Annotated in this window: 43 protein-coding genes and 4 tRNA genes (1 of these 47 running past the window's edge); 35 read left to right on the plus strand and 12 right to left on the minus strand. The window is 40.4% G+C overall.

Translation table 11 applies throughout. From position 1 onward, the window contains the following. The 16 genes from AB4140_RS00005 to AB4140_RS00080 all read left to right on the plus strand — a co-directional run. A partial coding sequence (locus tag AB4140_RS00005) for a hypothetical protein (RefSeq protein ID WP_371999264.1) occupies positions 1 to 445 on the plus strand: 445 nt, incomplete at its 5' end. 846 nt (positions 446 to 1291) lie between these two features. Beyond that, positions 1292 to 2263 (plus strand): phosphoribosyltransferase family protein, encoded by a 972-nt coding sequence (locus AB4140_RS00010; protein WP_371999266.1) that lies wholly within the window; start codon positions 1292 to 1294, stop codon positions 2261 to 2263. 518 nt (positions 2264 to 2781) lie between these two features. Then, entirely contained in the window at positions 2782 to 3963 is a 1182-nt protein-coding gene (locus tag AB4140_RS00015) for an HlyD family secretion protein (protein WP_371999268.1), read from the plus strand. Further along, the gene (locus AB4140_RS00020) at positions 3953 to 5005 is read left to right on the plus strand and encodes a DUF2955 domain-containing protein (protein WP_102440284.1); all 1053 of its coding nucleotides are present in this window, start codon (positions 3953 to 3955) and stop codon (positions 5003 to 5005) included. The genes AB4140_RS00015 and AB4140_RS00020 overlap by 11 nt, the downstream gene beginning before the upstream one ends. A gap of 223 nt (positions 5006 to 5228) precedes the next feature. Continuing rightward, positions 5229 to 6347 carry an AI-2E family transporter gene (locus AB4140_RS00025; protein WP_102440283.1) on the plus strand — a complete coding sequence of 373 codons (1119 nt, stop codon included), beginning with the start codon at positions 5229 to 5231 and terminating at the stop codon, positions 6345 to 6347. A gap of 20 nt (positions 6348 to 6367) precedes the next feature. Beyond that, a complete protein-coding gene (locus AB4140_RS00030; protein WP_371999270.1) occupies positions 6368 to 7018 on the plus strand; it encodes an ion channel in 651 nt (216 codons plus the stop codon). Positions 7019 to 7173: 155 nt separating this feature from the next. Beyond that, complete coding sequence (locus tag AB4140_RS00035) at positions 7174 to 11964, plus strand: response regulator (protein WP_371999272.1); 4791 nt, start codon at positions 7174 to 7176, stop codon at positions 11962 to 11964. A gap of 45 nt (positions 11965 to 12009) precedes the next feature. Next, on the plus strand, positions 12010 to 13032 hold the full coding sequence (locus AB4140_RS00040; protein WP_303462239.1) for a two-component system response regulator: 1023 nt from the start codon (positions 12010 to 12012) through the stop codon (positions 13030 to 13032). Positions 13033 to 13308: 276 nt separating this feature from the next. Continuing rightward, a complete protein-coding gene (locus AB4140_RS00045; RefSeq protein ID WP_102440279.1) occupies positions 13309 to 13905 on the plus strand; it encodes a hypothetical protein in 597 nt (198 codons plus the stop codon). A gap of 264 nt (positions 13906 to 14169) precedes the next feature. Next, a complete protein-coding gene (gene uvrY, locus AB4140_RS00050) occupies positions 14170 to 14814 on the plus strand; it encodes a UvrY/SirA/GacA family response regulator transcription factor (RefSeq protein WP_076539929.1) in 645 nt (214 codons plus the stop codon). Between the two features lie 51 nt (positions 14815 to 14865). After that, positions 14866 to 16698, plus strand: coding sequence for an excinuclease ABC subunit UvrC (uvrC, locus tag AB4140_RS00055; RefSeq protein WP_371999275.1), 1833 nt, complete (start codon positions 14866 to 14868; stop codon positions 16696 to 16698). Between the two features lie 45 nt (positions 16699 to 16743). Continuing rightward, complete coding sequence (pgsA, locus tag AB4140_RS00060) at positions 16744 to 17292, plus strand: CDP-diacylglycerol--glycerol-3-phosphate 3-phosphatidyltransferase (protein ID WP_076539933.1); 549 nt, start codon at positions 16744 to 16746, stop codon at positions 17290 to 17292. 183 nt (positions 17293 to 17475) lie between these two features. Next, positions 17476 to 17551 (plus strand) — tRNA-Gly (locus AB4140_RS00065). A gap of 15 nt (positions 17552 to 17566) precedes the next feature. Beyond that, positions 17567 to 17640: transfer RNA gene (locus AB4140_RS00070), tRNA-Cys, on the plus strand. Positions 17641 to 17685: 45 nt separating this feature from the next. Further along, positions 17686 to 17771 (plus strand) — tRNA-Leu (locus AB4140_RS00075). 133 nt (positions 17772 to 17904) lie between these two features. After that, positions 17905 to 18120, plus strand: a complete 216-nt coding sequence (locus AB4140_RS00080; RefSeq protein ID WP_371999277.1) for a hypothetical protein — start codon at positions 17905 to 17907, stop codon at positions 18118 to 18120. 318 nt (positions 18121 to 18438) lie between these two features. Here AB4140_RS00080 and AB4140_RS00085 read toward each other — a convergent pair whose 3' ends face one another. Then, positions 18439 to 19152, minus strand: a complete 714-nt coding sequence (locus AB4140_RS00085; RefSeq protein ID WP_303411316.1) for an SGNH/GDSL hydrolase family protein — start codon at positions 19150 to 19152, stop codon at positions 18439 to 18441. A 27-nt stretch (positions 19153 to 19179) separates the two neighbouring features. Further along, positions 19180 to 19500, minus strand: a complete 321-nt coding sequence (gene yqfB / locus AB4140_RS00090) for a N(4)-acetylcytidine aminohydrolase (RefSeq protein ID WP_102440275.1) — start codon at positions 19498 to 19500, stop codon at positions 19180 to 19182. Positions 19501 to 19640: 140 nt separating this feature from the next. Here yqfB and AB4140_RS00095 point away from each other — a divergent pair, with 140 nt between their 5' ends. From AB4140_RS00095 to AB4140_RS00115, 5 genes are all read left to right on the plus strand, one after another. Further along, a complete protein-coding gene (locus AB4140_RS00095; RefSeq protein WP_371999279.1) occupies positions 19641 to 21020 on the plus strand; it encodes a leucine-rich repeat-containing protein kinase family protein in 1380 nt (459 codons plus the stop codon). 60 nt (positions 21021 to 21080) lie between these two features. Beyond that, positions 21081 to 21668 carry a uracil-DNA glycosylase family protein gene (locus tag AB4140_RS00100; RefSeq protein WP_371999281.1) on the plus strand — a complete coding sequence of 196 codons (588 nt, stop codon included), beginning with the start codon at positions 21081 to 21083 and terminating at the stop codon, positions 21666 to 21668. A gap of 203 nt (positions 21669 to 21871) precedes the next feature. Continuing rightward, positions 21872 to 21957, plus strand: a tRNA-Leu gene (locus AB4140_RS00105). 677 nt (positions 21958 to 22634) lie between these two features. Beyond that, on the plus strand, positions 22635 to 23924 hold the full coding sequence (locus AB4140_RS00110) for an NTP/NDP exchange transporter (protein ID WP_102476061.1): 1290 nt from the start codon (positions 22635 to 22637) through the stop codon (positions 23922 to 23924). Positions 23925 to 24107: 183 nt separating this feature from the next. Continuing rightward, complete coding sequence (locus AB4140_RS00115; RefSeq protein ID WP_102476062.1) at positions 24108 to 25073, plus strand: hypothetical protein; 966 nt, start codon at positions 24108 to 24110, stop codon at positions 25071 to 25073. A 323-nt stretch (positions 25074 to 25396) separates the two neighbouring features. On the opposite strand, the gene AB4140_RS00120 is transcribed toward AB4140_RS00115, so the two are convergent. Together AB4140_RS00120 and AB4140_RS00125 are read right to left on the minus strand one after the other, a co-directional pair. Continuing rightward, a complete protein-coding gene (locus tag AB4140_RS00120; RefSeq protein ID WP_371999283.1) occupies positions 25397 to 27280 on the minus strand; it encodes a metallophosphoesterase in 1884 nt (627 codons plus the stop codon). Positions 27281 to 27409: 129 nt separating this feature from the next. Continuing rightward, on the minus strand, positions 27410 to 27685 hold the full coding sequence (locus AB4140_RS00125; protein ID WP_371999285.1) for an HU family DNA-binding protein: 276 nt from the start codon (positions 27683 to 27685) through the stop codon (positions 27410 to 27412). Positions 27686 to 27924: 239 nt separating this feature from the next. On the opposite strand from AB4140_RS00125, the gene AB4140_RS00130 reads away from it, so the two are divergent. The 3 genes from AB4140_RS00130 to rplY all read left to right on the plus strand — a co-directional run bounded on the left by AB4140_RS00130 (position 27925) and on the right by rplY (position 30526). Beyond that, entirely contained in the window at positions 27925 to 29352 is a 1428-nt protein-coding gene (locus AB4140_RS00130) for a murein L,D-transpeptidase (protein ID WP_371999287.1), read from the plus strand. A gap of 150 nt (positions 29353 to 29502) precedes the next feature. Continuing rightward, positions 29503 to 30051, plus strand: coding sequence for a DUF882 domain-containing protein (locus AB4140_RS00135; protein ID WP_102439896.1), 549 nt, complete (start codon positions 29503 to 29505; stop codon positions 30049 to 30051). A 187-nt stretch (positions 30052 to 30238) separates the two neighbouring features. Further along, a complete protein-coding gene (gene rplY, locus AB4140_RS00140) occupies positions 30239 to 30526 on the plus strand; it encodes a 50S ribosomal protein L25 (RefSeq protein ID WP_076539958.1) in 288 nt (95 codons plus the stop codon). A gap of 67 nt (positions 30527 to 30593) precedes the next feature. On the opposite strand, the gene AB4140_RS00145 is transcribed toward rplY, so the two are convergent. The 3 genes from AB4140_RS00145 to AB4140_RS00155 form a co-directional block, all read right to left on the minus strand. Beyond that, the gene (locus AB4140_RS00145) at positions 30594 to 34538 is read right to left on the minus strand and encodes a translocation/assembly module TamB domain-containing protein (protein ID WP_371999290.1); all 3945 of its coding nucleotides are present in this window, start codon (positions 34536 to 34538) and stop codon (positions 30594 to 30596) included. Next, positions 34538 to 36334: an autotransporter assembly complex family protein gene (locus AB4140_RS00150; protein ID WP_102439895.1), complete on the minus strand. Its 1797-nt coding sequence runs from the start codon at positions 36332 to 36334 to the stop codon at positions 34538 to 34540. The genes AB4140_RS00145 and AB4140_RS00150 overlap by 1 nt, the downstream gene beginning before the upstream one ends. A gap of 352 nt (positions 36335 to 36686) precedes the next feature. Next, positions 36687 to 36854 carry a hypothetical protein gene (locus tag AB4140_RS00155; RefSeq protein WP_198590501.1) on the minus strand — a complete coding sequence of 56 codons (168 nt, stop codon included), beginning with the start codon at positions 36852 to 36854 and terminating at the stop codon, positions 36687 to 36689. Positions 36855 to 37034: 180 nt separating this feature from the next. On the opposite strand from AB4140_RS00155, the gene AB4140_RS00160 reads away from it, so the two are divergent. The 10 genes from AB4140_RS00160 to hrpA all read left to right on the plus strand — a co-directional run bounded on the left by AB4140_RS00160 (position 37035) and on the right by hrpA (position 50745). Then, positions 37035 to 37181, plus strand: a complete 147-nt coding sequence (locus tag AB4140_RS00160) for a hypothetical protein (RefSeq protein WP_371999292.1) — start codon at positions 37035 to 37037, stop codon at positions 37179 to 37181. A gap of 243 nt (positions 37182 to 37424) precedes the next feature. Then, a complete protein-coding gene (locus AB4140_RS00165) occupies positions 37425 to 38453 on the plus strand; it encodes an isoaspartyl peptidase/L-asparaginase family protein (RefSeq protein WP_371999294.1) in 1029 nt (342 codons plus the stop codon). Between the two features lie 793 nt (positions 38454 to 39246). Then, complete coding sequence (locus AB4140_RS00170) at positions 39247 to 39840, plus strand: hypothetical protein (protein WP_102439886.1); 594 nt, start codon at positions 39247 to 39249, stop codon at positions 39838 to 39840. A gap of 80 nt (positions 39841 to 39920) precedes the next feature. Next, a complete protein-coding gene (locus tag AB4140_RS00175; RefSeq protein ID WP_102439885.1) occupies positions 39921 to 40322 on the plus strand; it encodes an ACT domain-containing protein in 402 nt (133 codons plus the stop codon). A gap of 270 nt (positions 40323 to 40592) precedes the next feature. Then, positions 40593 to 41519, plus strand: coding sequence for a GGDEF domain-containing protein (locus AB4140_RS00180; RefSeq protein ID WP_303445942.1), 927 nt, complete (start codon positions 40593 to 40595; stop codon positions 41517 to 41519). Positions 41520 to 41779: 260 nt separating this feature from the next. Then, positions 41780 to 42079, plus strand: coding sequence for a hypothetical protein (locus AB4140_RS00185; protein ID WP_303411286.1), 300 nt, complete (start codon positions 41780 to 41782; stop codon positions 42077 to 42079). 598 nt (positions 42080 to 42677) lie between these two features. Beyond that, on the plus strand, positions 42678 to 43601 hold the full coding sequence (locus tag AB4140_RS00190; protein WP_102439883.1) for a transporter substrate-binding domain-containing protein: 924 nt from the start codon (positions 42678 to 42680) through the stop codon (positions 43599 to 43601). A gap of 6 nt (positions 43602 to 43607) precedes the next feature. Further along, complete coding sequence (locus AB4140_RS00195; RefSeq protein WP_102439882.1) at positions 43608 to 45938, plus strand: bifunctional diguanylate cyclase/phosphodiesterase; 2331 nt, start codon at positions 43608 to 43610, stop codon at positions 45936 to 45938. 432 nt (positions 45939 to 46370) lie between these two features. Beyond that, complete coding sequence (locus tag AB4140_RS00200) at positions 46371 to 46787, plus strand: CBS domain-containing protein (RefSeq protein ID WP_076539977.1); 417 nt, start codon at positions 46371 to 46373, stop codon at positions 46785 to 46787. A gap of 82 nt (positions 46788 to 46869) precedes the next feature. Then, complete coding sequence (gene hrpA, locus AB4140_RS00205; protein ID WP_371999297.1) at positions 46870 to 50745, plus strand: ATP-dependent RNA helicase HrpA; 3876 nt, start codon at positions 46870 to 46872, stop codon at positions 50743 to 50745. Between the two features lie 607 nt (positions 50746 to 51352). Here the strand turns inward: hrpA and AB4140_RS00210 are convergent. The 3 genes from AB4140_RS00210 to ackA all read right to left on the minus strand — a co-directional run bounded on the left by AB4140_RS00210 (position 51353) and on the right by ackA (position 56027). Further along, positions 51353 to 51802 carry a hypothetical protein gene (locus AB4140_RS00210; RefSeq protein ID WP_371999299.1) on the minus strand — a complete coding sequence of 150 codons (450 nt, stop codon included), beginning with the start codon at positions 51800 to 51802 and terminating at the stop codon, positions 51353 to 51355. 806 nt (positions 51803 to 52608) lie between these two features. After that, complete coding sequence (gene pta / locus AB4140_RS00215; protein WP_102439877.1) at positions 52609 to 54756, minus strand: phosphate acetyltransferase; 2148 nt, start codon at positions 54754 to 54756, stop codon at positions 52609 to 52611. A gap of 71 nt (positions 54757 to 54827) precedes the next feature. Further along, on the minus strand, positions 54828 to 56027 hold the full coding sequence (ackA, locus tag AB4140_RS00220; RefSeq protein ID WP_102439876.1) for an acetate kinase: 1200 nt from the start codon (positions 56025 to 56027) through the stop codon (positions 54828 to 54830). Between the two features lie 177 nt (positions 56028 to 56204). On the opposite strand from ackA, the gene yfbV reads away from it, so the two are divergent. Further along, a complete protein-coding gene (gene yfbV / locus AB4140_RS00225) occupies positions 56205 to 56648 on the plus strand; it encodes a terminus macrodomain insulation protein YfbV (protein ID WP_102439875.1) in 444 nt (147 codons plus the stop codon). A gap of 55 nt (positions 56649 to 56703) precedes the next feature. Here the strand turns inward: yfbV and pflA are convergent, their stop codons facing one another. Then, the gene (gene pflA, locus AB4140_RS00230; RefSeq protein WP_371999301.1) at positions 56704 to 57435 is read right to left on the minus strand and encodes a pyruvate formate lyase 1-activating protein; all 732 of its coding nucleotides are present in this window, start codon (positions 57433 to 57435) and stop codon (positions 56704 to 56706) included. Positions 57436 to 57523: 88 nt separating this feature from the next. Beyond that, positions 57524 to 57671, minus strand: partial view of a formate C-acetyltransferase gene (gene pflB, locus AB4140_RS00235; protein WP_371999303.1) — the 3' end only. 2135 nt of this gene lie beyond the right edge of the window; the window shows 148 of its 2283 coding nt (coding positions 2136-2283); its start codon lies beyond the right edge, outside the window — the gene reads right to left on this strand; it ends in the stop codon at positions 57524 to 57526.

A 57671-nucleotide genomic window follows, 5' to 3' on the forward strand; every position in this document is an offset into this window, starting at 1 on the left:
CTGTATTAATGACTTTATTCGTTATGTTGATGAAGTGATTAACAGTCTTCGCAGTGAATTTGAGAAAAACAAGTCAACCATCAGTACAAAGCCAGCAAGTTATAGCATCCCCATCAGAGACACTAAGCTGTCACAACACCGTGAAAGCACGGCTGTAGCCCAAGCAATGCCCGTGGTGACGTTACATGATGCTCTAGCAGGTTTTGTTACTTCAAAAGAGAAGTCAGGCATTAGACCACTCTCTATTAAACAACTTGAACAGCGAACCTTTCACTTCATTAAATTACTGCCAACAATCGGTAACCGGTCACCAAAAAGCACTCAAGCTATTTGCACTAACGATATTACCTCGGCCGATGCGATGAAGTACCGTGATGAACTGCTTACACAGGGCAGAAGCTATAAAAGTAATAAAGAATACTTAGCGGCCGTATTTCAGTTTTAATTCGTATGGTCGATGACATAGTAATTGAGTGGAAAAAGAGGCATTAGCACGTTATATATATGAAGTAATTTCAGTTTCTGAAAAACAAAATCATGATAGTCAATTTGAAGTTCCACAGGGTAATAAAACTCAAGATAGACAATAAAAAATAAGAAGTTCTAGAGGTTAGATTTTAAAACTGAAATTAATTAATTTTATGATTAAGATCAGCTTTAATTGGTAATTTCGAAGCTTGTCGCGATTTACTCATATTGAAGTGAATTGAACTCAACTCTTAGCTACGACTTATGGTTGAAATAATTATCATCTTGAGTCGTTATTTTGCTTTAATAAAATATATATATAGTGTGTCTATTTTTGAATGAGTCACTTACTTATTGATTATATGAGACAATATCTGTTTTTATCTGTGGCATTTTTTTTACCCGCTTAATTGTTCATTGGCTGAAACTGTGTAGTGCTACAGTCAAGGTTGATGTTTATCCTGTTTGTTGATATTTGTAGATTTGATAATTTACTAATCTGATTTAGACTTAAAACTGTCATTTTTATGGCGTATTTTTAATTTAGGCTGTTAAAGGGTTATTTGTATTTTATTAGACCAAGCTACAATTGATAAAGCATGCTGTTATGGCTAAATTCAATAAATTGCATTAGTTAGAGTAGAGTCTTGAGGGATCGAATCTGAACGTTACTCAAACAACATAGGTTAATGATTCGGTATGTATTGGGCGGCATAGTAGTTGCGGCTACGGACCAATACTCTATGAGTATTTAGTAGAATTTAAGCTTAACAGCGTCTGCTTTGAAGCATCAGGCTGTAATCTATGAACATTGGAGTTTGCTATGAATTATAAGTCCTTTTGTGATTTGAGTGATGATATTAAAAATAATATTCACAAAATCAATCAACAAGACTTTGATTTAATTGTAGGTATTCCAAGAAGTGGAATGGTACCTGCATATATGGTGGCGTTATTGCTCAATGCTAACTGTATCGATTTACCTGCTTTTATTCGCAATGATAAGTTAGGTAAAGGCATTACTCGTGATGCCAAAAAAGCCTTAAACTTCCCCCATGAAGCAAGCAACATTTTAATTGTCGATGACAGCATTCTAACTGGTGGTTCGATGATAGATGCGCTAGCCAAAATACCTAGCAGCTTCCAAGGCAAGGTGACCACAGCTGCGATTTACACCACTGCGCTTGTCAGTGACAAAGTTGATATCTTTTTTGAGCATGTGGACTTTCCACGGGTTTTTGAATGGAACTTATTTCATCATCCTATCGTGACTGAGGCTTGTGTCGATATTGATGGTGTCCTGTGCCAGGATCCAACTGAGGAACAAAATGATGATGGGGAGAAATATATTCAGTTTCTCGCTGATGCGACTCCTCGATTTATCCCAACCATGAAAGTTGATGTGCTGATAACTAATAGGTTAGAAAAATTTCGACCACATACTGAGCAATGGCTGGCAAAACATGGCGTTAATTATAACAAACTAGAAATGTTAGATTTGCCTTCAAAAGCCACAAGACGGGCCCAAGTAGATTATTTTTCCCATAAGGCAGACTACTTTAAGCGTAGCCCAAATGTGTTATTTATCGAAAGTGATTATCAGCAAGCAATTGAAATTGCTAATCGGTCTAACAAGTTTGTTTATTGTGTTGATACAAACCAAATGATTGCGCCTAATGGTCTTAAGCGGTTTAAAAATAAAAAATACCTTGCTGAGACGATTAGAATGCAATTTTCAAAAATTAAGCCATTAAGAGCGATATACAAAAAAGTTAAAAATCTGGCTAGGGCTTAATCTATAAGCTCTAAACCTTTATCTGGCGTGAAAAATGGGCAGATTATTACCAGCTGCAGATGTTAGATTTTTAGTGGTGAAATTAAGGTCTTGATTTGTCTAATTAGGATTTTTCATTCTGTAGGAATGCTTTTGAGTTGATCTTTATACTTGCTTTGCTTTTTTAATATTAGGCAATTAAAACCAAGCAGCTTTTAAAGAATACACTTAATTTAAAATAGATTCTTAAGTAGTAATAGTAACAATATACATCGCAATTTAATGCAATTCCCCAGCAAGGGCCTTCTCAAACGGCCGTTCAAATCATTAGTTAAAATCAAAATGTTAAATCAATAACTTAAGTAAAGGGCTTAAACACAGCTTTCTTGCTTGTTCATTGAGCTAGAGTGTTGAGTTTTGAGCAAAAATAATCCTATACTGACGTTAATGTAACAACTCTACTATTTATTAACATTATTGGCTCATGCAAGCCGTTAATTTAAAAAGTAATGCAATTGATTTCAATGCAAGGGAAGGGTATGGCAGATAAGCATAACGATATTTCATCCACTGAATTACCGGCAAATACACCGGAGCAAGCCGTTTTATCAACGCCTACAGATGACATTCATGTTGCTAATGGCGCAGCGGATAAGTCCAAAAATCAGAAAATAAGAAAAGCGACCAATATCATACTGATAGTGGTCGCTTTTTTGTTTGTGTTTCATCTTATTGCTGATCGTTATATTCCTTCAACTGATTTAGGTCGAGTTCGCGGTTTTGTGGTCCCCATTACCCCGCAAGTCTCAGGGGAGGTAATTGAAATTTTAACCACGCCAAATACCTTGATCCGTAAAGGGCAGGTGCTTGCGAGAATTAACCCAAGAGATTATGAGATTGCATTATTTACCGCTGAGCAAAATGTGACGCAGGCTGGGCAAAATATGGGAGCTTTAACCGCTAATGTCACCGCTGCAAAAGCAAAGGTTGTTAATGCGGAGGCAAACTTTACTAATGCAAAAGTACAATCTAAGCGTATTTTTACCATGGTTGAGCAGCAGGTGATGTCACAAGCCGATGCCGACAATGCTAGAGCGGAACTTGCTAGCGCAGAAGCGGGTGTCGCTAGTGCTAAAGCAGATTTAGCCAAAGCAGAAGAAAGGTTGGGCTCAGAAGGTGAAAACAATACCGCGGTAAAATCAGCGTTATTGGCCTTAGAGCAAGCTGAACTTAACCTGGCACGCACCGAAATTAAAGCGCCCACCGATGGCGTGGCATCAAACTTTCGTTTAAAAGAAGGTTTTTATGCTAACGCTGGTCAACCGGTAATGACCTTTATTTCATCTGAAGATGTGTGGATTGAAGCGAACTTTAGAGAAAATAGCTTAGGCAATATGCAAGCGGGCGATAAAGTCGAGTTTGCACTGGATTATGCTCCGGGTGAGGTTTTTACTGGGAAAGTAGCCTATATCGATTATGGTGTTGATTGGGGACAAAGTGAACAAACGGGAAAGCTGGCTCAAACAACAGGCCAAACAGGTTGGTTAAGGCAGTCTCAACGATTTCCTGTAACCATTCATTTTGATGACGAAGAGGCTAAAGGGTTGCGACGTGTCGGCGGTCAAGCGGATGTCATGGTGTATACCGAAGAAAGTTCACTGATGAACTTATTTGGTAAGTTTTGGATCCGAGTCGTTAGCTGGTTCTCCTATGTCAGATAGCGAGCTAGCCTTTAAAGCCATTAATGCTCAATTTGCTGAGGCGATATTTACCCGTCGAGTATTACGCTTCACTTTGGGGATAGGCATTGCAGTGGCCATAGCTGCGGTGTTTGATTGGCAATTAGCTTTTATACTACCGGTGTTTGTCGCTAAGTTTTTAGTTGATAGAGTGGTGCCGACAGTGCAAACCATTTACGAATTGCTTATTTCAATGGTGGTCACTATTGCCATTGCTTGGATGGTGAGTTTTGGGCCGGTTCAATATCCATTTGTACTGTTGCCATTACTCGCATTAATGATGCTATGGGCCTATTACCTGTTTTCTGATCCCAAGTGGAATTTTTTCGCCACTATATTAATTGTCTCGACATTAGTATTACCCTATTTAGGGATTTTACATCCAGGTGCGGCGATTTTTTTTGGTGTCGGCTTAAGCTTTTCAGGCGTGGTGGCGGTCATCATTTTTACTTTATTGCATATTTTGTTGCCTGATTTAGCACCAGAAAAAGAAACTCATTCTGAGTCAGAATTATCTAATGACGAGCGGCTTTACGAGTCAGTTAGGGCATTAATTATTTCATTTCCGGTGATCACCTTTTTCTTTTTATTTGAGGTGACCGGCGCATTACTGACCATGATATTTATTGCAATTTTATCTTTGCAAACGGCCGGCACTAAGAGCGTTAAAGTGAGTTTGTTTTTATTACTCACTAATGGCATAGGTGGTGTGCTGGCGATTATTTTTTATAACATGTTAGTTGTCGTGCCTGAGTTAGCGTTTTATATCGGGCTCACTATGATAGCTGCGTTATTTTTTGCACAAAAAATTTATGATGATCCTGCTAAAGCGCCTATTTTTGCGGGGATATTTTCAGCCTTGCTAGTGGTTGTCGGCTCGACGGCTTCGTCAACAGATGCCGATGTCGCAACCAACTTCTATATTCGTATTGCGCAGTTATTTATTGTCGGTGTTTATATGGTTGTGGCTTCATTTTTTTTAGAAACCAGAAATTGGAAGTTCTTACAAACTAATCATGATTAGGCGGTTTTATTGTAGCCGCTAGGCTATATTTTATTGAACGCTAAGTGTTGATTTAATGGCGGAAATCAAATTTTCTCGTTTATCAATACTAGGTTTATTGAAAAATAACCTATTGTTGTGATGGCTTTTCACTGCAATAAGTTTGATGTTCATAAAGGTGTTAATACATTAACTAAGGTTTAATTTTAAAACGCAACAGCATTTAATTAGGGATAGATAAGTTATGAGTGATAAACCAATATCAAGCTCGAAAGAGTTTACTCATGCGGCAGTGGATGCCGCGATTAAAATAGCCCTGATTTTTATCATGGTCATATGGTGTTTCAAGATTATTCAGCCTTTCATTATGCCCATTTTATGGGGCGGTATTATCGCCATTGCACTGTATCCAGTGGTGTTATTTATCAGTAGCAAGTTGCGATTGTCGGTGAGTAAATCTAGCCTGTTAATTACCTTGCTGGCCTTAGCCATATTATTGGTACCTACCTACTTATTTTCAGGTGCGATAGTTTCAAGCACGCAGGACTTTGTCGCAGAAATACATGACGGCACTTTAGTTATCCCCGCGCCGAAAAGCTCTGTAGCTGAACTCCCGATTGTTGGTGAGAAACTATATGAATTTTGGTCAGACGTCTCTGCAGATCTCGAGCATGTGGTAAAAACCTATGCCGATGAAATAAAAAGCTTTTCGACTAAGGCTGCCAGTGCTTTTGGTAGTTTTGGTATGACAATTTTGCAATTTTTAATTTCAATCATTATCGCAGGGGTGTTTATGGGTAAAGCATCTGGCTCAAGCCAAATGTTCCATAAAGTCTCAGTCAGGCTAGCTGGCAAACATGGTGAAGAGTTTTCTGAATTGGCCGTTGCAACCGTCAGAAGTGTGGTTCAGGGGGTGATTGGGGTAGCCTTTATTCAATCAATATTAGCAGGTGTTGGGCTTGCTTTAGTCGGGGTGCCAGGAACCGGGATTTGGATGTTACTGGTGCTAATACTCGCGATTATTCAATTGCCACCGATTTTGGTTTTAGGTCCTATTATTGCGTATGTATTTTCTGTTGAATCATCAACCACCGCGATTATTTTTATGATTTGGAGCATTTTAGTGAGTGCCAGTGATGCATTTTTAAAACCGATGTTGATGGGCCGTGGCGTTGATATACCTATGTTGGTGATTTTGTTAGGCGCTATCGGTGGGATGATCCTCTCGGGTATTGTTGGCTTGTTTGTTGGCGCGGTGATTTTAGCTTTAAGTTATAAATTATTTTCAGCATGGCTAGTGGTTGAAACGGCTGAAGTTGATGGTGATGAAGTGTTACCGAACTCAGAGAACTCACAAGGGTAGTTGTTGCAATGGTTAAACCTATGTCTGAAGAAGATAACTTCAGCTACCTACTGGGGTCGTTGGTGTTAGTGCTGTTAAGTTCAGCTTTGGTGGAACAGTTTTTTGAACAGGGCCAGCTCATTGTTGTTTCGACAACTGTGATGAGTTTGTCTATTTCAGTGATTGGATTAGGCGCGAATAAACACTGGTTTCGCTCAAGTTTCGGGGTGATGTTTACTATCTTAGTGGTAGCCAGTATCGGCTCAGTTTTTGAATTGTTGAACCTTGATATTATCGCGCTATTTACCATTTTAACTTTTTTTATTTTGGCCAGCTGGCGCGCCGCTAAGCAGGTCTTGTTTAGCGGGGTTATTTCCACTAATCAAATTATCGGATCTATTTGTATATTTCTGTTACTAGGGCTTATTTGGGCATTTATTTATCTATTGCTGATTGAGATTTTTGGTGTGGCTTTCAATGGTATTGAAGCCCAAAATTGGACCGATAATTTAACGACTGTGATTTATTACAGTTACATCACTTTGACTACAGTCGGTTATGGTGAAATATCACCAGCAGTGCCAATGGCGCGTTTTTTCGCTTTTTCTGAAGCGATTACAGGTCAGTTTTATATGGCGATCATTGTTGCCAGTTTAGTTGGAGCCAAAATGTCCAACCACGAACCGAAATAACCTGGAGTGACTTATCATCAACTGTACGCAATATTTATAGCGATAACTGCAATAAAGCTGAGAGATTACGCAACTAACTATTACTCAAAAAGCACTCATTGCGACGTGATATTCAAGGTCAACCGTCTCGCACAACAGTATGGGGAACAATAAACATGAATCTATTATTAAGCCTCGTCATTGTTGGGTTATTGCTATTACTAGGTTGGTGTTTTTGGCGTCTAAAGGCGCAAGTTAATCATGATATTGCCCGCTATTTTGAAGGCGATAAAAATAGGATTTACTTTAGCCTCATCATTGTTTCTTTCTTACTGCTCATCTCATCTATCGCTGCAATTAGTTTGAATGTTGCTTATAAGCATGACTTGCAAAAAAGTGGCTTAGCCTTGGAGTCGGTGTCTAAAACCACTGATGCAGCCTTGGCATCTTGGTTTTTGGGCTGGCAAAACCGAGTGAGTGCAGTGGCTACAAATCCTTTATTACTTAAGCGTACTACAATGTTAGCTAAGTTAGACTCGAAAAAAGCGCCACTTGTCGGAAATCAACATGTGCTTTGGTCTCGCGAAGCTTACGGGCGTTATAGTCAGGCCTTTGGCACCTTAGGATTTTTTGTTATCTCAGTTGATGGAGTCAATATATCTTCAAGTCGTGACAGCAATTTAGGTCAAATCAATATCGTTAAACAACAGTATCCGATGCTATTTAATCAAGTCTTGGCCGGTAATATTGTCATTACTCCACCTATGCCATCAGAAGTGGCGTTATCAAACCCATTTGGGTTGAAGCAAGCTGAAACACTCACCATGTTTGCCTTAAGCCCCATTACTCAAGATGATGGCAGTATCAGTGGCATTTTGTCACTTCGTATTGACCCTTACATTGAATTTGCCAAGCTGACTCAAAGTGGCGCGGTGGGTGACACTGGTGAATCATACTTTGTCGATGCCCAAGGAAGAATGCTGTCTCACAGTCGCTATGAAAATGACTTGGTGTCACTGGGTTTATTAAAAGCAGGTCAGGTATCAGTACTTAATTTGACTGTGACTAATCCGCAGAGATTATTATCAGAAAAGCAACCTGCTAACGGCCGTCGGGGCAGGGGAGCGTTAACCCTAGCAGCAAAAGAAATTAGCCTTAAACACGATGGTTATAGTTATCAGCCTTATCGTAATTACTTGGGGCAATATGTTATCGGTGTCTGGAAATGGGATGAGCGCTACGGTTTTGGTATTGTGACGGAAATGACCCTTGAAGAAGCCAGTCGAAACTATTTATTTTTTCGAAATATTGTCGTGATGCTGATTGGTATTATTGCCATTTCTTGCTTGCTTCTGACATTTGGTGGTTGGTGGCTAAGTCGTCATGTACATCGGCGCTTTAAAGCTGATAATGAAAGGTTAGAAAAAACTATTTCAATACGAACCCAAGATTTACAAGAGCGTGAAGAGCGCTTATGGGATTTATATGAAAACTCTGCTGTAGCTTATGCCACATTAGATCTTCAAGGCCGCTTCACTAAACACAATAAACAATTTGCACAGATTACTGGTTATGACCGCAAAGACTTCTCGTCGTTAACTTGGCATGACGTACTCGCCACTAAGCACGCTAAAGGCGAACAAATCTTTAGCCAAGCGTTGCAAGGCATTGATACGTCTGATGCACGTGTAGAGCTTGTTAATCATTCAGGTCATACCTTAATTGTTTCATTATCGACCCGTGTTGAAACCGATGTTGCGGGTGAATTTAGTGAAATCCGTTTATCTCTATTAGATATTAATGAGCAAGAAACTGTCCGTGCTGAGATGCTACAAAATCAACATCAATATCAAACATTGGTTGAGAATATTCAAGGCGCAGTATTTAGATATAAAGTCACTGATTTTGACATAAACCATTACCATTTACAGTACATTAGCCCCAACATAGAACCAATAACTGGCTATAAAATGGCAGACTTTATCGGTGAACATCCAGTTAGAAGACTTGCTGATATTGCTTTTGAAAATGATATAGAGCATTTAAAAGTCATGGTTGAACAAACCATCAAAGCGCAAGATAAAATTGTCGCGGAGTTTAGAATTATTAATCGCTCAGGTGAGCTACGCTATTTACAAATGAATGCTCAGTTTGACGGTAATGGCAATAACATGTCAGGTTTTTTTGATGGCATTGTGTTTGATATTACCGAACAAAAAATTGCTGCCAATCGGTTACTCGCATCAGAAGAAAAGTTAGAAGTGGCCTCAGAAAGTGCGCAAATGGGAATGTGGGACTTTTATCCTAATGAGCAACAAGTCGTGGTTAACCGCATGTATTCAAAGATGCTAGGTTATGAACCAACTGATTTATGTCAAGAGGATGACAAGTGGTCGCCATTAATCAATGGCGCGCAAACCTTTATTGATTTAGTCCACCCCGATGAGCAAAACTTGATCTCCAATCCGCAACAAGCATTGGCTGCAAGTGACAATAAAATTCTTCGCCATGAACTGAGAATGCGCAGAAAAGACGGCAGTTACGATTGGATTTTAAGCGTTGGACAACCTTACTCTTTTGATAAGCATGGGGTTCCCGATCGGATCAGTGGGGTTCATATCAACATTAATGAAGCGCGAGCATTACAAACTAAACTTGCCGCCGCTATTTCAGCCGCTGATAGTGCAAATCAAGCAAAAAGTGATTTCTTAGCCAATATGAGTCATGAAATTCGTACACCGATGAATGCCATAATTGGCATGTCCCATTTAGCATTAGACACCCAGCTGACCCCTCAGCAACGCAATTATATTGAAAAAACCCATCGCTCGGCACAATCCTTATTAGGGATTATTAATGACATTCTCGATTTTTCTAAAATTGAAGCGGGTAAGCTAGCTTTAGAACATATCGAATTAGATATCGAAGCAGTGTTAAACAATGTTAATAACCTCATTGGGATCAAGGTCGCAGATAAAGGTTTAGAGCTGCTATTTGATATTGATAATACTATCCCTAAAAACCTATTAGGAGACCCACTTCGCCTAGGGCAAGTGCTCATTAACCTCGCCAATAACGCGGTAAAGTTTACTGAACGTGGCAATATTATTATTGCAGTCAAACTCGAAAGGTTAACCAGCCAACAGGCTTTCATTCGCTTTTCAGTAACAGATTCCGGTATCGGAATGAGTCAAGAACAACAATCAAGATTGTTTAAAGCCTTTTCCCAAGCTGATGCTTCAACTACCCGAAAATACGGCGGCACAGGCTTAGGTTTAGCCATTTGTAAGAATTTAGCCGAATTAATGCAGGGCAGCATAACGGTAACAAGTGAGCTTGAGCAGGGAAGTACGTTTAGTTTGTATTGTCCTTTTGAGTTAAGTCGTTCAACGTCAGTGACTCTCGATACCTTGGAAAAACGTCGCTTTGATGGGCAATCAGTGTTGCTGGCTGATGATAATGATATCGCTCGCTCGATACTGAATAACCTATTGGGCTCAATAGGTTTACAAGTAGTAGCCGTTGCCAGTGGCCGTGAGGCTATACAATATATTGCGGCAGGTAATAAGCCAGATTTTGCTTTAATCGATTGGCAAATGCCAGGGGTTGACGGTGTTGATGTAGCTAAGTTTATTGGCGAGCTTGCGCCCGAGCTTAAACCTAAACTCATCATGATTACCGCTTTTGGTAGAGAAGAGCTACTCATGAGTCTAATGTCTGTTCACATCGACCATATTTTAACTAAACCTATTACGTTAACAACATTAACCCAAAGCCTATCTTCATTAGTGTCTGGGAAATCTTTAGCAGATCCTCGAACTAAGGTTCAAAGCCCATTCGATAAGGCGATCACCTCTTTGGTAGGAGCAAAGGTGCTTGTTGTTGAAGATAATGATCTCAACCAAGAGTTAATTGAAGAGTTATTAATTAATAAGCAAATTGATACTGTTTTGGCTGAGAATGGTCAACAAGCCATTGAGTGTTTAGCGCAGCAAGATTTTGATGGGGTGTTAATGGACTGCCAGATGCCGGTGATGGATGGCTACACTGCGACCTCGTTACTCAGGCTGCAGCCACAATTTCAACACTTGCCCATTATTGCCATGACAGCGAATGCCATGGCTGGTGACCGTGAAAAAGCGTTAGCCGCTGGGATGAATGATCATATCTCTAAACCTATTGACGTTGAGTCGATGTTTATCACTATGGCCAAATGGATAAGCCCAACGGTTGCCACTAACACTACTAAGCCAGCGAAATCGGCAATAGAAACGACAGATGCCGATGTCGTTAAGTTTGCCCTAAACCTCAATTCAATTGCCTGTGATCATATTGACGTAGCCCTAGGCTTGAGCCGAATTCAAGGTGATATAAGCTTGTATCACAAATTATTAGTAAGATTTATCCGAGGGCAAAAAGCTTTTCCGCAGTATGTTGAACAAGCTGTTATAGATAATGATACCGAACTGACTCAGCGGTTGGTACATACCTTAAAAGGGGTTGCTGGCAGCATTGGCGCACAAATGCTTGCCACATTGGCAGCAAAGTTTGAACAAACGCTTGATAGTCTATCTGAAGCACACTATGAGCGGGTTTTTACAAAACTATCAATAGAGTTACAAGGAGTATGTCATGACATTGAACGGCTATTGCCTAAGCGACTACAAATATCAGAGCCATTGCAATTATCAAAGCTACAACCAATAGGTGCTGATTTCGCCCAAACTGCATTAGAAAATCAAACTTTGAATAAGTCATTAGCAATTGAAACCTTAGAAGTCCTCATTTCAATGCTATCGAATTTTGATATGGAAGCCACAGAGTATTTTATTAGCCACGGACAATGCTTAAACTTAAAACCATTAATACATGAGTATCAACAGCTTGATTATCAATTGTCGGAATACGAGTTGGATCGTGGTCTCGAAATTGCCAACCAAATGCTTGAGAAAGTAACAGCCATGTAATTGAGGCTTATTCACTAAAAATTTTTGCGTTTAATAGGAGTTCAAATGGAAAGGCAAACCATTTTAGTGGTCGATGATACCGCTGAAAATATCGATGTGTTAGCCAGTGTATTAAAATCTGACTATCAGATTAAAATTGCCAAGAACGGCAAACTCGCGTTAAAAATTGCTAAGGCAATGACATTAGACCTCATTTTGCTCGACATTATGATGCCCGGTATTGACGGTTTTGAAGTTTGCAGGCAATTGAAACAAGATAAACGCACCCAGCACATTCCGATTATATTTGTTACCGCAAAAATATCTGCGGCAGATGAATTAAAAGGGCTCGAGTTAGGGGCAGCAGATTACATCACTAAACCCTTTAATCCCCCCATAGTGCTTAGGCGAGTGCAAACCCAGTTAGCCTTAACCAGTCAAAGCCGCTTGTTGGCCTTACAGGTAAGGCAAAAAACAGCTGAAATTGCCCAAAATCAATTGAACGTGATCCGCCGCCTTGGGCGCGCTGCTGAATATAAAGATAACGAAACCGGCATGCATGTTATCCGTATGAGTTATTACACCCATATATTGGCCCTTGCAGCAGGGTTAAGCGAAGACGATGCCGAGCTATTAATGCACGCCGCTCCCATGCATGATGTGGGTAAAATCGGCATATCGGATGCCATCTTAAAAAAAACCGACAAATTAGATTTTGACGAATTTGAACAAATGAAAAAGCACTGTGAAATCGGCGCTGAAATTTTAGGCGAGCAAGACTCTGAATTAATGGATGTTGCGCAAACTATAGCCTTAACCCATCACGAAAAGTGGGACGGCAGTGGCTACCCCAATGGTTTAAGCGGAGAGGATATACCGCTTTATGGCCGTATTGTGGCAGTGGCAGATGTGTTTGATGCACTCACCAGTAAGCGTCCTTATAAGGAAGCCTGGCCCGTTGAAAAGGCGCTTGAATTACTTAAAAAAGAAGCTGGAACACACTTTGATCCGCAGCTTGTGCCACTTTTTGTTGAAAAATTAGATCAAATTCTTGAAATAAAGGCTAAATTTAATGAAAGCGATACATAGTAGCAGTTTAAAAGCATGTAATAAAAGTTGAGGTGTTGGGAGTGTTTGTCAAAATTTTGCTAGGAATTAGGTGCTGTTATCGTCAGTTATTGTTGGATTCACAAGCAGTTATTGGCTAAATAAGCCATTTGTGATTTTAAACGATGAATAGCGAGTATGATCCGAATATAAGCGGCTCATATTCTTGATGTGCCGTTAAATGCCGTCATTAAATACACTCGATAATTGCTATGGCTAAATACATATCGCAATACTTGTTCAACAGAGGAAATATCAATGTCTAATACGCTTTTCAGTAAAAAAATGCTGCTGGCTGCGGTTATGCTTCCAGCACTGTTAACCGGCTGTGCTACAGGTGATACACCAGAGGCTAAAAAAGCCAATGCCCGCAAAGAAACCCAAGCCGCATTGCAAGAAATTTATGCTGAGCACAATGAAGCTAAAGCTGCGGTAGCGAGCTCTGTGGGATATGTCGTGTGCACTGGCAGTAATAGTTACTTATTTGCATTATCAACCGGTGGCGGTGTTTGCGTACTCACCTCTAAAGGCCAAAACTCCTATTACCGTTTTGCAACCGGAGGCGTCGGTGCTGGCATTGGCTGGAAGCAAATGGCATTCGTGCAAGCATTTATGAATAATAATGCTATGACACGTTTTAAAGAGTCAGGCTATGAAGGCCAAGCTCAAGCAGAAGCGAGCGCTAAATATGAAGACAGTGGCGATCAAGCTTCAGCTAACCAATCAGTTGATGTAACAGGTGTAAAAACCTATCAAGTTAACTTAATGGGCGCCGCAGCTCAGGCAACCGTACAAGGTTATAAGTATTGGGAAACCGATTTTTCTGATGATTTCATGGAAAATAGTGAAGACTAATTTTTTCTAATGACTTGAAGCACAAAAAATTAAAAGCCGTAGTAGGCAACTGCTACGGTTTTTTGTTGGTTGTTATATTTGTATATCGCAACAGTCTAATAATTAACCGCCAACAGGGGCTAGTTGTTAGTGGTTGCATAAGGAGTGAACAATTATGCCATTATTGTGGTTAATATTGCTTTGCGATACTCGTTCAATAGGCTAAATTACAACGGTAAGGATATGATAAAAATTCAGGAAGAATACGCTTAAGGTGGGTTGAAGTTGATTTCAGTATATTTAGTTGATGATCATGAGCTAGTGAGAACCGGTATTCGACGTTTATTGGAAGATGAGCGTGGTATAAAAGTGGTTGGCGAAGCGCCGGATGGCGAAACCGCCGTGCAGTGGTCACGTCAAAATGAAGCTGATGTTATTTTGATGGATATGAACATGCCCGGTATGGGCGGTTTAGAAGCGACCCGTAAAATTTTACGTTATCAACCTGAAGCTAAAATCATCGTATTAACCGTACAAACTGAAGACCCTTTTCCTACCAAAGTCATGCAAGCTGGCGCCTCTGGTTATTTAACCAAAGGGGCAACACAGCCTGAGGTATTAAGAGCCATTCAGCAGGTATCTCGGGGGCAACGTTATTTATCTCCAGAGATTGCCCAGCAAATGGCCTTGAGTCAGTTTAGTCATACAGACGAAAACCCTTTTAGCAGCCTGTCAGAACGTGAGCTTCAAATTATGTTGATGATCACCAATGGTGAAAAAGTCAACGACATTTCTGAAAAGCTCAATTTAAGCCCGAAAACCGTTAACAGTTATCGCTATCGTTTATTTGCCAAGTTGAATATTGGTGGTGATGTAGAGTTGACCCGTTTGGCGATTCGCTACAAAATGCTTGATGCCAGTTCTTTTTAGTTAATAGGTGTTGAATCAAACTGGTATTTCACACCTATTTTAGGATAGTTGATGCCATCTCGTTTTAATCCAAAGTTATTTCTCAAGAATGTTTCTTCTTCGCCAGGTGTTTATCGGATGTACGATGACAAGGGCGAAGTCATTTATGTTGGTAAAGCAAAAGATCTTAAAAAGCGCTTATCATCTTATTTCAGAGCCAATATTCCCCATGTAAAAACTCAAGCATTAGTGGCGCGTATTGCCAATATTGATGTCACACTGACCCACAGTGAAACCGATGCGTTATTGCTCGAAAATGATTACATCAAGCAATACATGCCCAAATACAATGTATTGCTGCGAGATGACAAATCCTATCCTTACATTTTGCTCAGTGGCCATAAGCATCCACGACTTGCTTATCACCGTGGCCCTAAGCGTGAAAAAGGCCATTATTTTGGCCCATATCCAAATGGCGGTGCAGTTAGAGAAAGCTTACATCTGATGCAAAAGCTGTTTCCTATTCGTCAGTGTGATGATCTTTATTATAAGTCGCGCTCTCGACCTTGCTTGCAGTATCAATTAGATCGCTGCAGTGCACCCTGTGTTGGTCGCGTAAGCGATGATGAATATTCCGAGCAAGTGAAATTAGCCAGCCTGTTTTTAAAAGGCAAAGATCAGCAAGTGATCAGTGAGCTAGTGGTGAAGATGGATAAGGCTGCCAATGAGCTAGAGTACGAACATGCAGCGCAATTTCGCGATCAAATCACCGCCCTAAGGCGAGTGGCTGAGCAGCAAGAAGTGTCTAATCACAAAGGCGATATGGACGTGATAGGGGTACATTACGCATCAGGTATCGTTTGTTTTCATTTATTATTTATACGAGATGGTAAAATCTTTGGCAGTCGCAGCTATTATCCAACCGTGCCAGCACAAACTGAGCTTGAAGAAGTACTCGTCTCTTTTATGGGGCAGTTTTATTTAAATGCCGACATCCAGCGCACAATTCCTAAAGAAGTATTATTAAGTCACTCCTTTGAAGAACTAACTAGATTACAACAAACTATATCTGCGGCATTAGAACGAAAGTTTGAAATCAAAACACATGTCAGAGGTGAGCGAGCAAACTTTTTACGCCTAGCACTAACCAATGCCACCAATGCGGTTAATACGCGCCTGTCCCACAAAAATACCGTTGAGCAGCGCTTTCAATTATTAGAAGAAGCATTAGAGCTAGGTCACCCAATCCAGCGGATGGAATGTTTTGATATCAGCCATACCATGGGCGAAAGTACCGTTGCCTCTTGTGTGGTGTTTAACCGTGAGGGGCCTCACAAGTCCGATTATCGCCGCTACAATATTAATGGCATTACCGATGGTGATGACTATGCTGCCATGGAACAAGCCTTAAGTCGCCGATTTGATAAAATTGATAGCAAGGGTAAGGTGCCAGATATTGTATTTATTGATGGTGGTTTAGGCCAGTTACGTATTGCACAGCAAATAGTTGATGAAAAATGTGTGCATTTAGATAATGCGCCTTTACTGATCGGGGTAACGAAAGGCGAAGGTCGTAAAGCAGGGCTTGAAACCTTTGTGTTTGGTGGCTCGGAAGATACCTTTGAATTACCCAGTGATTCACCAGCATTTCATTTAATTTTGCATATCCGTGATGAGTCCCACCGCTTTGCAATTACAGGCCATAGAAATAAGCGCCAGAAAACCCGAAATACATCGACGCTAGAATCCATTGCTGGTGTGGGGCCTAAACGGCGCAAACTATTGTTACAACATTTGGGCGGTATTCAAGAAGTGAATGGCGCAAGTGTCGCTGAATTAACAAAAGTTCCTGGAATTAGCCTAGAAATGGCACAAACAATCCATGATGCATTGCGAGGGGGATAAAATTAAGGCAAGATTGGCGCTGCTTCTGACTATTTGGTTTCGTTCATGCCTTTTAATTTACCTATAGCATTAACTTTATTTCGGCTTGTTTTATTGCCGGTATTTGTTGTTGTGTTTTATCTTCCCTATTCGTGGGCCCCTTTTGCTTCGGCATTTATCTTTTGGCTTGCTGCGGTAACTGATGCGTTAGACGGTTATGCGGCGCGAAAATTAAAGCAGTCGACTCGCTTTGGTGCTTTTCTTGACCCGGTTGCCGATAAAATAATGGTGACCACGGCGTTAGTATTACTAGTGCAGCAAAATGATAATATTTATCTAACCTTAGCGGCATTATTCATGATCGGCCGAGAAATTGTGATTTCTGCGCTACGTGAATGGATGGCAGAAATCGGTAAACGCGGTGTTGTCGCAGTATCATGGATTGGTAAATACAAAACGGCGGCGCAAATGGCGGCGATTGTTGGTTTGATCTGGCAGCCGAATGAATTTTTGACCGATGTGGCTTATGGCTTGTTTTATATTGCTGCAGTGCTGACTTTCTGGTCGATGATGAGCTATATTTCTGCAGCATGGAAAGACTTAACGGCTGAGTAGCGCAATAAAACTTCAATACGTTTACTTAGTGTTCACTCAGTTAATTTTGTTGAAAACAGCAATTGACACCGACACTGAAATCGGTAGAATGCACCCCCGTAGACAAGGATGCTTCGGCTTATAACCAAAAGGTTTTAGCTAAAAGACATCAGGTTTATTTGAAAAGATAAACAAATGATTTACGCGACATTAGCTCAGTTGGTAGAGCGATACCTTGCCAAGGTATAGGTCATCGGTTCGAACCCGATATGTCGCTCCAAATCATGTTTATATCGGCGCGATGGCAGAATGGCTATGCTGCGGATTGCAAATCCGTCGACCTCGGTTCGACTCCGGGTCGCGCCTCCACAAATTTTGTTTAGTTGTTATATTAACAATTAAAACAACACTTATGCCCGAGTGGTGGAATCGGTAGACACAAGGGATTTAAAATCCCTCGCTTAATAGGCGTGCCAGTTCAAGTCTGGCCTCGGGTACCATCATTTACATACGACTTAGTATTAAGGTGTATGGTACAAAAAAGCCTCAACGTAAGTTGGGGCTTTTTTGTACCTGAAATTTGTTGGAATGAATGATTTTACTAAAAAATCCCTCGTCGTTTTAAGATAGGGCGTGCCAGTTCAAGTCTGGCCTCGGGTACCATTATTCTTCCATAAAGCGCTTACATACGACTTAGTATTAAAGAGTATGGTGCGAAAAAGCCTCAACATTAGTTGGGGCTTTTTTGTGCCTGTAATTCGAGCGTTGGCGAAAGATAAAATCCCTCGTCGTTTTAAGATAGGGCGTGCCAGTTCAAGTCTGGCCTCGGGTACCATTATTCTTCTATAAAGCGCTTACATACGACTTAGTATTAAGGTGTATGGTACAAAAAAGCCTCAACGTAAGTTGGGGCTTTTTTGTATCTGAAATTTGTTGGAATGAATGATTTTACTAAAAAATCCCTCGTCGTTTTAAGATAGGGCGTGCCAGTTCAAGTCTGGCCTCGGGTACCATTATTCTTCTATAAAGCGCTTACATACGACTTAGTATTAAGGTGTATGGTGCGAAAAAGCCTCAACATTAGTTGGGGCTTTTTTGTGTTTGCAATTTGGCTATATCAATTTCATTTCTTAAAGTTATTTTGAAGGGGTGTGGTTGAAGTCTGGCTTACGCTTTCACCTTAATCATGTCGCATGCTTGTTGTCCCCAGTGGGCATAAATAACCTCACTTGGATGAAACCCATCAATGGCCATTGGCGCATCAGCTAACGTCAATTCCATATTAAGTTGTTCGCATGGCAGTGAGCTTGTTTGAACCCAATTAGAAAGAGCTAAGTTGAACTCTCGGCTTCTTGCGCCTAAAAACCACCTAAAAGGCTGTGGTAACGCTGGAAATCGATCCATTGGAGGCACATTAGTAATGATAATTTGTGTTCCTCCTAACTTTGATGTGATCAATGCGCACAACTCGCTTAATTGTAATATCCATGTTTTTGCCGATATTGGACTCAGCACATCATTTACGCCCAGAGAGATCACAATAACATCTGCTTTTGTTAGCTGATTTTGATGGGTCATGAGTTTGACTTTATTGAGGCAGTTTTGGGTGCTATAGCCACTTTGGGCCACCAGTTGCCAATTGAGCTGATAATCATTAGAGAGCCGCTTAACCATGTTTCCCGCCAGTGCTTGTTGCTGGTGGCTTACCCCAACTCCCGCTGCAGCAGAGTCACCTAGGATCAGTAGCGACAATTGTGGCGAACGGCATGAGGCATTAACGCGCTTGCCGCTTGGCTCTGGTAATTTTATGGTGGTTTTTTTTACCCAAATAGCCTGTACTAAATAAATAGGCCATAAAAATATTAGTGTTAGATAGTGCAATGTTACATTCCTTTGTTATGTGCTTATTTAAGGGGTTACGACCTTAAATTTGATTTCATAAAGCTGTTCAATACCCGGATACACTTCCTGTATTAAGGCTTTTAATACTGCCAAGGGCATATTTTCTTGCTGCGCATGCAAGTCGGTTAATTGTGTAAATGGCACTGTATTAACGGAAATAACCTTGATGTCGCAAAACCATTTATCTTCCTCAAAGGTGGATACGGTTAACGTTTCACCTGCAATAAAGTGGGATTCACTGTCATCGCGTAAGGTAATAGTTTTAGCGCCTGACAGAATGTCTGTTTCAAAGCGGCTGAAAAAAGTGATGCTGTTAAGTGCTGGCATAGTAGCTTTGAGCCTTTATTAATTGCAGGTTTATTGTGCGTTATAGTAAATCAGTTTACTGAGGTTTGCCTTAACTTGTTTATCTGTTTGGCTTATCATGAGCGCCATTGCGACTTACTGCTTATTTTAGGATATTTCCATTGCATACTTTGGCTCAATTACAGTCTGGTGAATTACACCAAAACAAGATAAAACGATTACAGATAGCTGAAGGGTTAACCAGCTTTCCCATGGAAATTATTAAGCTTGCAGATTCCCTTGAAGTGCTTGATTTGTCGAACAACCGTTTATCATCGCTACCTGATGAGTTTGAGCAGTTGCAACAGCTTAAAATTTTATTCCTATCGTTTAATTGTTTTACTGACATCCCAGATGTCATTGCTAAATGCCCAAAGCTTGAAATGATCGGTTTTAAAGCCAATCAAATAACTACAGTTGCCGAAGATTGTTTTCCTGTTGATACCCGCTGGTTAATTCTCACTGACAATAACATTGAGCAATTACCTCAATCCATTGGCAAGCTACATCGACTACAGAAGTTTGCCATGGCAGGCAATAAGCTCAACAATTTGCCGCCATCAATGAGTCAATGTACATCACTAGAGCTATTACGTATTTCAGCCAATGAATTGACTGTTATTCCAGATTGGTTATTCAAACTGCCCAATTTAGCTTGGTTGGCATTTAGTGGCAATCCTATAACAGCGCCTGTTATCAATAGTGATGACGCTGCTGTTAATAGTGGTTGTGCGTTAACGCCAATGGCGCAGTTATCATTAGGGGAGCAATTAGGCCAAGGCGCTTCAGGGGTGATTTATCAAGCACAATGGCAGCAGGACTCTGGCACAGCACTGGACGTAGCGGTGAAAATATTCAGAGGTGCGGTGACATCAGATGGTTACCCAAAAGATGAATTACATTGCTGTTTGCAAGCAGGCTTTCATCCTAATTTAATTGGCGTACTTGGCTTTATTGCTGATGCTGACAATCTTGGTTTAGTCATGGAGCTCATTCCTCAGCGTTATTACAACTTGGGTTTACCGCCGTCACTGGAAACCTGTACTCGCGATACCTTTTGTGATGACATGGATATATCCCTAAGGCAAATCGTCACCGTTATGCGCAGTATGGCAGCTGCGCTAGCCCATTTACATCAACATAAAGTCAGTCATGGCGATATATACGCTCACAACACCATGATTGATAGTGATGCCAATATGCTATTTGGTGATTTTGGCGCAGCAACGGACTTGTCAGCGCTTGCAGTAGAGCAAGCAGCGTATATGCAAGCCATTGAAGTCAGAGCATTAGGTAATATGCTAGATGACGTATTGGGGCATTTTAATGAATTTACAGGCCATGATAATAACCAGCTAAGGTTAGCAACTGCAGATAGTCAGATCATTAGCCAATTAAGCCAAATAGTGTCTAGTTGTTTGCAGGCTGACGTAGCGATGCGACCTCAGTTTATTCATATCCAGCAGCAATTAGCCACCATTCAACAGCGGTTATTGGATTAACAATCGTCGCTTATATTTAGGCCCAGATAGTTAAATTTATAAACAGGATAGGGGAGCGTTATGCCTGCAGCGTCATTAACGTCGTTAGTTGCACAAGTACGTCAATGCCAGCTTTGCCAGCATGCGTTGCCCCATGGCGTTAACCCAGTGATTCAAATTGATCCGCTAGCGCATATTCTTATTGCTGGGCAAGCTCCAGGCCTTGCGGTGCATAAGTCTGGCATCCCGTTTGATGATAAAAGTGGTGACAGGTTACGAGATTGGTTAGGCATCGACAAAGACACCCTTTACGACCCTAAACAGATTGCGATTTTACCCATGGGCTTTTGTTATCCCGGTAAGGGGAAAAACGGTGATTTAGCGCCAATGAAAATGTGCGCCCAAACGTGGCGGCAACCCTTACTTAACCACTTAACTGATGTGAAGTTAACTTTGCTTATAGGCAAGTATGCTCAAGACTATCACTTGCCAAACAGGCAACAAACGCTGACAGAAACTGTTAAACATTGGCGTAATTTACCTTCGGGCATCATTGCATTGCCTCATCCAAGTCCTCGCAACAATATTTGGTTAGCAAAAAATCCATGGTTTGCTGAAGATTTATTACCAGTAATAAAATCGACAGTGCAGAATATTTTGCATGCTTAAGTGAAATATTTAATTGAAAGGGCTAATTTAGCTATGTTTTTAGACGAATTGATTGCAAAGTCAGCACTTGAACAATAAGTTTCATTTTTTTATTGATCCATTCTGAAAAACCAGTAAAGTATGCACCAAGTTCAGCGGCAGCAAGCAATTGCAGCAATTGAAAACAGATTCCGTAGCTTGTTTCGACAAGTTACAATAAGTTTGCCCGAGTGGTGGAATCGGTAGACACAAGGGATTTAAAATCCCTCGCTTAATAGGCGTGCCAGTTCAAGTCTGGCCTCGGGTACCATATTACATACGTAAGTATGGTGCAAAAAAGCCTCGACATTAGTCGGGGCTTTTTTGTGTCTGAAATTTGCTCAATGAATGACAAGATATAACAATCCCTCATCGTTTTAAAATAGGGCGTGCCGGTTCAAGTCCGGCCTCGGGTACCATCAGTTTTATTATCAAAAATATACGTCAGTATGGTGCCAAAATGCCTCAACATTAGTTGAGGCTTTTTTGTATCTGAAATTTGCTAAATGAATGACAAGATATAACAATCCCTCATCGTTTTAAAATAGGGCGTGCCGGTTCAAGTCTGACCTTTTTGTATCTGAAGTTTGTGAAATAGTGATATTTGCTCGTTCAAGTCTGGCGAGTACCACGAGTGAACACAGCTAAATTTAGCCGCGTTACATTGAAACTTTGTGTTGAAATCCTGATCCGTATCAGGTGTGTTAAAACGACGAAATCAATCAGATTCATCGACTATTGTTGACGGACTTATTTGAATTGTTCTTGCTAAATTAATGTATTAAATCAATTAGCCATATCGGATTTTTAGACGATAAAAAATCCTCTCAATCAATATCTTTACGTCGCTGGGATGAGTGTTGCCTTTAGCTTTACATATTTGACAGTACACATGCCCCTGCTAAGCTTTTCGATACCCTGAAAGTAAACAAGGTATTATTTACAGGTATGGAAGCAAACAGCAGGAACGACTTAAGTTACCTAGAACGCTTAATGAGATTGTTTACTCATGTGCAACCGGGAGAAGGTAAGTCAACCTTGATGCTCTCCGCTTACGCCTGTTTGCTACTGTTGCTGTATTACATTTTAAAGCCTATCCGTGAAGCACTCATCCTCTCTGAACACACCGCTGAAATACGCACTTACACGATAGCGATTCAAGCATTGGTGTTAATGATATTGGTGCCTTTATACGCTAGCTGGATAAGGACTCAGGGAACGAATGAAATATTGCCCCGAGTCACCTTAGCTGTGGCTGTGAGCTTGTTATTATTCTGGGGGCTTTATTTGTTTAAGGTGCCTATTTCAATCCCTTTCTTCGTTTGGCTAGGTGTGATCAATGTGCTGTTAATTGCCCAGTTCTGGGCCTATGCTGCAGATATTTACAGTCCAGATGAGGGTAAACGCTTGTTTGCTTTTATTGCAGCAGGGGCATCTTTAGGATCATTATTAGGTGCGCAAATTAGCAAACATCTATTTAAGCTTGTTGGCGCTGAAGGCTTGATGCTCGTCGCTGCGGTTTTACTTATCGCGACCATGTGGTTACCCAAATTAATTGGACTGAAATCTAAAAAAAAACAAACAAATGACTACCATGGTCATTCATTCAAAGCAGGTTTTGATACCGTACTGAATAATCGTTACTTGTTGGTGATTGCTGGGTTTGTAGTGTTACTCAACTGTGTGAATACTACAGGAGAATACATTCTGGCCAAATGGGTGCAAATTCATGCGCAGCAGGGAGCCGATGTCAAACTGATTATAGGTGAGTTTTACAGTGACTTTTACACTTGGGTAAACTTATTCAGCATGATAATTCAGCTATTACTGGTTTCTCGAATATTCCAGTGGATCCATATACATGGTGCCATTCTAATTTTACCCTTTGTCGCTTTTGTGGGCTATGGATTAGCGACTTTTATCCCTATATTCACCCTATTTAAGCTAATAAAGATTGCTGAAAATAGCATAGATTATTCATTACAAAATACTGCCCGGCATGCACTGTTTCTGCCTTTAAATCAGCAACAAATTTTTGAAGGGAAGACTGTGATCGATGCATTTTGTTGGCGTTTGGGAGATTTGGCTCATGTGGTGATCATCTTTATTGGCCTTAAAGTATTCAAGCTTGATCATTATGAGTTTGCGGCGGTTAATCTGGTGCTTTCCCTGTTTTGGATAATATTGGCATTTAACCTTGCTCGCAAGCATAAGCAATTGGTCAATGAGCATGATTAATACCTGTTTTAATTCTGATGTCTTGCTAAGCGCTAACTAATTTTAAGTCGTTGCATTGTCATAAACGGATTTGTTATCTGTGGCTTAAAGAGCCTAAATATATCGATATAAGTGAAATCCATCGCCCTTAAAAATAGACTTTACCAGCGTGATATCTCATCGATTGAATAGAAGGAGCGCATTATGCAATATTTGAAGATGGCTTTTTTTCTGACGATATATTTAGTCGCTTTCTTGTCTCACGCTGTAACCGTTCCTTTAATCCGAGATGAAACGGTTATCTTTGACTTATTAAATGATGGCGATATTAATCTTTCTAAAAGTGTTGCTAAAGCGTTCACGACAAAAGAAAGTATTATGGAAATTCGCAGGGTAGGTTTAGTCAAAAATAGTGTACAGATACGTGCCGCCTTTCGAGATAAAACAGTAAAAGATTATGCTAGAGGTAACGTTGGTTTAATGTATTACGATAGCTACTACAATGAATTAGCAGCATATATTATTTCAAAATACCTTGGCCTTAATATTATTCCTGCGACAGTGCTTCGAAGTATACCAATAGGGAAAAAAGGGCTAAAACCGAGTAAAAAATTGAGAAAAGGCAGTTTGCAATTATGGGTAGAGAATAGTGTCGTGCTTTACGATTTAACTGCTCTTAGTCTGCCTTACCCGGGATCCGCCGAATATAAAAATCACCAAATAAAAGAAATCAAAACATTCGATTGTATTATTGGCAATGTTGACAGGCATGCTGGCAACCTTTTAGTCGATCTGAATGAAAGATTTGAAGACCCAAATGAAGTGACGGACAGGAAAAAAGCTTATCTTGGTAAAATTTGGGCCATCGATCACTCTAGATCTTTTTATCGAGGGCCTCGGCTAGACATCCGAACTTGTAAGCTAAGTAAGTTAAAGTCAGATGCTATTAGCATGCAGTTTATGCAAGGGATGAGAGATTGGAAAATTGAAGAACTAGAAAAAAGACTCCGAGCGAGTGGTCTATCTGAGCAACAATTAGCTCACCTCAGATTGGAATCTATTGAGCATCGCTTTCAAAAAGTAAAACAACATTTTGAGGAACAGCAGCGAAAGAGTGGCATGACTGATGAAGAATATTACAGCTCGGGGCTTTGGCATCGGGTTTGGTGAAGGTTAGGCGATTAAGTTCGAAGACGGCTTAAAAGATGACATGTCAAACCCGCTGTAATATAGCGCTATTTACAGGGGCTTACAATCTCTTGGTTACAGCCTCAGTAAATCTACAATCATTTAAGTCAATATCAGTATCTTGCCTGTTATCCTCTCTATGAGTTTGGTTAACTCTTTAATCTTAATTAGAGTATTTGGCGTTTATGGGCTAGTACAGCGCTTTTGCTTAAGCTCTTATATTGAAAATAAACACGGAATTACTGACAGGTATGGCATAAATCACTTAAGCGGCTTAAGGTAGCGAGCGTGGTTAATGAGGATTTTTACTCATGTTCTGCCAGCTTTTTTAATAACAGATCACGACGTTTGAGTAACGCCTTGATTTGTTTTCTCTTGAGTAGGCCATTAGTGAGTTTATCTAGGCTTTGATAGTCTAAGTTTTTTAATTGATGTTCAATTTTTAGCGAGTGACGCAAACGTGCCGCCTTTAAATATTTTGGTGCGTGTTTGCCAGTTCTAAAGCTTCGAGAGTGGTCTATCATCCACATCATCCAATCCGCTTCTGTATAGAGAATATTGCTTTGGGTTCTATCTACATTGAAAATTAAAATATCAAACATATTCATCAGGCTGGCTTGGTATGACAGAACGCAATACTCGCTTGGATAACGTTCATCCTCGATGCGATTTTTTTCGTTAAAAGTGTCATCTATCCACAATTGTAGCGAGCCCTGTTTATTTTTGATGGTTCGAAGTACCGTTGGCGGGATCATATTCAATCCAAGGTGACGGGCTATCCTGTACGCTGCTATTTCGTATTTATAACTGTCGGTATTGCGATATTTATCTTTAGAGGCATTTCTGGGGATGATATTTTCAGTTTTAAAAATAGCTTTGAAACGCAGTCCGTTATGTTCCAAATAAGCTTTTTTCGACTGTGTCACACCAGTCCCTATAGGCTCAAGTTTAGTGATAATTGCCTGTGTTAATAACTGTTCCCAGTCCTGATAGCTGTGGCCTTGGTAAATCTCACGGTATTGACCATCGTCAACCTCAAAAGGACGCCATTGATTACCATCAAATTGTTGAAGTTCATCTTTGTTAATGGCTAATAACATTGGATTGCCCTGATAATATTTTCGGTACAGTCCAGTGTCAGTATTGATCACCTTGCCCTTCATTCTGCTTTCAAAAACGCGGCTACTCGTGGTTGTGTGACCAATCACCAATTGTTTGGCCTTATAGTGTTGCAAAACGCGATCAAGTATCTCTTCCTCAAAGATTGGATGGCAAAGAGCTGAGCCTCTATACCAGAATTGACTTTCTCCATCGAGGTAAAAAGACTGGCTGAGATTAACAAAGCTTTGGTACAAGGATTTATGTTCGTCAGAGCCTGCAGATAGTAACCGCCGTGCTATTTTTTCTTGGCGACTAAAGAAATCATCAAGGTGACTTAATGCGCCTTGGAGTTTTAATTGCTCAAAAGCTTCCATGTAATCATGTATTACTTTTGCTGATTCGTTGTTTACTTCGGCTAAGGTTGACAGAGGGAACTTGGCAGAAAGTCCACCATGGAGAAATAGCACCTCATTGATCTTTAATATACTGGGCTTGCTCAACAGCCAACGGCCATATTTACCCTTGGTAGAAAAGAGCTGCATATGGCCAAAGTAGCCGGGAGGGTATTCAGTGTTAAAGGTCGATAATAGCGATTGCTGACTCATTCCGGCACTGGTTTCAGTTGCATATGAAAGGTATTGCTGCCAGTAATTTTCGCGTACGTCCGCAGATTCATCATCCAGGTAGTGTTTATATTCATCAGCGGGTACGTAGTTAAGTTCACGGATAAGGTTCATCAATTCATGATTACCCAACACAAGATGTACTGCGCCTCCTGCTGCGGTGGCCTGTTGCTCTAAACGCATAAACAAGTCCATTACTTTGCGGGAGTCAGGGCCTCTATCCAGCAGGTCGCCGACACTGACTAGCTGAGTGTCGCCAGCTTGCCAGTTCAGTTGGTCATCGATAATGCCTGCTGCACGAATTAATGTTTCAAATTCACCATAGTCGCCATGGATGTCACCAACAACAATAATTTTTGCTGTTGTTGATAGCTCAAAGCTCTCGTAGGAGGCTGAGGTTTCCTGTAATGGAATAAAAGTGCATAGCAGTAGAACAACACTTATCACAGCATGGTTAAGGTTCATGGTTGAGCGCTGGGTAAGGTGACTTTGACTTTAAGTTTAGAAGATGATTATGAAATGGTGTAGTTATTGGTAAAAGCCTTGCTGCTATTACTAGTAAAACAAGGCCTTTGAAATGGGATTATGGCTTTATTACTGATTGATGAGTTTTTTCAATCCAGGCGCAGCTTTAAAGCTTGGTTGGTTAAATCCTGGAATTTCTATTGCTTCACCGGTTTGTGGGTTGTAGCCATTTTTCGCTAAATGGTAGCGTAATTCAAATGTGCCAAATTGCGGAATGTAAACTTTTTCACCTTCGGTAAGTGCTTTATGGATCTGAGAAACAATTTGATCGATTTGAATTTTCGCTTGAGATTGTGAGATACCGATGTCCGAGGCCATCACTTGCATGAGTTGTTTTTTATTCATATTAACTGCTGTGAAATTAACGTAATAAGTATTGCGGAGTTTGTTTATAGCAGTTATGCCCATCGTTTAACAGAACTCGACTTATCACAGCTCTACCACTGTCGAATTGCTGCGCTAAATCCGCTATCTATCTCCAACTTTCGTATTATCTTTTAACAGTGTCATATTTTATGTAACACAAGGATGGTATTTCTTTGCCATACTCAAAAGCTCGTAGTCAGTATTTAGGAGGATAATTCATGGTGAAATGCTGTTTTCATCGAGTTGCGTTATCTTTTGCAGTGATATTATTCTTGTATTTTACGCCAATGACTAAGATTGCGGCTTCGGATGCGGTTTATAACACCCTTGCGCAACATGTATTATTGATTTCGTTGACTGACTCCAGTGTTCAATGGCAAGCATATTTAACGATTCTGCGCCAGGGTACAGAGGCTGAAAAGCTTGAATATATCGACACAATACAAAATGAAGTTGATAGGTTTTGGGCTGATAAGTCTGTTGAACTGCAGTATCGCAATCTTGCTTCCAACGCTTCACTTCAAAAGAAAGTTTTTTCTTTAGAGCCTCCGGTAGATGATTACTTGAGAGTTCTTAACCATATTAGACGATTAATGTGGCTTGATAACCGCCATGAATGGCAGCCAATTGTCCCCGGCGGTTTTTTACGGCCTGGCGATAGCCATCAGACTATCAGTGCTATTTCACAGCGTTTATGGTTACTTGGGGACTTATCATCTCGTTCAGAAGCGCAACATATTTATGATGACACTATAGCGAACGCGGTGGTGTCATTTCAGCAGCGTCATGGCTTAAAAGCCGATGCTGTTATTGGTCCCAATACCTTACATTGGTTAAACCAAACACCTAAACAGCGCGCTATATTACTTGCCAGTAATTTTGTGGCTAAAACCAGTTATCAACATCAACTGTCAGAGCGTTATTTATTGGTAAATATTCCCGCCTTTGAAATGGTGCTAGTCAATGATAGTCAAATCGCCATGACCTCTCGAGTAATTGTCGGCAAGGCCTATCGAAGAACCCCTGTGATGTCAGGACAAATATCCAATGTGGTCATTAATCCTACTTGGACAGTACCTAAAAAGCTGTTACGACGGGATATCTTGCCTAAAGTGGCTAAAGATGGTGATTATTTTCGCGATCGACAATTTGATGTTTTTGATCGAGCTGGGATTAAAATTGATAAAACCGCTGATGAATGGCAAATGGCCGCAACTGCAGCCTTTCCATATCGTTTGGTGCAGCGACCCGGGGAAATTAATGCGTTGGGGCGTTATAAATTTCATTTTAAAAATGATCTGAATATATACTTACATGACACACCAGATAAATGGCTTTTTAATAAGGCAAATCGAGCGCTTTCATCGGGCTGTATTCGCATTGAAAAAGTGCAGCAATTGGCTGAGTGGTTCGCGGATAATGTGGTAATAGATAAACGCACTTGGGCGCGTATGCAGTCTAATCAAAAAAATACTCAATGGTTTTCGCTGTCACAGACCATTCCTGTGCATATAGTGTATTGGAATGCTTGGGTTGGTGAAGATAACTTGGCCCAATATCGAAATGATATTTATCATTTAAATAACACAGATAAAACAGTAGTGGCAAATAATGCAACAAGCCCATTACAGTTGACGTCACGTTAAGTGCCTGACCTTATTAGAAGTTGCTAAACTGCACATGATTTATACATAACTTATGTTCTTTTAGAGTTGCTATTGTTTGCCATAAGCTTTAAATTCATCCTCGTTTGTGCAAAAAGTGCACAGTTTGAATTTTTAAAAAGTGGTGAGTTAATGTCGTTAGTTTGTCCTTCGCGTAGGCAGTTAATCCTTGGAATTAGTGGGGTGGCTGTCGCTTCAATGTTTTCTAATTCCGCTCAAGCAAGCCGATCTACAATAGGGCAGCGTGATCTGAGCTTTTACAACCGTCATACTGGTGAGCGCGGGCAAGGCAGTTTTTGGGTTGATGGTGAATATCGCAGTGATACCTTAACGCTTTTTAGCAATGTATTACGTGACCATAGACAAAACCAAGCGGCGCCGATGGATAAGCGTTTATATGAAATCCTGTATAAGCTTCAACAGACACTGAATAACTCAGATGAAATTCATGTGATTTCTGGTTATCGCTCTCCGATCACCAATAATATGTTAGCGGCCAACAGTAATGGTGTTGCCAAGAAAAGTTATCATATGAAGGGAATGGCAATGGATTTAGCCATACCCGGCATTGCTCTTAAAACCTTACGTGATGCAGCAATGTCGTTAAAAATGGGCGGGGTTGGTTATTACCCTCGTTCTGGTTTTATTCACCTTGATACTGGCCCGGTAAGAAGCTGGTAAAACCCACGGCCTGATATTTAGCATGATTTAAAGGCTATATAGTTAGTTCATGTGGATAAAATTCCGGCGTGATGCTTGTTGACGCTATTTAGCTGTGTTAGAATCCGCGCGCTTAGTTTTATAACGAGCACGAGTTGTTATTGGTCGAAAATAACAACAAAAATTATTTTATATAAGTGAGAATTACATGTCTTATACTATCAATGCTGAAATCCGTACTGAAATCGGGAAAGGTTCGAGCCGCCGCCTACGTCATGCGAATTTAGTTCCTGCTGTAATCTACGGTCCAGGTAAAGAGCCTATTTCTATCAAATTCGCTCAAAAAGATATCATCAACCAACAGTTGAATGAAGATTTCTACACAAGCGAGTTAACTATCGTAATCGATGGCAAAGAAATTAAAGTTCGTGCACAAGCTGTACAGCGTCACGCGTACAAAATGCTTATCGAACACATCGATTTCAAATTTGCTTAATTGCTAATTTGAATGAAAAAAGCGCCTTAAGGCGCTTTTTTTGTGACTAAAATTTGGTTTGTAACGCTTAATCAATATCAAAGCTATAGTAAATATCTAAGGATTGATTTAAGTTGCCTGATACGGTTTCTAGGTAAAGCTGTGAAAAAATATAATACCTTACCGTCATTTCATAGCCGGGGTTAAAAACACCAATACCGTATTTCACCATCAAGTCTTCGCCAATATAACCGCTAATGGCAAAGCGTCCTTCATCGTTGGCATCAAGTTGTACATTAGAAAAGCCCATTTTTTCAATTAAGCCCGTCGCTGTTGAGCCAATGTTGTTCATTGCGCCGCCGCCAAACTGTGAGCCTAAGCTTAACGCCGCGCTCATCATTAAAGCATTATTTTGATCATTACCAGAGTTCGCAAAGCCTGTGCCGGTGACTATGTAGGATAGAATTTCGGCTTGCTCTTTGGCAGGGTTTGAAAACAAGGTCACTACTGGCTGCATGGCTGTGCCTGTGACTCTCACGCCTGCGGTGAGATCTTCATCTTTGATTTCTTTTACTGCTTCAATATTTAAGTTGGGTACTGAGCTTGGGCCAACAAACTGCACTTCACCAGTACTGATGGTTAGGGTTTGCCCCATAAATTTATAACTGCCATTATTCACTTTAATATCACCAAATAACAGCGGTGGTTTGAAGGCTTGTTGCTGTAGCAATAATGTTCCTTCTAACTTGCCGTTTAAGCCCATGCCATCAATGTTAAGGTTCTTGCCCACATTAATATTGAGATCGGCGACGATAGCGTAAGGGCTGACTTTTTCTTCTTGTTCTGAAATCGAGTCTTTAAATACCACATCGCTAGATATCGCTACACCACCCTCAGCTAGTTGAACTAATGTAATTTCCCCGCTAGGAATATCGACAGTGCCCGTGATCGCCAGCTGATTTTTACTAAAGTTAATTTTTACATCAGGAGTAATATCCAATATTGCGATAGGGGGCTGAATAAAGGCGAGCTTTTTACCTTTTATATCAATTTCACCATTAAAGTTACCCTCTGGCCAAGCCAACTTACCATTGATATTTGCCTGGCCTTTCCCCATGGTTAAATCGCCTGTTACATTACCTTGTTGGCCAGCGAGCTCCATTATTAAATTGATATTTTCAATCAAAGTCGGGTTGTTTGTAGTGGCAATAGCTGCTTTTGATAGTGTCATTTTGCCACCGACTTCAGGCTCATTTAAAGTGCCTAATAAGGTTAAATCAGTGGAAAACAGTCCTTGTAATGTCGCCAGCTCAGGGAAGAAGCCCTGTAAGCCAGTTAAATCTAACTCGTCAATATTGATATGCCCTGATAGCTCTCTTGAAGGCTGGGTGCTGATGTTAACTTGGCTGCTGATATCTGAGATGCTATCTGCTTGCACTGATAATTGACCCGTTAGTTGCTGCTCATCTAATGTGACATGTAAGTTAACTAAGTCGTAAATGATATCGATGCGATCATTCTCTGAGCGCTTTAATTCTAATTTGCCCTCAGATAAGGTTAAATCAACATCTGCTTGTAACTTTTCAACCTCAGACCAATTCAGTTTGGCATCAAGGCTAGAGTCACCAATCCATACCAAGCGTTCGGGTAATATTGGCTGCAGTAGGCGGCCAGGTGTGCCTTGTGCAAGAATATGAATATCCCCTTGGGTACCAAAATTTGCAGGTTCAATCAGGCACAGGCTATTGCTGGGGTGATTAATGCAAAAAGGACTGGCGCTGCCAAGTTGATTGAGTTGATCCCAAACGATCGTGATGGGCTTATCTAACTGCCAATCTCCGAGCATATTGGTTAAGGATAAGGCGTTAACTTCAGTATCAAAGCGTTGTTTATCTGCCGTGTATATATTGCTCAATTGGGTGTTAATGGCTAGCTCTCCACCCGTAGACAGTTGCAATGTTTGCTGGCCAAGATCTCCTGAGGCGATTAGCTCTACGTCAGTTAAGTCCAGTTCGCTCCAGCTAAAAGCAGTACTGGCGAGATTCACGCTAAATTGATGCTCATTTAACGGTAAGTAGTGACCCGTTAATGTCAGTCTGTCGAGCTTCATATCGGCAAAATCAAAATCGGCCACTTGGCCGTTAATATCAACGATAGGTTGTTTGGCATCGCCAGTGACATCGATTTTTGCGGTAATTGACCCTTTACTATCTGGTAGCCACTGGCTGATGTCAGGTACATCAAGTAATGCATCTACATCCCATACTGTATCTGCTTGACCATTGATAAGTAGGGTTGTGCCGAGGGCTTGTGCTTGTAGGTCTTTGGCATTGATGGCGAAGTTATTATCAAATTGTACCTGACCTTTAACGCTAAGAGGGTACTGATTTAAACTGCCGCTTAAATCACTGTCTACAATATTTACTTCCCAGCTAGTATCAGAAACCTTACCTGTGGTGGTTAATATCCCACTGATGTGGCTGCTAAGCTCGGTGAGTTCATAAAGATAATCGATTTTTTCTAGCTGTAAATCAGTGGTGTCGAGTTTGGCTTGCCAGCTAAAATCATTGCCCCAATCAAGACTCGCTTGACCTGCGATATCCCCCGCATCTGAGCTAATGACAATATCTGCAATATCCACATTGGTATGTGATAGCTGCATTGCGCTATTAACTTCAAGCTGCGGGTGATAGGGGCTGAGGAATTGCCCATCAAGGACAACATGTTGGTGGTTGAAGTCACCGGTACTTGATAATGTTTTGATATCAGTGACATAGTCAGGCTTAATCAAAGGCCACTGAATTTGGGCTTTGCTTATATCAATTCGATAAGGCATTTCGGGCTTACTCAAAGTGATATTTGAGTCAAAATTAATGGTAAAGTCACCTTCAGCGGCAAGGGTAACGGCTAAATCATCAAAGCCGTTGTGTGCACTGAGTTTGATTTTTTGCTGGGTTAATTCAGGAATTTCGGCCACATTGTTAAGGCTAAAATCGGCGTTAATATTCATTGGGTAATCGTGATTTAAACGGATATCGCCTTCTAATGTTGCCTCACCGTAATCATGAGTGATGGCTAATTGCTGCACATCAATTAAGTCATCAACATAGCTGCCTGCTAAGGTTATTTTTGCGAAATCATCGGTTCTTGCTCCCAAGACCATCACGCTGTTATTACTAATCAGTTGTTCAAGGTAAATAGGGAATGACATATAAACCACTGGTAATGCTGCCATAGCCCAGTCGTCATTTACCTCAGTGGTATTGTTCGGCGCTGCAACATCATCACTGGCAAGAGGAATATCAACCAGCAAACCGTCACTATAAAGGTAATTAACTCTTAAGCCTTTGCTATTCCATAGTGCTTTGCCTTGCAAGCGGCTGGCGTTATAGCGCATGTCATTTACGCTGACCTCAACTGAGTTTAAGTCTAATTCGTTAAGGCCAATAACTACAGGTAAAATCAGCGGTTCAGGTACTTCATCTTTACTTTCATTAGTTTTATCAGTGTTAGCTGGCTGATTATCTGCTAATGCAGCTTGAGTTGTTCGAGCGTTTGCAACGGTACTTTCACTAGGCACATCATCGGCAAACTCATCAGTAGCTACTCGTACCCGCACGCCACTTGCGTGTAACTTATCGACACAAATTTGCTTGTTAAACAAACAGGTTGGCAGCCAAGATAAGCTTAAGTCATCAACCTCTACCGCTACGCCATCCATTGACCAGCTTGCATGGTTAAATTCGAGTTGCTTATTGATGGTGCCAGAGCGTAAGTCTAATGCGAGATTGGGCACAAATTGATTGGCTAACATCACTGACATACGTGCGCCGAAAGGCGTGCCAATGAGCACTGCTAGCAAAATTAAAATCAGCAGTGGAATATAGATAATCACTCGAGTGGTATGTTTGAAGTATTTCCATAATCGCGCCCAAAGCGTTAATGGCGGCTTTGCTGGCACTTTATCTAGTGGTGTAGCGTCATGGGCTTCATGGTCGTTATGATGCTGGGGTAGCTTGGATTTTTCTGTCATTACAAATCCGTCCCCATGGTTAAATGAATTCGCCAAGATCTATCGACCGTTTCTGTTTCTTTCAAGCCGACACCTAAATCGAATCTAATGGGCCCGATAGGAGAGATCCAGTGAACGCCGCCGCCGACGGAGGCAATAGGTTCAAATGTTTCTGTATCAAAAGCGTTACCCGCATCCACAAAGCTGGCAAGTCGCCATGTGTCAGTTAAATAAAATTGATACTCTAAACTGCCCACCATCAAATAACGACCGCCGACAACCTGACGTGACGTGCTACCGTCTTCGTTGGTGTATTCAATGAATGGCCCTAGCTCTTGGTAGCCATAACCGCGAATACTCTGATCGCCACCGGTAAAATAACGTAGCGAAGGTGATATTTGGGCGATATCGTCACTATCAGCAATGTTGGCGCCTAAGTCGAGTCGGGCTACAAAACGATGCCGATCGAAAAAGGTATCAATCCATTTAAAGTTAGCTTCAAATTTTAACAGTCGAATTTCAGAGCCTAAATTAGGGTCACCATATTGCATACTGTAAATATGACGGTAGCCCGACTTGGGGTCTAAGGTGTTATCGCCGCGAACGGTTTTGCCAATACCAAAGCCTGCAAGAAGGAATTTTGAATCGTAATCAATATTGGATTGATTATAAAGCTCTTGGCTATATTCAAGTGAATAACCAAATAGCCATTGGTCGGCTAGGGTTTGTTGTCTGATCACCCCGAGTAAACGTTTCTCTGACTCTAGCTGGCCAGTGTAATCGTAGCTTCTATCTTCTTCATTATAATCTTGGGTAACGCCATATTTATCTCGCAGTAATCCAATCTTAAATTGTAGCTGATCATCTAACGGGTGCTTTAACGGAATAGTATAGGTGGTTAAAAACTTAGGCCTGTCAGGTGACCATTCCATAGTAGTTTCTTGAGTATGGCCATAGCTGTTAATTTGCGGCATCCGCCAAGTGAGCCTGACCCTTGGCTCAATGGTTTTTTCGGCATTGGTACCAATATCGGCACCCAAACCTAATTCAAATGAGTGTGTTGGTCTTGGGCTTAAGTCAACTCTGATGGGGACATCGACGTCGGTCATGGCATCAACTTGTGGTAACACTTTGATATTACTAAAGTAGCCAGTATCGATAAGGTTGCGGTTCAATCGATTTAACCGCCGGGTTGAATAATTTGAATTGGGTTTAAACGGGATGAGTTTTTTCATGAACTCATCATTGAGAGTATGACCATGAAACTCGACGTTACCCAGTTGATAGCGTCTACCTGAGTCATAATGCAAGTGGATTTTAGCGGTATTCACATCCCGATTAACCACCACTTCAGCCCGTGAGAATTTTCCATCGAAGTAGCCTCTGGCCATAGCTAATGTAACCAGCTGATTTTTTAACTCTTGGTATACGCCGTGATCTAACACATCACCAGGTTTGATAGTTAACTGATCAAGCCAACGATTAAAGCTGTTATCTTCAATCATTTGCTCACTGAATTTAATGTCTATCCACTGAACAATGGTAGGCGCACCTTCATCGATATCGATGTTAAGTTTCCAGGGGCCCTTGGTCGCTTCTTCAACGTTAATCGATACTTTTGCGTGATAATGGCCGATGGATTCCAGTGCGGCGTTAACATTGTCTTCTACAGTAAATAAATAGGCTCTGCGTTGTACTTCAGAATCGGGGTTATTGCCTAAATGCGCTTGGATATTTTTGGTTAACCGTCCTGATGCGCCCGTTACCTTGACCGTTAACCAGTTATCTTTTGCCCAAGCGAAATTAGGTACCATCATGACAATGGCAGCAAAGGCGACAACGCAATATTGAAAAGATTTAAATAACAATTATAGGATGCTTATAAAGGCCATAAACTCATACTGTATTGTCGCTAGAATATGTGAAACAGGCAAGTTGTGGATTGAAATTAACCTTTGAAATGCATAGAAAGAATCGTCTGATTAAAGCATTAATATAAAAACCAGTCATTCCAGTGCTCGGCTTAAGATAGGTTTTGGCCATGCAAGGTCAAAGCTACCTTGATTTTACCTTAATGTTGGAGTTATTTAATCGTCCAAATAAAAAAGCAGAACTAATTACTGTTCTGCTTTGTTGTTTAGTGTTGGTGAAGCTATTAAATTAAGGTTTTTAGAGTTGTCTTAACAAAGAGAATGCTTGTTGAGTACAATCTCGAGTCACCACAAATCCCACCATGTTATCGGCGCTGTCATAGCCTTTAGCGACAATCCCTTGTGATTGAACATCAATATTCCAACGTGATACTGAGGCTGCATCAGTTTTACCACCAATTTGAATCGGGTAATTAGGGGGGGAACCTTGACCATCATATTGGGCAGTTTCACGCTAGTCACTTCACCCAATAAGGTTTTTGCTAATGCAGACGCACTGATTAAGGTCGGTTGTAAATACGCTTTTACTTGCCCTTCAAATTCAGCGCAATCCCCTAAAGCGTAAATATTAGCATTAGACGTTTGCATGAACTCGTTAACACATATGCCGCGGCTAACCTCAAGCTTGGCAAGTTATTTAGCTAATAGTGAAAAACTGACTGCGATCGCCAAACCGCTGGGCATGAGTGCAGGTAAATTACATCGATTAATGAAGCGGCTTAATTTAAAGTAAATAATGCCTTTATTAATCTAAAACGATTTAAGGATTTCTGTGGGTTCAAAATTACCCGTAGGGTGGAATATGGCGCATTTGTGCTGGCAGGGCTTATTATCATGGCTTCGTCACTATCACTATCTCAAAGTGATGAGTTGCAGCTTTGATTAATATTACTTTTCCCATAGAATCAATTCACTTAGAGTATAATTTAGGGCTATAACTTAGACTGTAAGCCCCTTGATAAATATGAGAATAACAATGAATAAATTAACCATGTTGTCATGTATCACCTTGCTGGTTTCGTCTTTTGGCAGTGTTGCCAATGACAAGCCGTTTGCCATTGCGATCCATGGCGGAGCAGGCACGATAAACCCCAGTAGTTTTACTCCTGAGCAAGAACAAGCCTATCGCGCTAAATTAAAAGAGGCCGTTGATACGGGTTATGTGGTGTTAGAAAAGGGCGGTTCAAGCCTTGAAGCAGTAACTCAAGCTATTAATGTTTTAGAGGATTCGCCATACTTTAATGCAGGCAAAGGGGCGGTTTATACCCACAATGAACAGCATGAAATGGACGCCTCTATTATGGATGGAAAAACCATGAATGCAGGCGCTGTATCGGGGGTTAAGCACGTTAAAAATCCCATTGATTTGGCGCGTTTGGTGATGGATAAATCAGTACATGTGATGCTCTATGGCGAAGGCGCTGAAGAGTTTGCCTTAACCCAAGGGGTGCCGCTGGTTGCCAATGAGACTTTTAATACTCAACACCGCTATGAATCATTGCAACGGGCTAAAGCTAAAATGGAGCAAGCAAAATTAGATAATAAAGACTATATCGCTTCCCATAATGCACTCGATGTCGAATTTAAAGTGGGCACAGTGGGCGCGGTAGCTCTGGATAAAAGTGGCAATATTAGTGCGGGTACATCAACAGGCGGCATGACCAATAAGCGTTATGGTCGTATTGGTGACGCACCCGTTATTGGCGCAGGCACTTATGCTGAAAACGGTGTCTGTGCAGTATCAGCAACTGGCCATGGTGAATATTTTATTCGCTACCATGTGGCTGGGGATATTTGCGCCAAAGTGAAATACCAAGGTAAATCCATTATTCAATCTGCCGATGAAGTGATTAATCAGCGCCTTATCACTGCGGGTGGCACCGGCGGGGTTATCGCTATTGATCATCGCGGCAATATTGCCACACCATTTAATACCGAAGGTATGTACCGTGCGACCCGTAAAAAGGGTGAACAAGCCCAAGTGATGATTTGGCGAGATAAGTAAGCCCTTTAGTGCGTTTTTTAATACAAGTATTAAGCACTAGCTAAAAAGGCATCAAGTATTCACTTGGTGCCTTTTTTCTTTTAAGCCTTGTTTAAAACTGTTTAAAACTGTTTAAAACTGTTTAAAACTGTTTAATGTGATTGTGCTTGATTATTAATCACTTGAGGCGGGCAAATATTCCCTTTATCTTAATAGGGTTATTCAAATGTTGAGCTTGTGGTGAATTGTATTAGCAAGATCAATGCTAATAGGTATTACATAAGCGTGAGTCAGCGGTAAGCGATTAAAGTTTCTATAGTGCAAATAGAAAGTGATTGATGGTAACTCGTTAGCTGTTGTTGGACTATAGTTAATAATTCTATTTTTGAAATAAAATGGTCGTTGCTTTGTGTTTTTGTTGCAAAGTTTACAGCTTGTTTTGTTACTGCTTTATGGCTGTTGTACATAAGTATAAAAGTCGAGTTTATATGAGCTAAGCCTCTAAATTATCCGTGAGTTAGATACACAAAACCGTATAGTTATACTGAATTATGATTATGTACCAGCCTCAATAACAAGCTAGCTAAGCACAACACTAAACATAGGTTGTGAGACACAAGCTAAGTAAATGAATATTGAAGGTAGGCGATTAATGGGAAAGTCATTTTTCACATTGAATTTGAATGAATACACGCAAGTTGTGATTTGAAGTAAAAAGGCTACAAATACCTAAACGGCGCTGTTAGCCAGTAATGCAAAGACGATATGTAGTATTTAGGAATTTCTTTAAGATTAAGTATTATTAAGGCTAGTTATGAAAGTGGTTAAAGATGGTGTTTACGAGACGGCAAAAATGAACGTTGTGATTGAGGCTAGCTCTGTCATTAAAACATTCAAAAAGGTGAAGGATTACAAGAAGCGCTACTTCAGAGAAAAAATAGCCTTACAACGATTAATCGGGCTCGATAATTTCCCAAAACTACTTCATTTCGACGATGAAAATACCACGCTGACCATGAGTCGTTTAAAAGGTACTGCACCAGAAACCTTATCAGTGAAACAAATTATCCTGTTACGGGAAATGGTTGCCAATATGCTCGCTCAAGGTGTCGCGCGCCATGCAATGCCTGTGCGAGATTTATTAGCAGACAGTGATGAGAACCTGGGCATGGTTGATTTCGAAAGAATTACATTTCGAAGCTTTGAATGGTCGCCAATTTGGTTGATTGCCAAAAAGGTCAGTCATTACCATTTATATCGTTTAATACGAACTTATCAGCCGCAACAATTAACTGAACAAGAATATGCTTTTCTTGCAAAAACTGACACTATTCGTGATTATCTAATGAAGCTAAAACCATTAAAATTAAAACTAAAAAACATGTTTAAAAACCGCAGTAATAAGTAAGTATTAACTTGCCCCGTGATATAGCGATTTATGCCAAGCTTTAGGTTTAATAATAGCGTGTCAGCAATAGAGGAGTCATCATGTCAGGTATTACAGAGTTAAATGCACTATTAAAGTCGATGGAGCCACAACTGCTGCCAGCAGAATTTGTGTTCTGTACGGTTTCAGGCGCGTTAGTTGATTATATTTCCCTTGATCCTGTCGCCACATTTTGTGAAGCAGAAGGATTAACGCTAGTGTTGGATAAAACTGCCGCCCAACAAGCTGGTTTAGGGTTTGAAGGCTCATTTCGCCAAATAACGTTAACAGTGCATTCAAGTCTTGAAGCTGTAGGGTTAACCGCGGCGGTATCTGCCAAATTAACGGCTTATGGTATTAGTGCTAACGTCATTGCGGCTTATTATCACGATCATATCTTTGTTCCATCAGCTAAGGCCGAGTTGGCTCTTTTAGCCTTAAAAGAGTTTAACGCAGTCACTTAAAGCAATTCTATCAACTTGCTTTAAGTGAGTTGGCCATCGCTACTATATTTAACTTAGCGTAGTATTAAACTGCCTTGATACGATTCAACAAACTGCAGCTAAAGTTGCAATTGCTAATCTAGGTGTTAATGTTATTTTTAAATCTTTGATTGGTATGGATCATAGCTTGAATTGTGATAATTCGAGCTTTGTTTAAAATGGATAAAGGCTGAGAAGACATCTTGCTTCGACGTTTTATAGCTTATATTTAACTAAAGGATTAAGCTAATAATGATAGGTAAACACAATAAAATGTCAGGGAATGACTATTTTCTTTTCTTTTTAGAAAGCAGCTCAGATTTTATTTATTTTAAAGACAGTGATTTTCGATTTACCTATGCCAGCAGACCTTTTCTGGATCTTCTGCAAATAAAAAACCTTGAAGATATTATCGGAAAATCAGACTTTGATCTTTTTGATGAGGAGCATGCCGCTCATTATCGACAGGTTGATAAAGACATATTAGCGGGTAAAGTTATTGATTCATTGCAAGAAACTTATTTTGATCAACATGGGAAGCTGTGCTGGATAAGCACCAGCAAAACCCCGATTTTTAATGATTCTAACGAAATAATAGGCATGTTTGGGATTAGCCGAGATATCACCCGAATAAAAGAATTAGAAGCGGAAACAACCAAGCTTGCCCAAACTGATAATTTAACCGGATTATGCAACCGTAACAGCTTTTTACAGCAGTCAAGATATACACTCAACCTTGCTCAGCGTAGCGGGAGCCATGCTTATTTATTCTTTATTGATGTAGATAGGTTTAAAGGCATTAATGACACCTATGGTCACCCATGTGGCGATGCTATTTTAAAAGAGATAGCGAGTCGCTTACAGCTTTCATGTCGAAAATCAGATTGTATTGCACGATATGGCGGTGATGAATTTTTAATATTGGTGACCGAAAATGATAGTTTAGGCATCCAAACTTTAGCTCGCAAAATTCATGAACTCAACAGTGAAACAATTACATACGAACAAACTACTTTTAATCTGTCATGCAGTATTGGGGTAGCCAAATTCCCAACAGATGCAGAAAATGCAGAAGGTTTAATAAAAGTTGCAGATGATTTGATGTATGAAGCTAAGAAATTAGGAAAAAATCGAACAGTGTTTTCACCTCAAATCGTCTTTACTTCAAATGATAACTAATGGGACGGTAAAGTCATTGGCTAGTCCTACCTTGTGCCTTGCTGGGTTAATGTGGCAAAAATGCAACGCAGTAATTAAAGTCGCTGTGATTTTTATATGAAGTCTCTATATCAGCAATTCATGCTATGACTGTTATAGCCTGCCATCGCTTAACTCAGCGCTTAATTGACCTGATCCATTAACTGCTCCATGCTATTGCCAATTAATTTAAAAGCCCTATTACAGCAATCTAATTATTCAATCTGCTGATGTTGTTAAATTTGACTACACTAAATACTTCGGCTACAGACTTTATTGGCATTGCACGAACTATGGCGGTAGACCCTGATTTTCCCAATAAGTTAATTGAAAATCCAAACTATGGCATGCCGCTAACTGTTCCAACTACTGGCAAACCTGCGCTAGACAAAATAGGCATGGTTGGACTGGTGTGGTATGAACACCAAATGTGGCGTATCGCCGCAGGTAAAAAAGCCGACCCCAAATTAAGTGCCCTTGGTGTGGTGTTCAAAACTATTCTAAGTGCTGGTTTACATGCGTTTAAAAAGCGCCGGGCATAGGCAGAAAGCACATAAAAGAACAGGGCTTTATTCATCGATGTCGTGACTCTACCCTCAACGAAAATGTTGCTCGGACATGTTGTAACGTCGATGAGTTCAGCTCACATTTATGTAAGCGGGGCATGTTAAATTCTAAACATCGACCCTAAACTCTAAACATTAGCTGAGATAGGTAATGGATTAGATTAAAGCAAGAACAATTAAGTACAGCTTTGGCTAGCCTCGAGCATAATCATCGAGCTTTCCATTTCGGGAAGCAAAGCCCTTTATAATGATGTGCTAATCAAATCTCTGATAAATTTTATTTTGAATATCTTGTATTAGCTTTTTATCTCCTGTCTGTATACATCCTAAGTAACCTTCTGTTTTTAAGTTATTTAATTAATTTTAAATGAGCCTAAATTAATATTTTTTGTCAAGAAAGCATGAAGCTAAAATAAGTTTTTGTTACTCCGGGAACAGAAAATAATTGACTGATGAACCATAATGTCATTTGAAGTGACATTGTTATCAAAGATAACAAGATGAATATCGTCTATATTGATGTGGTGAGTATCTATTTGTATTAAGTGGGTAGTTTAAATTAGTTGGAAGTAAAATGTTAAATAAAAGAAGCCATATAAACTTATTAAATACATTATGGTTGTTTTGTATTGTTATTTTTAGTCCTCAGTCTCTTGCGTATGATCTTCAAGAGGTTAAGGAATCAGGGGTGCTCAGGCATATTGGCGTTCCCTATGCAAACTTTGTCATTCAATACCCACAAAACGAGAAAACAGTCCTAACAGGTCTCGATGTGGAGCTTATGCAAGGCTTTGCAGAATATTTAGATGTTGAATATCAATTTGTTGAAGCATCTTGGAGCAACCTAATTGGTAAAATTAATGGCCAAAATGCAATCTTTGTAGACAAAAATATTCAGTTAGGATCAAAAGAAGCAATACAAGGCGATGTTATTTCTAATGGATATACCATTCTTGATTGGAGGACTCAACTTGTCGATTTTTCCGAAGTGTATTTTCCATCGGCAGTATGGCTAGTCGCGCGGACAGATTCTAGCTTACAGCCAATTAAGCCTAGTGGTTCGATTACTACTGATATTCAAACGGTAAAATCAAAGCTTTTGGGAAGAGATGTTTTGGCAATGAAGCAATCTTGCTTAGATCCAGATTTATATAATATGGCGCAAACAGGGGCCAATATTATCTTGCCAGTAAAGGCGCGCAAGCTAAATGAAATGGTTCCCGCTATTCTAAATCAAGATGCTGAAAGTACCTTGCTTGATGTACCAGATACACTGATTGCACTGCAAAAGTGGTCGGGCGAAATAAAAGTCATTGGCCCAATATCTGAAGAGCAGCGTATGGCTGTCGCATTCCGTAAAAATTCACCTGAATTACGAAAAGCATTTAATACTTATTTTAAAACAACATTAGTTGACGGCAGTTACATAAAGTTAGTAAAAAAATATTATCCCGATGTCTTCTATTTTTATCCTCAATTTTTTGAAACGTTAGATTAATAGCTGATGAAAGTGATAAAGTTTTTTAGTACTAAAAGTATCATCATAATTGGTGCCGCTATTCTGATTGCGTATCTTGGGTTAATTCTTACTGTCACTCATTTTGGGCAGAGTAAACTCCAAAAATCTCAGGTTAACGTATTGCAGCTTGAGGTCAGTCAATATGTAAAAACCATTGAGTTTATTCTTTCAGTGAGTCAACAATATGTCATTGATTTAGAAGATGATAAAACGGTTAGTACTTTTTTTGCTAATCTCCATTCCGGTATGTCTATGGAGTATGGGCTTGGTTCAAGTTTAACTAATTTACAAAGGCAGTTAGGTTCTTTTGTTGTAAATAGTCAATTAGATGAGCATAAAATATTCAATCGTGTGGTGTTAATTGATTTGTCTGGCAATGCAATCGCAGATACTCATACTGATTTATTTTTTGATAAGGCGAACATTTCAAAGGAAAAAAGCCTAGAACAACAAAGTGAGATTTTTGTAGTAGAAGGTTCCAACGGATTAAAAATACAGTTACATAAAACCGTTTTTCATCAAAGAAAACCTGTTGGAGTATTTGTTGCTGACCTTAATTTACACTTGGTCATCAATCAACTTAAATTACAAAATACTGCTGACCGTCATAGTCGTTTGCAGCTGACAGCCCCTAATGGTAAATCATTACTCATCTGGGACTCTATTTCATCTGACAATAAAAATAATCTCACTTTAAAGCCTGAATTAGCCAATAACATTGCAATTGATAATGAAATTGCAGGTGTTGATTTGTATTTAGAGAGTTGGTTTGAACCTATTTTTGATCAAGATATTCTTACTTCTTCTAATTTCACTTTAATCCTTTCTTTTCTTGCTATCCCCTTGTTATTTGGTCTTTATTACTTATTGAAAATTGATAAGAGTAATACCATTTTACGCACTCAAATTAATGTTTCGGTTGAAGAGCAAGATAAATTAAGTCAGCAAAATGTTTTGTTAGAACGTGAAATAAAAAGGCGTAAACAGTCGGAAAGTCAACTCGCTTATCAAGCAACCCATGACGAACTTACCGGCTTGGTAAATAGGAATGTTAGTCATACATACTTAAGTCAAACTATTCAGCAATCACAAATAAACAACACTGAAATATTAGTCATGTTTATTGATTTAGATAACTTTAAGAAAATTAATGACACACTAGGCCATGCAGCTGGAGACGATATCCTTAAAATGGCAAGTCGTCGCCTACTTGATACCGTGTATGAAACGGATATGGTTGCCCGGTTGGGAGGTGATGAATTTTTACTCATTGCTCAGTCTCAAATGAATATAGGTAGAGCAACAGATCTGGCAACTAAAATTCTTAGTATTTTTGATGAACCATTTATCGTAAATGACTTTGAATTTTTTATAACGGCGAGCATTGGCATGTCTATGTATCCAATGGATGGATATGACCCTGAAACATTGCTGAAAAATGCAGATATGGCCTTGTATCGTGTGAAAGACTCTGGCCGGAATGACTTTAGTTTTTATGACTCAAGTTTAAATGAGTCTTTACAGCAGAGTGTTTTATTAGACAAGCGTTTACGCTTAGCCATTAACAATAATGACATTGAGATGTACTATCAACCGATTATTGAGCTAAAAAGTGGCAAAATTGTCGCAGCAGAAGCCCTTATGCGATGGCATGATAACGAGTTAGGCTTTGTTGCACCTGATATATTTATACCGTTGGCAGAAAAAAACGGTTTGATCCATCAACTTGGTGAATTGGCACTTTTGCAAGCTTGCTATAATACGGCAGAATGGCAAGAAATTACCCCAATAAATATAGCGGTTAATTTTTCTAGTGTGCAATTTAGGTATTGTAATGCTCTCCTCGAAAAAATTGAAACAGCCTTAAATGAGAGTCAACTCCCTGCAGATAAATTGACCATTGAAATTACAGAAAGTCTCTTGATCGATCATAATAAAGACTTACTTAATATGCTTAATAAGGTTGATAAACTTGGCATCGGTCTGTCTATTGATGATTTTGGTGTGGGGTATTCATCATTAAGTTACTTACAAAAATTTCCATTTTCAAAACTTAAAATAGACAAAGCATTTATGGATGGTTTGCAAACGAATGCAGCTAATCGGTCATTAGTGACAGCAATATTCGCAATGGCAAATGCACTAAATTTAAAAGTGATCGCTGAGGGAATAGAAGAGCCATATCAAGCGAAATATTTAGCCGATATGAAATGTGAATTTGGTCAAGGGTATCTGTTTAGTAAAGCGGTAACCGCTGATGAATTTAAACAGTTATTACTTAAAGATAAACAACACCCTTTAGGCTTGGTCATTTAACCAACGGATTATACATGGCTTACATAGTCATTTTATATGATTCAGCTAGACCCTTTCTAACTCCTATTGAATCTAGTCGTCATTCAGTGGTTTAGCGATTATCCATTTGCGACTATCCATTTGCGATTAACTGGCCAAAGGGGATAGCGAATCAAAGTGACCAAACGTGTCTATCTAAATATGAGTTTTAACTAACTTCTCAAGCGGACAAAACGTAAACTAAACTCCCCCATGTATTCACAAACACAAATTCCTGTTACCGCAATCGACTTATTCAATCTGCTGATGTTGTTAAATTTGACTACACTAAATAAGTGAACCGACAAATAGCAGTCACTGACGATCTCATTTTAGCCTGTTGAATTTAATGAATTAAGCTTCAGTGGTTCGGTCAAGCGTAAGCGCATAAAAACGATTTAAGGGGTAAATATTATGGATTCAATAAAAATATCTGATTATATGGATCGACAACCCGTACTGTTAAAAGCCGATATGTCACTGGCTACAGCTGTGGAGCATTTATTAAGCAACAAAAAAGCGGGCGCCGCCGTTATTGATAATAGCGGCGCATTGGTAGGCTTTTTATCTCAGCAAGATTGTATGTCGGTAATGCTTAAAAGTAGTTATCACTGCGATATGACAGAAACTGTGAAAGATTGCATGCAAACAGAGGTACTAACCGCATCGCCCGATGGCAGTATTTTACAACTTGCAGAGCAAATGCTGGGGGCGAAACCTAAAATTTATCCGGTAGTAGAAGGCGGTAAAGTGATTGGCACCATTAACCGAACCAATGTACTAAGTGCGATGAATTTGTACATGCAGCAATGTTATTTAACCCCAGCATAGGCAGGAAAAGTCTAAACTAATACCATTCAGTCTAGTTCCTTGCTAGGATCGCATTTTTTGAAATACTTGCTAGGAATTAGATTTGAATTCAGATCAACACCCGCTCTCTAAAGCATACCTAAACTCATGTTATCAAACCGATGCGGCTAAAATTCGTCGTCGGTTGTTTCAGTTAAACAAAGAGCCGCAATCTGAAAAGAAAGATCAACTCCTGGCTAAGTTATCAGAGCAAGCCGTTAAAGCGTTTGATAAAGCCCAATATAGGCTGAATAACATTCCTAAAGTGAGTTACCCTGACTCGCTACCTGTATCGCAAAAACGTCATGATATTGCCTCAGCCATTGCCAATAATCAGGTGGTGATTGTTGCTGGTGAAACCGGCTCAGGTAAAACCACTCAGTTACCCAAAATTTGTTTAGAGTTAGGCCTTGGTACCCGTGGCTTAATTGGCCATACCCAGCCAAGACGATTAGCCGCAAGAAGTGTGGCAAATCGCGTCGCTGAAGAGATAAACAGCCCGCTAGGCGAGGTTGTTGGCTTTAAAGTCCGTTTTGCTGATGCCATTAGTCCAGATAGTTACATCAAGCTAATGACCGACGGTATTTTATTAGCGGAATTGACCTCTGATAAGTTCTTGAATCAATACGATGCCATCATCATTGATGAAGCTCATGAGCGTAGCCTCAATATCGATTTCATTTTAGGCTACTTAAAACAAGTGCTTAAAAAGCGTCCTGATTTAAAAGTTATTATTACCTCAGCAACCATTGATGTTGAGCGCTTCTCGAAGCATTTCAATCAAGCCCCTGTCATTGAAGTATCAGGACGTACTTTCCCGGTTGAGACTCGCTACAGGCCATTAGTCCGTGATACCGATGCAGACCTAGATGTCAGTGACGGTATTTTTTCTGCTGTTGATGAGTTAATGGCAGAAGGCCCTGGTGATATCTTGATTTTCATGAACGGTGAGCGAGAAATTCGTGATACCACCGAAATGCTGCGTAAGCAAAACTATCGCGATACAGAAGTGCTGCCGCTATATGCGCGTTTATCCTATGGCGAGCAATCAAAAGTCTTTAAAAGTCATGTAGGCCGCAGAATTGTATTGGCAACCAATGTCGCTGAAACATCATTAACGGTACCTGGGATTCGCTATGTTATTGATCCCGGCACAGCGCGTATTAGCCGCTACAGTTACCGCACTAAGGTGCAGCGTTTACCGATTGAACCAATATCACAAGCCAGTGCTAATCAGCGCCAAGGTCGTTGTGGTCGTGTTGCGGCGGGTATTTGTATTCGTTTATACGATGAAATGGATTTTATGCAGCGTCCGGAATTTACCGACCCTGAAATCCTGCGTACTAACTTAGCATCGGTTATTTTGCAGATGTTAGCCATTGGTTTAGGCGATATCGCTGGATTCCCGTTTATTCAGCCGCCAGAAGAGAAACACATCCGTGATGGTTTCTTATTGCTTGAAGAGCTACAGGCGGTTAAAAAGCAGCGCAAAGATCTGGTGCTGACAAACTTGGGTCGAAATCTCGCTAAAATCCCGTTAGATCCTCGCTTAGCCCGTATGGTGCTTGAAGCAAAAGATATGAATTGTCTACATGAAGTGATGGTTATTGCTGCTGGTTTGTCGATTCAAGACCCACGCGAAAGACCCATAGATAAGAAGCAAGCGGCGGACGAGTGTCATAAACGCTATAGCGATAAAGACTCTGACTTTGCCAGTTGGGTTAATTTGTGGAATTACATTAAAGATCAAAAAAACGAGTTATCGGCAAGCCAATTTAGAAAGCAGTGCCGTGAAGAATATTTAGCCTATTTACGGGTACGTGAATGGCAAGATTTATACACCCAGCTTAAACAAGCCGTGCATGACTTAAAGTGGCGTTTAAATGATACCCCTGCAAGTTATGACAACCTGCATAAAGCCTTATTGTCAGGTTTGTTGAGTCATATTGGTTTTAAAGATGCCAATAACGAGTACCTTGGTGCCCGTAACCGTAAGTTTTTTGTGTTCCCGGGGTCACCACTGGCTAAAAAAGGCCCTAAGTGGATCATGGCAGCAGAGCTAACTGAAACCTCGCGTTTATTTGCTCGCTGCTGCGCCAAAATTCAGCCTGAATGGTTAGAGCCTCTTGCTGCGCATTTGATTAAGAAAAATCATATCGAGCCGCACTTTGAAGCCAAACCCGCCAGTGTTATCGCTTTTGAAAACCAAGTGCTTTACGGCTTAACCGTGGTTAATCGCCGCCGAGTGCAATATGGCCCGATAGAACCTGTGGAAGCGCGGGAGATATTTATTCGCAGCGCATTAGCAGAAGGGCAGTTACAAACCAAAGAACCGTTTTTTGTTAAAAACCAGCAGCTACTTAATGATATTGAATCCCTAGAGCACAAATCACGTCGCCGCGATATTTTAGTTGATGAACAAGTGCTGGTGGATTTTTACGAACCGATAATTCCGCAAGGGATTTATAACGCGCCACTATTTTTTAAATGGTGGAAAGAAGCCCGTAAAGCCTCACCTGAGTTACTTGATTTTAACCAAGAGCTGTTAATGCAGCGCAGTGCTGACCATGTTTCAGCATTGGATTTTCCTGAGATTTGGCATAAAGCCAACTTGGGCTTAAAAGTGAGTTATCACTTTGAGCCCGCGGCGGTTGATGATGGCGTGTCTATTCATATTCCTGTGGCGTTAATTAACCAAATTGATACTGCAGACTTTGATTGGTTAGTGCCGGGGTTACGCGAAGAAAAAGTAGTGGCGCTGATTAAATCATTACCTAAAACCCTGCGTCGTAATTTTGTACCCGCACCTGATTATGGCCGAGCTTGTGTACAAGCGATGGAGCCGTTTGCAATGCCAATGCTTGATTCTATGTGCAAACAGTTATTAAGAATGACAGGGACCCGTATTAGCGCTGATGATTTTGATTTAAGCCAGTTAAGCGCGCATCTGACAATGAATTTTAAAATTGAAGATGATAAACATCGCTTGGTAGATCAAGGTAAAGATCTCGATGCCTTGAAAGATAAACTGCAAGGTGTGGTGGCTAAAGCCATTCGCAATGTCGCTGAAGATGGCATTGAAAAGAAAGATATTACTACTTGGTCATTTGGCGACTTACCTAAGCAATATCAAAAACGCAGGGGCAACTATGAAGTTAAAGCATATCCAGCGCTAATTGACGAGAAAAGTCAGGTGTCGATTAAACTGTTTGATGATGAATTTGAGGCAGAGCGACATCATAGAGCAGGTTTAAGACGCTTATTGCTGATTAACATTCCGTCACCGGTTAAGCATTTACAAAAAGCATTGCCTAACAAAGCCAAGCTTGCGATGTATTTTAATCCGTTTGGACAAGTACAGTTGTTAATTGACGATATAATTTCGGCATCAGTGCAGCAACTACTTGATGAAAAACAATTAGATGTGCGCAATGAACAGCAATTTGAGCAAGCTAAAGATTGGGTTAGACAAGAGCTTAATGGCTATGCTGAACAAATCTCACTGCAAGTGGAGCAAGTGCTGACTATCTATCAACGCATCAAAAAACGCTTAAAAGGCAAGATCAGCTTAGATATTGCCTTTGCGATGAGTGACATCAACAACCAGCTTGATAAGTTAGTGTTTAGAGGTTTTGTTGAGCATTGCGGTTGGAAACGGCTCGCTGATGTCGGCCGTTACCTTAAAGCGATAGAGAATCGCCTTGAAAAGCTGCCTGTTGACCCAACCCGTGATCGCTTACATATGGTGAGCATTAGTAAACTTCAGGACTTACTTTCAGCGCAATTAGCCAAGGTACCTAAAACTCAACCAGTGCCAGAAGCACTGCTTGAAGCCCGCTGGATGATAGAAGAATACCGAGTGTCTTGCTTTGCGCAGGTACTTGGTACAGCTTATCCTATTTCTGAAAAACGGGTCGTCATGCATATAAAGCAGGCATGATGGGTGACTAATCCTGTTTGTTAAGTTTAAATACCAATAAAAACGCGTAATTTACGCGTTTTTTTATGGGTAAATTTTGCGCCGCCGCGAGTGACAAGTGTTTAAATGCCCTGACAGTGAAATCTGTTGTTGAAGTTAAAATTCTAACAATTTAATGCTAATTTGTGATCTTTTATGAAAGACTTTCAGTTTTAGGAGCGTAAAAATCGTATATAAACGAATATCTTGTATATTGAACATACGATTTGGTAAGTTTTTCGTAATTATTGGTATCATTAAAAGTGTTGGCTTGCTACAATTAGCCTTAAGAAGACCGATGGTTGCGCTTCTCTGTATTGGTAAATGTCACCCCTAATCATAGACATGCCATGCACCTTACAAACGACCTAAGATTGATAGGAGTTATTATGGAAGTTCATGAATATGATAATGCTTATTACCAAGTAAAAGACGATGTTTTAGAGTCGTTACCTACTGAAGAAGAATAAGCGGATCGAACTAATAGTATTAGCTCTTTCACAAGCATAAAAAAAGCAGCCTCAGCTGCTTTTTTTATGCTTAAAATTGGCGAGTCGAGCTAGCTTAACTCACGTTGGCTAAAGACCGCTTACAGGTCAATGCGGCCCTTTTCAGTTATTACGCCAGTGATGGTCCAACGGTTACCGGTTTTAATGAGTTTAATGGTACGGTCATCAACCCAAGGGTTGCCGCCTTTTAAGCCTTCCATTTTAACTTTTACATCAACTTCATCGGTAAATTTGCGGAAAAAGTCGATATTGATATCGTCAACACTCATATTAACCTCTGTCATGGACAGCCCCAACACATGGCGCTGTACTGCTGAGGCAATATGGTAATGGGAGATGATATCTTTTAATTCTTGATTGACATAAATCATGGCTTGATTGATATCTCTATCAACATAAATAGCATTAAAGAATCCCAATGATACTTCTTCAGGGGAGAGTGGTTTTTCTAATCGGCCTTGAGGGTTTTGTTCAGAAGGACTGCAGGCACTTAAAAGTAATAAACAGATAATAACAACGATTTTATGCATGATGAGTTGATAAGGTAAAATAAGATGATTGAGTATCGCTATTTAAAGGCTCAGACACAAGAATAACGCAAATATTCCAGAAAATATTAAATAGATCTTGACTGAAAAACTCAGCCGTGGCATATCTTAGTAACTCAATACTTCGACAGCTATGTATAACTTCATGTTATCCACAAAATCTGTGGACAACTATGTTGAAGACTATATTCTGCCTGCGTAACGTCATGAAAATTAACAGTTATCAATGCTGGTTAAAAAATAACATCATAATTTCCCCCTCGAATCTTTTTACTTTTCACTTGCTTTTTTATCATTTTATCCTTGCATTTGGGTAATAAATCCTTTTAGGTCGTTGAAAATTCAACCCTTGTTTAATGCTGAAACCCTATGCAGATTCATGTCATAAATGCAGTGTGAATAGCGGCGTTCTTGCTGGGGATATTTAGTGGCTTACAGACCACAACAGATTTTTATTACTCGATGACGTATGACGTGCATGGATGAGCAATTTACTGATAATGGCATAGGTTTTTTACCATAGAAGGTTACTGAGGTATTTTTAAGGTGGTAGCGGTTAATGGCAGGGTATTTTAAGTAGGGGAAGTGAGAGTAGCAAGTTGTAAAGTCGCCTGCTTGTTAGCTTAAATTTTGGTTTTACAGCCTAATAACAGGGCTGTCATTGTTCAGCTTTTGTAATTACGGCTTAGTTTTAAATGAATTTGGCCCCAAAAAAAAGCACTAGCGTTAGACGTTAGTGCTTTTCGGCTTAAAACTTAGCGCAGCTTACATCGCGCTACTTAAAGTCATTAAGCTTGTTCGTTTTGTTTAGCTTGAATCGCAGTCAATGCGATGGTGTAAACAATATCATCGACCAATGCGCCGCGTGATAAATCGTTTACTGGTTTGCGCATACCTTGCAGCATTGGACCAATACTGATCAGATCAGCACTACGCTGTACCGCTTTGTAAGTCGTATTACCAGTATTTAAGTCTGGGAATACGAATACCGTCGCTTTACCAGCTACAGGGCTGTTAGGCGCTTTAGAACGGGCCACATTTTCCATCACTGCCGCATCATATTGTAATGGACCGTCAATGACTAAGTCAGGGCGTTTTTCTTTCGCGATACGGGTTGCTTCACGTACTTTATCAACATCAGAACCGGTACCTGAAGTACCCGTTGAGTAGCTGATCATCGCAACGCGCGGCTCAATACCAAATGCAGCAGCAGATTCAGCTGATTGAATGGCAATATCTGCTAATTGATCAGGGTTTGGATCTGGGTTAATCGCACAGTCACCATAAACAAGTACTTGATCAGGCATCAACATAAAGAAGATAGATGACACTAAGCTTGAGCCTGGCGCTGTTTTAATTAACTGCAGCGGTGGGCGAATGGTATTGGCAGTGGTATTTACTGCGCCTGAAACGATACCGTCAACTTCATCTTGCGCCAGCATCATGGTGCCTAACACCATGTTATCTTCTAACTGCTCTTTAGCGACAACTTCAGTAAGGCCTTTGTGACGACGTAAATCAAGCATACCTTCTACATAGCGCTCACGTGCTTGCAGTGGATCGATGATTTGTACGCCTTCACCTAAAACCACATCTTGTGATGCAGCAATACGTTGAATTTCTTCTGCATTACCTAAAAGTACACAACGGGCAATGCCACGTTCAGCACAAATAGCGGCAGCTTTAATGGTTCTTGGCTCTTCACCTTCAGGCAGGACAATGGTCTTTTTCGCAGCGCGAGCAAGTTCAGTTAACTTGTATCTAAATGCTGGTGGCGATAAACGATGTTCTCTTGGCGAGTTTTCAGTAACGCTTTCAATCCAGCTTTGATCAATATGACTGGCAACATATTCTTGAACGTAGTCAATACGTACAGCGTCATCAACCGGTACTTCATGGTCAAAACGTTGAATATTAAGCGATGTCTGCCATGTGTTACTGTCTACAAGGAATACCGGTAAACCGGTATCAAAGGCACGTTCACACAATGCCATGACTTCTGGTTCAGGCTCGTAACCACCAGTCAGTAATAACGCACCAATTTTCACGCCGTTCATGGCGGCAAGACAGGCTGCGACAATCACGTCAGAGCGATCCCCTGAGGTGACCAATAATGAGTCGGTGCGCATATGAGTAACCATGTTTGGAATACTACGGGCACAGAAGGTCACTTTACGTAAACGACGGGTGTTCATTTCACCGGCATTGATGATTTTGGCATGTAAATGCTTGGCTAAATCAGATGCACGTGGAGACACTAAGTCCAGGTTATATGGCACGCTACCTAAAATGCGTAATGGGCTTTTACCTGGCAGTTGGAACATCGCTGATGAATCAGCTTTGTTAATGTCGGTGTGATCAAATATCTCTGATAAGTCAGGACGTGTTGCGCCTTCTTCATCAACAGGTGCACCAATTTTATTGATGATAGAACCAATAAGACGTTTGTTTTTAACGCCGCCCCAAGAGTTATAAGCGATTTCTAAGCGGTTCATTAGACCGTTAGGTGAATCGTTACCCGGAGTCGCGATGAAAATGATATCCGCATCTAATGCTTTAGCAATTTCAAAGTTAATGTCATCTGAGAAAGGGTGGTTACGCGTTGGCACTAAACCTTCAATAACGATGGTCTCAGTGTTTGATGCACATTCACTCGCGCGAGCAATGATTTGCTCCATGAGTACATCAATTTGCTCTGCACGGATCAGGTTCTCAGCATGTTCCATTGAAAATGGCTCAAGCGGGTTAACCGTTGGAGAGTGACTTAAAATGGTGGTTGAACGTTCAGGGCCGGTATCGCCGTTACGGATTTGCGCGATAGGCTTGAAAAATTGAACTTTAACACCTTTGCGCTCTAAGGCACGTACCATCCCAAGGCTTAATGAGGTTAAACCTACACCTGTGCCGATTGGAATTAACATGATATTACGAGACATAAAAACCTCTAATATAAATTGAACAAAGCCTGTTTAATAACAGGCTTTAAAAAGAATTAAGCAATTAACGATTAAGCAGTGATCAGCTTGATAGCATCTTCTGCGATAACCCATTCTTCGTTAGTTGGGATAACCATCGCAACTGTGCTGCCTTCTTCAGTGATAATACCTTCATTACCGAAACGCGCTGCAGTGTTCTTTTCTGCATTCACTTGGAAGTTGAAAATTTGCAGCATATTAAGTACTTTTTCACGGATGAGATCTGAGTTTTCACCGATACCACCAGTGAAGATAACAGCATCTAAACGACCTAATGGCACAGTGTAAGAAGCAATGTACTTAGCTAAACGGTAGCAGAAAATTTCTAATGCTAAGGTTGCGCCTTTATGGCCATCTTTATAACCGTCTTCAATACCGCGGCAGTCGTTAGTCAGCTCTGAAATACCTAATAAACCACTTTGCTTATTGATTAAGTTATGAACTTCATCAAGGGTGTAACCTAATTGGTTCACTAAATGGAACACGATTGAAGGATCCATATCGCCACAACGTGTACCCATTACTAGGCCTTCAAGTGGTGTTAGACCCATTGAAGTATCAACGCTCTTTCCGCCTTTAATGGCAGTAACAGATGCACCGTTACCAAGATGGGCAACGACAACATTAGTATCAGCAACGTCTTTGTTTAATACTTTAGCGGCTTCGCGGCTAACAAATAAGTGGCTAGTACCGTGCATGCCATAACGACGAATACCATGTTCACGGTATAGTTTGTAAGGAAGTGCATAAACATAAGCACGCTCAGGCATGGTTTGGTGGAAAGCTGTATCAAATACCGCAACTTGAGGAAGTTTTGGGAATGATGCAATAGCAGCGCGAATACCAATTAAATGTGCAGGGTTATGAAGTGGTGCCAGTGATGCACAGTCTTCGATACCTTTGATCACATCTTCAGTGATAAGCACTGAACGAGAGTATTTCTCTCCACCATGAACAATACGATGACCAATAGCTTGGATTTGAGCAGCAAGTTCTGGCTGACCAGCAAGAATATCTTTAACAATAAATTCAACCGCTTCACGGTGAGCAGTAAATGCACCTAAACTAGCTTCATTTTTCGCGCCGTTTACTTTCCATTTAATACGTGAATCTTCTAAACCGAAACATTCCGCAAGACCAGAGATATAATCATCACCTGAAACGGCATCAATAACGGCAAATTTTAAAGAAGAGCTACCACAGTTGAGAACCAATACGAGTTTTTCTGACATGTTGAGACCTTTACATTCTAATCGAACAAAATTTAAATTGATGTGAAACCTTGTTATTTCAACAATCAATCATAGTTAATGATTTACAAATTAGCCGATAAATTTAGCTGAAATTTGGGGCTAAATAGGGCTGTGTGCTATTGTGCATGTATCTATTAATTGATTTAGGGCATACCGTTGAACGTAAAAGTATTCAAAATCATCGGCGATGGTCGACGTTATATGAAAACGTGGCCAATGATCCGACAACTTGGGTTTTATTTCCCTGAATACCGCGTTGTAAGGGCAACCCATTTAGGCATCATGTTCATGCCTTTTTTTGCTATTTTGGCTGCAATGAGCCAAGTGTATGTCAATGGATGGGCGTTTTTGCCCCAAGCCATTGCCATTTTATTATTTTTTATCAGCTTACCTGTTCAAGGCTTGCTGTGGTTGGGCTGGCGTGCAAGACACCCGTTGCCACTGACCTTATTTGATTGGGCTAACCAACTCAGTGCAAAGCTAACCGCAATGGGGATTAGCAATAAACCGTTGGGCCCTAAAGCGTGTTACTTAGATATGGCAGTGATTTTAAAAGTGGCCTTTGACCGTTTAGATCGCAGTTACTGGGAAGAGCTATAGCCTTCAAGGGTTACACACTTTAAAAATGACTGAGTCAATCATAAGTTAGCGAAACTTAATAATTGGCACTTATTCCACGCTCGACGAATACCGCTTTAATGGCTTCCATCGTTTCTTTACTTGGCGGCTCTACACCTTCTAACGGATAGGTTTCACCGAAAGCTTCCCACTTATGGGTGCCAAGCTGGTGGTAGGGCAGTAATTCAACTTTCTCAACGTTTGTCATCGGCTTGATAAAATCTGCCAAGGCAATGGCTGAGTCGATATCTTCAGTAAAACCGTTAACCACAACATATCTAACCCAAGTTTTTTGCTGACGTTTAGCAAGGTGCTGTGCAAATTGCAGTGTGCGTTGGTTGCTCACTTTGGTTAAATCAATGTGTTTGGCATCATTCATTTGCTTGATATCAAGCAATACTAAGTCGGTGTTATCGAGTAGTTTATCGATAATCGGTGTGTATTTTCGAACGAAACCATTGGTATCGAGACAGGTATGCAAATCGTTTTGTTTACAGGCTTTAAAGAGCTCGTTTACGAAATCAGCTTGAAGAATCGCTTCTCCACCAGTTGCTGTAACGCCACCTGATTTTAAGAAAGGTTTGTAGCTGATGATTTGGCTCATGAGTTCATCAACACTGACCTCTTTACCACCATCTAAATCCCAAGTGTCACGGTTATGGCAGTATTGGCATTTCATTAAGCAGCCTTGCATAAAGGCAACGAAACGAATGCCTGGGCCATCTACTGTGCCAAAAGACTCGATTGAGTGAATGCGACCTGTGGTCATGAGAACTCCGAACAAACAAATGAAAAAAGGTTGTGCTAATTAGCAATAGTGACATCACTTATATTAGCACAACCGATTTTAGTTGATATTACATGCTTTTAGTAAAGGTACGTGTAATAACATCTTGTTGCTGTTCAGGTGTTAACGCGTTGAAACGTACCGCATAACCAGACACACGAATGGTTAACTGTGGGTATTTTTCAGGGTTAACAATCGCGTCTTCAAGCATTTCGCGG

The organism is Shewanella sp. 10N.286.51.B2 (assembly GCF_041469265.1).
GTDB lineage: Bacteria > Pseudomonadota > Gammaproteobacteria > Enterobacterales > Shewanellaceae > Shewanella.

Coding starts and splice junctions, on each gene's coding strand:
- ackA (WP_102439876.1), bottom strand. CDS start 56,027: ATGTCAGAAAAACTCGTATTGGTTCTCAACTGTGGTAGCTCTTCTTTA.
- AB4140_RS00210 (WP_371999299.1), bottom strand. CDS start 51,802: ATGCATAAAATCGTTGTTATTATCTGTTTATTACTTTTAAGTGCCTGC.
- yqfB (WP_102440275.1), bottom strand. CDS start 19,500: ATGCCAGCACTTAACAGCATCACTTTTTTCAGCCGCTTTGAAACAGAC.
- AB4140_RS00165 (WP_371999294.1), top strand. CDS start 37,425: ATGAATAAATTAACCATGTTGTCATGTATCACCTTGCTGGTTTCGTCT.
- AB4140_RS00115 (WP_102476062.1), top strand. CDS start 24,108: ATGCAATATTTGAAGATGGCTTTTTTTCTGACGATATATTTAGTCGCT.
- AB4140_RS00020 (WP_102440284.1), top strand. CDS start 3,953: ATGTCAGATAGCGAGCTAGCCTTTAAAGCCATTAATGCTCAATTTGCT.
- AB4140_RS00160 (WP_371999292.1), top strand. CDS start 37,035: ATGAACTCGTTAACACATATGCCGCGGCTAACCTCAAGCTTGGCAAGT.
- AB4140_RS00145 (WP_371999290.1), bottom strand. CDS start 34,538: ATGACAGAAAAATCCAAGCTACCCCAGCATCATAACGACCATGAAGCC.
- AB4140_RS00195 (WP_102439882.1), top strand. CDS start 43,608: ATGAAAGTGATAAAGTTTTTTAGTACTAAAAGTATCATCATAATTGGT.
- AB4140_RS00025 (WP_102440283.1), top strand. CDS start 5,229: ATGAGTGATAAACCAATATCAAGCTCGAAAGAGTTTACTCATGCGGCA.
- AB4140_RS00040 (WP_303462239.1), top strand. CDS start 12,010: ATGGAAAGGCAAACCATTTTAGTGGTCGATGATACCGCTGAAAATATC.
- AB4140_RS00120 (WP_371999283.1), bottom strand. CDS start 27,280: ATGAACCTTAACCATGCTGTGATAAGTGTTGTTCTACTGCTATGCACT.
- pgsA (WP_076539933.1), top strand. CDS start 16,744: ATGCCTTTTAATTTACCTATAGCATTAACTTTATTTCGGCTTGTTTTA.
- AB4140_RS00190 (WP_102439883.1), top strand. CDS start 42,678: ATGTTAAATAAAAGAAGCCATATAAACTTATTAAATACATTATGGTTG.
- AB4140_RS00035 (WP_371999272.1), top strand. CDS start 7,174: ATGAATCTATTATTAAGCCTCGTCATTGTTGGGTTATTGCTATTACTA.
- AB4140_RS00110 (WP_102476061.1), top strand. CDS start 22,635: ATGGAAGCAAACAGCAGGAACGACTTAAGTTACCTAGAACGCTTAATG.
- AB4140_RS00125 (WP_371999285.1), bottom strand. CDS start 27,685: ATGAATAAAAAACAACTCATGCAAGTGATGGCCTCGGACATCGGTATC.
- rplY (WP_076539958.1), top strand. CDS start 30,239: ATGTCTTATACTATCAATGCTGAAATCCGTACTGAAATCGGGAAAGGT.
- AB4140_RS00135 (WP_102439896.1), top strand. CDS start 29,503: ATGTCGTTAGTTTGTCCTTCGCGTAGGCAGTTAATCCTTGGAATTAGT.
- AB4140_RS00010 (WP_371999266.1), top strand. CDS start 1,292: ATGAATTATAAGTCCTTTTGTGATTTGAGTGATGATATTAAAAATAAT.
- AB4140_RS00170 (WP_102439886.1), top strand. CDS start 39,247: ATGAAAGTGGTTAAAGATGGTGTTTACGAGACGGCAAAAATGAACGTT.
- AB4140_RS00100 (WP_371999281.1), top strand. CDS start 21,081: ATGCCTGCAGCGTCATTAACGTCGTTAGTTGCACAAGTACGTCAATGC.
- AB4140_RS00015 (WP_371999268.1), top strand. CDS start 2,782: ATGGCAGATAAGCATAACGATATTTCATCCACTGAATTACCGGCAAAT.
- AB4140_RS00200 (WP_076539977.1), top strand. CDS start 46,371: ATGGATTCAATAAAAATATCTGATTATATGGATCGACAACCCGTACTG.
- AB4140_RS00175 (WP_102439885.1), top strand. CDS start 39,921: ATGTCAGGTATTACAGAGTTAAATGCACTATTAAAGTCGATGGAGCCA.
- pflA (WP_371999301.1), bottom strand. CDS start 57,435: ATGACCACAGGTCGCATTCACTCAATCGAGTCTTTTGGCACAGTAGAT.
- AB4140_RS00150 (WP_102439895.1), bottom strand. CDS start 36,334: ATGATGGTACCTAATTTCGCTTGGGCAAAAGATAACTGGTTAACGGTC.
- AB4140_RS00180 (WP_303445942.1), top strand. CDS start 40,593: ATGATAGGTAAACACAATAAAATGTCAGGGAATGACTATTTTCTTTTC.
- AB4140_RS00030 (WP_371999270.1), top strand. CDS start 6,368: ATGTCTGAAGAAGATAACTTCAGCTACCTACTGGGGTCGTTGGTGTTA.
- AB4140_RS00130 (WP_371999287.1), top strand. CDS start 27,925: ATGGTGAAATGCTGTTTTCATCGAGTTGCGTTATCTTTTGCAGTGATA.
- uvrC (WP_371999275.1), top strand. CDS start 14,866: ATGCCATCTCGTTTTAATCCAAAGTTATTTCTCAAGAATGTTTCTTCT.
- AB4140_RS00045 (WP_102440279.1), top strand. CDS start 13,309: ATGTCTAATACGCTTTTCAGTAAAAAAATGCTGCTGGCTGCGGTTATG.
- pta (WP_102439877.1), bottom strand. CDS start 54,756: ATGTCTCGTAATATCATGTTAATTCCAATCGGCACAGGTGTAGGTTTA.